Source organism: Litchfieldia stipae (genome assembly GCF_014837155.1).
Taxonomy (GTDB): Bacteria; Bacillota; Bacilli; order Bacillales; family Bacillaceae_L; genus Litchfieldia.
The window spans coordinates 230687-288357 of sequence record NZ_JACYHA010000002.1; the positions used below are offsets into that span (position 1 = coordinate 230687).

Below are 57671 nucleotides of genomic sequence, written 5' to 3' on the forward strand. Positions count from 1 at the left end.
CTTTTACCTGCATGCAGTAAAGCATCGTTAGCGCCTTTATCTATAAAAACTCGTCCAGAGACATCTGAATGAAATGCAATCCATTGCTTATTCGTATTGATGGAACCACCTTTTTCCGATTCAATATATGTGCCGTCACCGTTACCAGAAATGATTTCTAACAGCTTGTATTCTCCTTTTCCTTGACCAATGAAAATTTTCACCCCAAGTGAAAGAGCGGTTTTTGCAGCAACCATTTTTGAATACATTCCACCAGTTCCAACCTTCGAACCAGATCCATCTGCAACCTGAAGTTGATCAGCATTGATAGATGTTAAATGGTCAATTTTCTTTGCATCAGGATGTACTTTAGGGTTCGCATTATAAAGACCATTAATATCAGTTAATATAATTAAATGATCTGCATGAATAAGTCCACTTACAAGTGCTGAGAGCATATCATTATCACCAAACGTTAATTCCTCTACTGAAACCGTGTCATTTTCGTTGATGATTGGCAAAATTCGCCGTTCCAAAAGTTCAGTAAGTGTTGAGAACGCATTTTTGTATCTTTCTCTTTTTGTGAAGTCTCCTCTTGTTAGTAAAACTTGAGCAGGTGTAATCTTAAATTGACTAAATCCATCTATATACGACTGAATTAGTAAGCTTTGACCGACTGCAGCAGCAGCTTGCTTTCCTTTTAAGGTGATTGGTCTTGATGGATAACCAAGTTTTTTGAATCCAGCTGCAACAGCTCCTGAAGAGACAAGGATGACTTCATGACCGTTATCACAAAGGTTAGCAACTGCTTGAATGTGATCTTGAATCTTAGAATGATCAATTTCGCCTTGAGTGTTCGTTAAAGAACTACTTCCAATTTTGACTACAATCCGCTTTTTTTCCATCCCAATACTCCTATCTCTACAAAATAAAAGGCTGTTTCGTATACATTGTTGCTTTTAATACCCGCAGCCTGAATACACTCCGCGTCCTGTGGGGACCCACGCATCCCACGGGAGTCTTGAGTTTATTCAGTCTGCTAGAAATTTATTCTCAATTAATTTATCTCAAAAACAACAAACTTTGAGAAAAAGCCAAATAAAAAAGCCAATCATCCTCATAATTAAGGACGAAAGGCTTTTGCTTTCCGTGGTACCACCTTAGTTGGACATGGCATTTTATTGCGAATATGTCCCACTTTTCCCCTTGTAACGTTGGGTAACGCCTATCTTTTTTATAGGACTCAAAGGGCAGGTTCGGCGTTTTTATTGTGATGAAGCTTCTCAGCTAATGGCTTCACTCTCTTACACATAAATGGACGCTTACTATTCCTTCTCATTGATTTAAGATTATTGTTAAATAGTATGACGAGAAAATCCCATATTGTCAAGATATTCAGATTATAACTCTTCTTTATAATGCAAATACTTTTGGACAAACTATTGTATAGTAAAAAGATAATCACTGGAGGTTAATATGTCAACAAGAACCAATGAACATCAACGAACTATGTGTCATAGTGAATACGATCCATTGCATCAAGTCATCCTTTGCCAACCACAATATATGACAATTAGAGATGTTATTAATGATACTCAAAAACACTTTAAAGATGTTGGAATTCATATAGAAAAAGCGATGGAACAGCACGACATGTTTGTTCGAACACTAAGAGACCAAGGTGTAGATGTTGTCCTACTTCCTTCTCTTTCTAAATATCCTGAACAAGTTTTCACACGTGATATTGGTTTCACCCTAGGGCAAACGATTTTTGTTGCCGAAATGGCAAGTGACATACGAAAAGGTGAAGAAGATATATTAAAAAAATGGTTAGAGGATGAAGAAATCTCCTACTATAATTTGATTGGTGACCGTGTTGAAGGTGGAGACGTAATTATTGATGGGCAATCGATCTATATTGGTGTAAGTGATCGTACAAACCGAAATGCAATTGAACATATTCAACGAATACTGCCAGAATATGAAGTAATACCAGTTCCATTTATTGAAAAATTTTTACATTTAGATTGTGTATTTAATATCATTTCAGACCATGAAGCACTATATTATCCTGATGCTTTCACAATAAAGGAAATTGATATATTAAAAAAACGTTATGACTTAATTGAAGTAACGAAGGATGAACAGTTTACGCTTGGAACAAATGTGTTATCGATTGGACATAAGAAGCTCTTTAGTTTACCGGTAAACAAACATGTTAATAAAGAGTTAGAAAAGCGAGGATATGATGTTATAGAGGTAGATATCACAGAGATCATTAAATCTGGTGGATCTTTTCGTTGCTGTACCCTTCCAGTTTTGCGATCGAAATAATAAGGAAATTCCAAATCATTACTGAAAAAGGACTAAAACATAAGGTACATCCTTGTTTTAGTCCTTTTAAATTCTAATGCGATTAATCCACAGTTACCGTCCATTCAAAATAATCAGGTTCAGCCCCCTTTTGAATACCTGTTAATGTGTCGTATAACTTCTTTGCAATAGGTCCTGTTTCTCCGTTATTAATGACGATGTTTTCACCATGCCATGATAATTCACCAACTGGAGAAATGACCGCTGCTGTACCAGTGCCAAATACTTCTTCAACTAAGCCATTTGAGTACCATTCAAATAGTTCCTCAATCGCTATTTTCTTCTCGACTACTGGTACTTCCCAATATTTAAGTAATTGAATAACTGAATTTCTAGTTACTCCTTCAAGAATACTTTCATTAAGTGCTGGAGTAATTACTTCTCCATTCACTTTAAAGAAGATATTCATACTCCCTACTTCCTCAATATATTTCTTCTCAACACCATCTAACCAAAGAACCTGAGAAAAGCCTTTTGTAGAAGCAACTTCTTGCGCCTTTAGACTTGCCGCATAATTCCCACCAGTTTTTGCTTTCCCAGTCCCTCCTGAAACTGCTCGAACATATTGATTCTCTACATGTATTTTTACTGGGTTAATTCCTTCTTTGTAATATGAACCAACAGGAGAGAGAATAATGATAAATTGATAGTGTTGTGATGGTGCGACACCAAGATATGCTTCAGTCGGAATAATAAAAGGTCTAATATATAATGAAGTACCTGGAGCTGTTGGAATCCATTCCTTGTCAATTTCAACCAATTTTTTCAATCCAGCCAATACCAGTTCCTCATCGATATGAGGAATACATAGACGCTGGTTTGATTGATTCAACCGTTCTACGTTTTTAGTTGGTCTAAATAAAAGGGCCTTTCCCTCTTCAGATAGATATGCCTTTAAGCCTTCAAACACAGTTTGTCCATAATGAAATACCATTGCTGCTGGATCTAAAGAAATAGGCTGGTAAGGAATGATTTTTGGATCATGCCATCCTTTTCCCTCTGAATAATTCAAGGTAAACATATGATCGGAAAAAACTTTGCCAAATGATAATTGTTCAGGATTTGGTTTTTCTTTTTTGTTAGTGGTTAAATTAATCTCAATCGTTTGTTCATTCATTTTTAGAACTCCTTACCTTAAGTTGTAAATGTTTTGTTATGTAACTACTATAATACTTCTTTCATCACAATCAAAGAATTATTTTTAAAAATTTAAAATAATTCAGTTATTTAATGATGTAAAACTAAGTAATATCAGCAAGTTTAGAGGTTGTCAAAAAAAACACCTTAATAGGTGTTTTACAAACTATGAACAATATTCCCATCTACCAAAGTGTAATGCACCGTTCCTCTTAATGTTTTTCCGATATAAGGACTATGTTTGTGTTTATAAAATAGGTCTTCCCTCTTTAACATGAATGAAGAGTGAGGGTCTATGATTGTTAAATCAGCATCACTTCCTACTGCTATTGTTCCTTTCTGAGGAAATAATTGAAATCTTTTTGCTGGATTTGTAGAAGTAAGTTGGACAATTCTTTCTAAAGATACATCTCTTTTGTGATAGCCCTCCGTTAGTAAAACATGTAGTGTTGTTTGTGCCCCAGAAATACCACCCCATGCTTGAAGTAGCTCTCCTTGTTTTAACTCTGGAGTGGAGGGAGAATGGTCTGAGCCAATAATATCAATCTCATCCTCAATAATTGATTTCCACAAAGAATCTACTTCAGCTCGTTCACGTAATGGTGGACAACATTTTGCAATAGCTCCTTTTTCATCAATATCATCCGTTGTTAATGAAAGGTAATGCGGACAGGTTTCCATTGTTATATCCAGCCCTTCGTTCTTTGCCTGGCTAATAACTTCAGCTATTTTTCTACTACTTACATGAACAATATGGAGCCTACATCCAGTTATTTTGGCATAAGTGATTAGTTTTTGGACTGCTTCAATTTCAGAAATGATTGGCCTTGATTCAGAGAACTCTTTACCCGATACTTTCTGATTAGGAGAGAATGAATCAGCTAAAAAATTCGTAATAGCTTCACTTTCTGCATGAATGGCTAATATCGCTTCTATTTGCGCAATTTCCTTCATTCCCCGAAGTAAACTAACATCATTGCATGCCTGAAACTCGTCGATTCCACTACCTGACATAAATGCTTTGAATCCAATTACACCTATTTCCTGTAGCTCTTTTAATTGATCAACATTCTTTGGAACAAGACCTCCCCATAACCTAAAATGAACAACAGATTTTTGTTCTGCCATTTGTTTTTTTAGCAAATAAGCCTCTTTAGTAGTTGTAGGTGGGTTGCTATTTAATGGCATATCAAAAAAAGTAGTGACTCCACCTGCTGCTAGACTTTTACTACCTGTTTCAAACCCTTCCCATTCTTCTCTCCCTGGTTCATTAAAATGAACATGTGAATCGATTAAACCAGGTAGTATGGTTAGGTTTGTAGCATCCAATGTTTTCGTTGCTAGATTAGCAGAAAGAGTGTCAGATGAAAGCTGTACAATGATTCCATCTTTAATGCCAATATTTAATCTTGCAGAATAGGATTCTGTTACGACTAAGCCATGATTAATAATTAGATCAAAACGATTCATACATTTGCCACCTTTAATTCGTAATTACATCTATTGGTTATGAATTCTCGATGTATCTATGAACAGCACGAATGATTCCGTTATATCCTGTACATCGACATATATTACCTGATAATGCATTTGAAACTTCCTCTAAGTTCGGCTTAGGCTGATTTGTCAACAACGATTTTAATGCCATGACCATACCAGGAGTACAATATCCACATTGTAGTGCTCCTTCCTCAAGAAACGCCTGTTGAATCGGATGTAATTCATTTTTCGAGAGGTTTTCAATTGTTTCAATTTCTGACTCCTGTAATTGGTAAGCCATTATCAAACAAGAATTGACTAATTGTCCATTCATTAATACCGAGCAAGAGCCACAACGACCAATTTCACATGAAATTTTCGTACCGGTTAATTGTAGTTCTTTTCTAAGAATATCTACTAAACGATAGGTTGCTGGAACCTTCAACACATATTGTTGTCCATTAACATCAAATGACAGATTAATTAATTTACTCTTTTCCCCTGTTTGTGTAAAAGAACCCTCAATATTCATGATTATCCGCTCCTTCACTATTAGGAAAAAGTTGAAATGCCTTTTCAGGTGTAATTTGAGAAAGAATTTCTTCAGGAGATACAGGGAGATTTGTAATCCAATAACCAGTTGCATCATGAATAGCTGCTACAATCGCAGGGGCAACTGCCACAGTTCCAATCTCACCTACTCCTCTAGGACCAAATTCATCACCTTCCATTAGTTCTTCAATCGCATGTACCTTTGTATTAATTGGTATATCCTTAATTGTCGGCATTAGATAGGAGTCAAGGTTTCTTGTTACATATTTCCCTTCATTCATTACTGCATCTTCCATCAAAGTAAAACCTAATGCCATCACTCCACCACCTTCAATTTGACCTAAGTAGCCCATTGGGTTCACAACTGGTCCAGCAGCGATTGTATGTTCTAGCTCTTTCACTTTCACTTTTCCAGTGATCATATCAACTTCAACTTCTACTGCTACAGCACCGAAGCTATAGAGAAAGTGACCTCCAATGACAGGGTCAGGTGTTGTAGGAAAATCATAACGACTTGTAATCGTTGGTAATTCGTCTAATAGATTGGGAAGCTGGTTATATAAAATAATAGGTTCAGTAGAATCTAGTTTTCTTTTATCCCATATCCCTTTTGGTCCAATTGTAAGGTGCATTGAGTTGATTCCAATTTTCTTTTCAACCAGCTGCAATAATTGTTGCTGCCATGGACCTTTCATTCTCTTAATCCCTTGCCAAGCCATATTTGTTGCGCGTGATGCTGTAGACGAACCTGATGGTGGAACTAAGTCTGTATCACCAATGATTATTGATATATCATCCTTATTACAGCCTAATTGTTCTGTTAACATAATTTCTATTGAAGCTAGTAATCCTTGACCTACTTCTTCAAAACCAAAAGCAATTTCTATCTTTCCTTCTTTTGTTAATGATAGTCGACCGCCGGAAGGATCTAGTCTACCATAACCAAGACCGCCGCCATGCATCGTGATAGCCATGCCAGTTCCTTTTAGCTTCCAGCGTTCGGATGAGACTTTTCTTTCGCTTAAGATTGAGGAGGATTTGATATGATTTAAAACATCAATGGCACCATTATGAGGAACAATTCGTTGCCCTAATGGTCCTGCATCATTTGCTCTTCTGATATTAATCCTTCTAATTTCCACTTGACTTATGTTCAGTAGATCAGCAATTCGATCAAATTGAGATTCCAGGGCAAAGGTAATTTGATTTCCTCCAAATCCTCTAAACTCTCCGGATACTCCATTATTTGTAAAAACCGATAAACCTTCAACATTCACATATGGGATGATATAAGGTCCGGTTGCATGCTCTACTGCAAAATCAAGTACAGCTGGACCTAAAGAAGCGTAAGCGCCAGTATCAGCTATGATTCTAACTTGATGAGCAATAACTTTACCATTTGTCTGGACACCTGTTTTCATCGTTATTTTCATTGGATGACGTTTTAATCCAGCAATAACTGAGTCTTTCCGCTTTTGATGAATTTTCACAGGGCTTTTTGTCAGAATTGCCAGAAGAGCAGCATATGGTTGGACATTTAATTCATCCTTTCCCCCAAATGATCCGCCGATAGGACTTGAAATAACTCTAATTCTTTCCTCTTCTATATTCAAAATTCGCGAAAGCTGAAAACGATCTTTAAATCCATGCTGTGTAGCAGCATAGACGGTGATGTCACCGTTTACCCCAGGTACAACAACCCCACCTTCTGTCTCCATGTAGCCATGCATTTGTCGGGGGGTATAGTATGTTTCTTCCACAACTTTATAGCAGGACTCAAATATTTTCTCTATTTCAACGTTATCTGTTGTTTTATAATCAGCTCTGTGTAATATATTTCCACTTGGATGTAGATTAGTAGCTTCTTTTGATAGTGATTTTTCAGGGGTGTCAAGCACTTCTAGTGGTTTGTAGCGCACTTCAATTAGTTGAAGGGCAAGGGCAGCTAATTCATCAGTTTCAGCAGCAACGGCAGCTAATGCGTCACCTTCATATCGAACATATTCATCACAGAAAACTGGTTGATCCGGAAAAATCAATCCGAAACCATTCAATCCAGGTATATCTTTGGAAGTAATAACTGCTTTTACACCAGGCAATTCTTCAGCCTTTTTTGTATTAATTGATAGGATTAATGCATGTGGATACTCACTTCTTAAAATTCTGCCATAGAGCATGTCGGGGAAGGAGAGATCGGTTAAATATTTTAAATGACCTGTCACTTTATCTTTTCCATCAGGACGTTTGTGCCATCTTTTTTTTGCCTGGTCTCGGTTCAATTCCATCGTACTTCCCCCCTTTAATTCGAAGTAAATTGCTCAGTAAGAAATCCCATAATTATATTAGCCGCAACTTGTTTCCGATAACTCTCTGTTGCAAATGCATCAGTATATGTTTGAATTTCATCACATATAAGCTGATACAAAGAAACTACATCTCTTTGTTCGTGTAATCTATATTTTATAAAAGATTCACTATTTTTTAATTGATGTGGGATATGGTCTCCTCCACCTATACAAATAGAAATGTCTTTCACTTTTGCTTCAACCGATTTGCAATAGATCGCGACACTAACTAGGGCTGCCGTAAATGCTTCTCTTCTTCCAACTTTCCTGAAGTAATAGGTATCAAGATTCGTATTGTTTTTGATAGGAATAACAATATGAGTTAGAAGATACCTGTAAGCTAGTTCAGGGGATTTGAGCCATTGTTCTAATGGTATGTTTATAATAGTTGAGCCGTTATAATAGTTAACTTCCGCATTTAATATTAGTAATGCTGGGATTGAATCCCCTACTCCACTACAAATATTCCCACCAATCGTTGCCCTGTTTCGAACAGAAGGAGCAGCAATTGCTGTTATTGCATTTATCAATACGTTTGCATATTCATTGAGAATGATGTTCCTTTCACATGCTGCAAGTGTAGTTAAAGCACCGATTTCAATCATTTTTTGATGATTATTTTCTTTTAGTTGAATGCCACGTAATTCTTTAATTGATTCAAGACTAATTAGATTAGTTGGAATTACTGCTCCAGTTTCCCATTGAACCTGCAATAATGTCCCACCAGAAATAAGTGTGGCATTTGCTTTTAATTGTTTCAATTCCCAACATTCTTCTAATGAAGAGGGAATGTCAACTTCAGGTATCTTTGCTAAGTTGCGATAATATTGCATACAATCATCCCTCTTTACAATTTAAATAAGTTAAATAGGTAATGGCGATTTCATAATCTTCTTTTGTGTCAATGTCATGAAACATGCGTTCGTCCTTAAATTGAATCACTTTCCCTTTTAATTTCCCTTTGTTAATTAGCTGACGTGCCCCTTTGTCTCCTGTCATTGTTTGAAGGATAGGTAAAGTATGATTTAGGAAGATAATGGGTGGTTTTATAACACCTTCTATTGAAGCTGCAATATAATCAAAATGTAAATGAGGTGAATTTATTAGTGCTGTATATTCGTCTAGTAAACTTTGAATCAATAATGGTGAAACAAAAGGTTGATCAGCTAAAAAAATCATATAAGCATGTGGCTTTAACTTACTTGCTTCTGCAAGACCTGCCTTTAAAGAATATGATTGCCCATATTCAGCGTTAGGAGAGGATACATATGTCCATTTTGCTACTAGATAATCTTGATAAAAAATTGGATTTAACCATGAGAGATTATCTTCCCTTTTTTTTACTATAATCGTTGTATTTATTGAGGATGTTAGAATAGTATATAGAGCAAAACTCCCTAATGAATCAAAATTAAATGGTAACGTTAATTTGTTTGACCCCATTCTAGAGCTTTTTCCGGCTGCTAAGTATATGCCAACAATATTAGTGTTCATATATTCATCAGCTCAGTTTTTGTACTCCTATTCTTCACTTGTATTAATTCTGCAAGAATACTAATAGCTATTTCATGAGGATCTTTTGCCTGAATGGACAAGCCAATAGGATAGTGAACCCACTTAGGCGGCTGAACCCCCTCTAATAATCGCTGTGATCTTGCAAGTGATCCTAGCAGACCCAAATAGCGTACTTTCATTGGTAACAACTGATGAATTAATTCTTTGTCCTTCTGAAAATGATGTGTCATTATAACAACAAAGTCATGATTATTTGGCTTTGTTTGACAAATTAATTCCTTCGTATTTCCGATGACTAATTGGTGCGCTTTTGGAAAGTAATCTTCATTGCAAAATCCAGGTCGCCAATCACATACAACCACCTTAAAGCCCGCTCCTGATGTAAGTTCAACTAGAGGAATTGCATCAGGTCCAGCACCAAAAACCAGAAGCTTAGGTGGTGGAGAAAAAAGCTGTGAGAAATAATAACACTGAGAAGCTTTGAAGTAAACAAAAGGGAATTCTTTTGTTAAAGAACTACTTTCTGAATTAGTTATTTCATTTAATGTCCCAAATGATGTCCCATCTTCACAAACAAATCTATAACCTACTAATTGATAATTTGCAGTTAGCTTTTTGATTAATGTTACTTCAAAGCCTTCGTTTAGCTTTGCCGATAGCGTGATAAAATGCCGCTTCAACTGATCAGTCAATCGTTCAACTAAGACTTGAATCGTTCCATTACAGCCTACTCCCTGCCCCCAAGATAGATCGTCTTCAGAACTCATATCATATAAAGTTGAAAAAGAAGTAAAGGATGGATCCTGTAACTTAATTCGTTCATATAAATCAGCTTCAAGGCATCCACCACTTAACAATCCGGTACTTGATCCATCTTTGTTAAACACCATAGAGGTGCCTTCTTTTTGATAAGAAGATCCTTCGACATTGATAATGGTCGCAAGATATTTTGAATCTCGGGAAGCTAAATGCTCTAATACTGAGTATGTGTATTTCATCTGTGTATAGATCCCCCCTTTTAGCAGTACAAGATTATGAATAGATTAATGAATTAGCAGTCTTCAATAAACGTTTAATTGATTTGTTCGATTCAGTAAGGATGAATTCCTTATTGATTGTCTTCATGATGCGATTCTCCATCACAATTTTCCCGTTAATAATTGTTGTTTCAACATCTGCTCTTGTAGCTGAATATACGACTCGAGAAATGGGATCAACATCGACGTTTGGATAGACGTGAAAATCATTCAAATTCATGATAACAATATCTGCTTTCTTTCCTGCCTCTAAACTTCCAATCTCGTGCTCTTGGCCCATTGCTTTTGCTCCGCCAATAGTTGCCATCCTCAATACTTGCTTTGCATTCATGACTGTTGGACCATGTAGAGGCTTTTGAATGATTGCTGCAAGTCTCATTTCATGAAACATATCTAAATTATTATTACATGGTGCTCCATCTGCACCAATACTTAATGAGATGTCTCTATTTAATAAATCTGGTATTTCAGCTACACCTGATGCTAGCTTTAAGTTTGATCCTGGGCAATGACTTACCTTAACCCCACGTTTTTTAAGAATTTCTTTTTCTTCTTCATTAAGCCATACACAATGCGCTAAGATTAACCGTGGATTGGCTAAACCAATATGATCTAGATACACAATGTTTCTCATCCCACGTTCTTTTTCGACAATTTCAATTTCTCCAAGATTTTCAGATGCATGAGTATGAACCTTCACATCATATTGTTTGGAGAGATCGCGAACCTGTATAAGTAAATCTTCACTGCATGATATGACAAATCTAGGGCAAAAACTGTATTTGATCCTGCCATCGTCGTAATTATTCCATTTCTCTAGCAACCTAACACTTTCTTCTATTGAACTTGATGTACTTTCCATAAGCCTTTTAGGTACATCCTCTCCAATATCCATCATGACTTTGCCAGAGATTGCTCTAATTCCGCTCTCGGCAATCGCTTTAAACGCCGAGTCTGTGTGATGAACGGTTTCCATATCAATAATTGATGTCGTACCACTTTGTATTAACTCACCAATTCCAAGCATCGCAGAATAGTAGAGAGATTCCTCATCGTGTGATGCCTCGAGTGGCCAAATTTTCTTTGCCAACCAATCCATTAATTCTAAATCATCAGCTTGGCCTCTAAATACCGTTTGGCACAGGTGAATATGTGTATGAACAAAGCCTGGAATCACTGTTTTACCTTTTGCATCTATGACCTTATCAACATTAACTTCTTCTATTTTAGGGGCTATTTCTGCAATTTTGTCATCTATAATTAATAAATCACCATAAACAATCTCATCTTGAATATTCATTGTGATGATCTCCGCATCTTTTATCAAAATCCTCATAAATAACATCCCCTATCGATTATCCATATCTCGTGTCACAAAATATAACACGCATTGTTATTATTTTATAGATTAAATCTTTCAGAATTATTTGTCATTGTAAATAATGATAAATTTAATAAATGAATTTAGTTATTTTAAACAAAATTTATTGATGCATTTGTATTTAATGTTATTTTCATTGTTATAATTTCTCTCAAAACAAAAAAACGCTAGCAAGCTTAAAGATTTGCTAACGATTTTAACAAATTATTTTACAGTGAGCTCAATATGTTTAAACTTTGTAACATCAAAAAGACCTAGGTCGGTCATTTTTAACTTTGGGATAACTGGTAGTGCAAGAAATGAAAGAGTTAAAAATGGATGAAATTCAGCTGAAGCACCAATTTCATTAAGTGCATGATTAATGACATTTAATTGTTCATTCACTATTTCAAAGCGATGCTCTGAAAGTAGCCCACTAATAGTTAGAGGAAGTGATGCCAGGACTTGTTGATTTTCAACAACAAGTAAACCTCCACCCATTTTTATCATTTCCTCCGAGGCAAATATTAGGTCTTCATCATTAGTACCAGCTGCGATTAGATTGTGAGAATCATGAGCAATCGTTGTCGCAATTGCTCCTTTTTTTATTCTCAGGCCCTTTACAATACCTAAACCGATATTATTTTTCGTACTATGGCGTTCAATTACAACAAGCTTTAATTGGTCTTTTTCGATCGAAGGGACAAATTGTCCCTGATTACTTGTGACTTCTTCAATCAAATGATTAGTCACCAGACTATTTGGAATGATTTCTATGATATTGGCTTTTTGTTTAGTAGTTATATTAATTGAAAGATCACTTTTATTTATATCATGTATATGAACACTATTAATTAGAGAAGAAGGAATGTCAGCAAGTGTGGTTTTATGATTTACTAAATATCGCCCCTCTTTTGCTACAAGCTTCCCCCTAGAATATACTTGATCTATTTCCATACGCTGAAGGTCCTTAATGATTAAAAAATCCGCATCATATCCAGGGGCAATGGCCCCTTTTTCTGTTAGTCCATAACATTCAGCTGCATTTAGGGAGGCCATCTGAATAGCGATAATAGGGTCAACACCATATTGAATCGCCAATCTAACATGATGGTCTATACTTCCTTCGTGAATAAGATCATCGATGTGTTTATCATCGGTTCCAAAAAGACATCTTCTCGAGTTTCGATTCGTTACTACTCCAATTAAATTGGGTAAATCTTTAGCAACAGAACCCTGTCTGATAATGAGATACATGCCTCTTCGAATTCGATCAACTGCTTCTTGAGCAGTGACAGATTCGTGATCTGTTTTTATGCCTACTGCTGTGTATATATTGATTGCATCAGATCCAAGCCCTGCCGCATGCCCATCAATTTTCTTTCCTTTAGAATGCGCATCATGTATCTTATAAAGCATATCTTCAGATGCACTTGCTACGGAAGGATAGTCCATGACCTCACCAAGACCAAGCACCCTTGGATGATCATAAAGTGGGGATAGATCAGAAGCATTTAAAATAGCTCCTGCATTTTCGTAAGGTGTTGCTGGTACACAGGAAGGTAGCATCATGAATACATTAAGTGGTAATTGGTCTGAGGAGTCTAACATATATTGAATACCTTTAATTCCTGATACATTTGCAATTTCGTGGGGATCTGCAATTATCGTTGTAACACCATGAGGTAAAACTACCTTCGCGAATTCTTGAGGGGAAACCATTGATGATTCAATATGAACATGGCTATCAATAAAAGATGGACAGATGTAATGGTTCTTTGCATCAATGATTTCTTTTCCATCATAATCACCAATCCCTACAATCACACCATTCGTAATTGCAACATCAGCTTGAATGATGTCAGAAGTAAAGACATCAATAATTCTCCCATTTTTTATTACTACATCTGCTTTTTCTCGTTTCGATGAAGCATCAATTCTCACTTTCATTTCTTCAATTGAACTTCTCAATATAATTCCTCCCTTTTACTAGCGTTTTTGATTTTTAACAAAAGGCTGCTTTCGTATATATTGTTGCTTTTGATACCGCAGCCTGAATACACTCCGCGTCCTGTGGGATCAACTAGTCCCACGGGAGTCCCCCGTGTATTCAGTCTGCTAGAATTCTATTCTCAATTAATTCACCTCAAAAAACAACAAACTTTGAGAAAACAGCCAAACAAAAAATATTGTTTTTAACAATATACTAAATTGACGGAATTATCAACAAAAAAAAGCAGCAAACAAATGTAAGCTACCTTTTTTTTAATTCGTAATATTTCATAATGAATTCAGCAGGGTCCGTATCAACCTGATAAGGAAAAAGTCCTTGAATTGTATGTAAATAAAGCACGCCAAAATTTGATGAGCCTGATTTATAGGAAACATCTAATACATTGCTTAAAAGAAATGTATTATCACTAGACTCAATAGATTCATGATATAAGTATAGTTCTTTTCGAGTTTGCACTGTTATTTGTTGATTATTTTCAATAACTCTGTCCATAACAATATAACTTTGCTTTGATATTTCCCCCATTTGTTCCCCCTTAAAATAACGTAAAGCTGACTTAATAAGTCAGCTTACTTTTTAGCCGTCTATCTGATCAAAATCAAAATCGCTCAAAGAGTCCATATGTGTTGCAATTAATGCAATGATTGTACTTGCTTCCTCTTTGCTAAAGATAAAATTCGATTCATCTTCGATAAGATCATCTTCAGTAGTAACTACTCGATTGATACGTCTTAGCACGCCATCACCAGTCTCCTGAACAATACCAAATTGGTATGTAACTTCTACCTCGTCTGCATGAGTATAGGCTGTCACCTCTGGGGTAGTCCATTCAACATCAATTTCCTGAAACACCTCAGGTCCTTGATTTGAATCATCTTCTAAGTATAATTCATCATCTTCGTCAGTATCAAGGAAATCATCCTCATCACTTTCATCTTCACTCATGTATTCATGAAAGCTTTCATGGACACAATCAACGATATCCTCAATATCTAACAGGATCGCTCTAGCCTCTTGTTGCAAATCAAGATCATATGACTCTACGTAAAACTCTTCGTTATATGGGTCAAAAAATAGGCTGCAGAAATAATCTCTATCACCATCATCAGACGTTTCAACAAAGAATTCTATTCGAGGATGTTTAGCACCACGATCAATGGACATATGTCCTACTTGATCATACTTATCACAAATTGACTCTAAATGATCTTGAAGCTCCTCACTTACACGATCAAACCATTCTAAGGACATAACATCCCTTCCTTTCAACTTTTTCAATATTATTATTTCCTAATAAATATAATTTATTTTCAGAACAATTCTCATCTTAAGTTCCTTATTAAAAAAAAAGGCTGTTTTCTCAAAGATTGTTGTTTTTTGAGGTGAATTAATTGAGAATAGATTTCTAGCAGTCTGAATACACGGAGACTCCCGTGGGACTAGTAGCCAAAGTGAGACCCCGCAGGAGCACCAGCGACGAGGAGGCTCACCGGTTACCCCACAGGACGCGGAGTGTATTCAGGCTGCGGTATCACAAGCAACAATATATACGAAAACAGCCTAAAAAAATCATGAAAACTAGAAACCATTAATATATTTTAAGAACCACAAATCTTACTCCATCTTAAAAGCAGAAACATATAGTTGACCACTTTCATACAGTAATATACATAACAAAAATCAACTATGGCTTATAAGGAGTGTTACCATTGAAGAATCAAAATGAACTGGCTCCACCCACATTGTTCGAAGAATCCTTAAACAAACAAGTTTCATCAAACCAACATTCATATCATTTAAATTATTTAAATGAACTTTGGACGAAGCAACAATCTTTAAATAACGAAATTACACTTGGTTTAAAGGATGTTAATGTCACAATAAATGATTCAAAAAGCCAGCAAATGAAATATTTAAAGGATCTCACCTCGAAATTTCAACAGCATGAACAATTTATCATTCCTTTAATGGAAAAAATCCAAAAACAAGATGATAACTATGCACAAATCATGAATGGATTAGACAAAGTAAATCATTTTAATGTAAGTATAGAAAAAAACTTAAAACAGGAATCATTAATTAATCAGGCAATTATTGATCAATTGTCTTTTCAAGATCAATCAACTCAAACCATTTCTAATAAGCTACACCAATTTGAAGAACAAAATAAGCAATTAATTAATCAATTAGAGCAGCAAGAGCATCTCTACGAAGCTTTAAATGAAAAACTACAGCTTCAAGAAGCTTTTCATAAGACACTCATGGAGAGAATTGAACATCAGGAAGCATTGACTCAAAAAGTATCTAGACAGCTTGACCATTTGAAATCAATTCTTTTTGAACGTGTTGCCATCATCTTAGAAAAGCTAGAGGCAAACTTCAAACTATCATCTAATTTTCTTTATGGAATGCTATCTAAACCGACGTTTGTACAACGACTTACGATTAGTAAAGAGAAAAAAGAAGAAAAAGAAAAGGAAGAAATTAAGTAATTATTTTCTGCTAACCATTGGGTTGGCATTTTTTTTGATTTTTTTTCAAAAAAATTCAAACAGTAGACAAGTTCTATGTGGGGGTATGCATATAGTAGAAGGACAAGTAAATTGCGAGGAGGTAAAACATGCGATTCATTTTTGTGCGAAAAAAATGGGCTTACTTAGGAGTTATACTATTTGCGCTTATTGTTGCAGGTGGTCTATTTCTTAATCTCGAATCAGTTCAGACAGTATCTCCAGAAAACGGAAAGAAATTTGACATTCACATGGTAACTGGTGAATTCAAATCCAAGCTGGAGAATGGGAAGGAAATTGAATCTTACCGGTGGGATCCAGGTTCTATCACAGTTCCAAAGGGTGAAGAAGTTACGATCAATATTTATGGCGTAAGCGGTCACGAACATCCCTTTTATATTGAAGGTACTGATGTAAAAGGTACTGTAAAAAAAGGGGAAGAAACGATCGTTACTCTAAAATTTGAGAAAGAGGGAGTATACCGATTAATTTGTGAAGCACATCAGGATCCAAATACAAATGGTCCAATGATTGCTTATATTGTAGTTGATTAATAAGAGGTAAAATAAGCGGCCTACTCAATTTGCGAGTAAGTCGCTTATTATTTCCTCTACAATGAGTGATTATTTGGCCGTGGCATGATTCTGAATGACCTGCAAATTTTTGGTAGTAGCAGACATTTCTGAATTACAGATAGGACAAGTAGGTTCTTCTGAACTGCTTTTAAAATTATCTCGAACCCAACAATTACACTCATCTGAACTACATTCCCAAACTTTAATATCTTCTTTGATAATTTCAACTTCAGGTTTTCTTCCAAATGCCATGAAATGATCACTCCTAAACGAAAAATTCACAAGTTATAAAGAGTTTTTTTGGCTCCCCTTTATCACAAGTGAATTATTTCAAAATTTATTATCCAAATCAATGTTACTATATTTTAACCTATAAAGTCAAATTTGCCCAAAAATTTAACTCATCTATTACAGTATATTAACATTAAAATATCTTTACTTTTCGATAGTAATAATTTGGATTATTTTTCTTATTATTGTATTTTGTATGAAATATATGTGTCACTGCTGGTGACATTGGCGGGATTAACCATGTCCAGTCACCAGTTAAATCTCGATCTGCTTTTCTTTCTTTTTCTTCAAAATGTGAAAACTGTTGGGCAGCTGTATGATGATCAACAATGCTTATCCCTACTTTTTTATATGAATATAATACAGCAATATTCAATTCAAGTAATGCTTTATCCTTCCATAAAGAAGCATTAGAGGACATATCTAGCTCCATATGATCTGCGATGATTGGTAATAAATTGTAACGCTTTTGATCTGCTAAATTTCTGGCTCCAATTTCTGTACCCATATACCAACCATTAAATGGTGCTGCAGTATATCTAATCCCACCAATTTCAAGCTCCATATCAGAAATAAATGGAACCCCATACCATTTAACTCCAAGCTCTTTAAACCAATCAAACTGAGGATGTACAATATCAACCTCTGAAATGATTTCTGTAGGAAGTTGGAATAGCTTTGGAGCTTGACCATCTATTTCAATGACTATTGGTAGTATGTCATAATCTGTCCCATCACGTTCCCAGCCAAGTTCTTCGCATTTTTTCGTTAAAGAAATACTTGATGGATCACCGAGCGTCCCATGCTCTGTCTCATATCCAGCATAGCGAATAAGTTGATGGTTCCATATATATACACTATTAGTTGTATTAGTTTGTTGCCGGAAAATGGTGATTGTTGGGAGAACTTTTCCACCATTGGTTGCAAATTGAATATGTTCACATAGAGCGTTGAATACATCTTCTTCTCTTTGTAGATTTCTCTTATCAAAGACAGTCAGAGAATTCCAGAATAGCCGACCGATACATCGATTACTGTTTCTCCATGCCATCTTTGCTCCATGCTCCAGTTCTTCATATGTATGTAGGTAAGTTGCAGTATTAACAATTTCCGAATGGATTTGCTCCATTCTTTTTTGTCGTTCTTCTTCCCCTTTATTTAATTCAGCATAACAAATTGTAATAAAATCTTCTGCTTTTTTATATAACTCTTCATTATCGAACAAGTATGCTACCTCCTAAACTTAGACAAGCATATCATACCAGAAATTGATGAATAAAAAAAGCTTCAGGTAGGTGAATAGATTAACTTTCCAATTCTTAGGTAACAATAAGAAGGATCCTAAAAAAAGTGAGGTGCTCATTAATGAGTCTAGAATGGTTTTACAGAATGGAAAATGCAGTAAGAATCAGCTTACCTGATTTATGTGAAGGGTTTGAAGAAGTTGATATTTTATTTGATACGGATCATACTGAACAACATCCGACTTTCAACTTTTCTGTAAGTAATGCTGATGAAATTGATGAGTTTTGTTACATATTCTTCGATCCCATTAATCAAGAATTCTATTCCTATCATTACGATGATGAAGCAGAATTACATGCGAAGGTTTTGTTTGGGAATTTAGATCAGATGTTAAGCTTTATTCATGCATCTTTTCACGATTACCTTGATGAAATCGATGAAATGAATGGTGATTCTGAAGAAATGTTTGATGATGAATATGATGTTGAAATTGACGATTTAGAGGACGTCAATGAAATGGATGATACCTTCTTTCCAGAGGATGAGGATCATATCGAGTGGATTACAAATGATAAGTATATTCACATAGAAGACAATAATCCTGACTATTCCGCGAATTATTCCATCTACTATAAGCTTGGGATTGATCAAGAAACAGGCGATGGCGTTATCTATCGCAACACGATTGCAAAAGAAAATGGTGAAGAAACAGAAGAACAAGTATTACTCTATTTTAAAGAAGAAGAAGCTTCATATATTAGTGAATTAGTTAATGAATACATGAATCAAAACGTAAAGTAGCCAATCGGCTACTTTTTTTATTCGAAATAGTCCTTATAATAACCACCAATTTTTCCAGTGTTATCAATAATGAAATAAAACTCTTCTGTTTCATTTTTTAATTCGTAAGATTTCCCAACTGTTAAAGCTCGATTAACCATATATTTTTCGGCATTTGTATGTACGCATTTCACTTGTTTAATCGTTTCTTTTTCAGTCCAAGTTTGATGTATCATCCTTTATCACCTCTTCTCTCGAATATTATCTTATTTTATCTTATATACTCAAATAAGTTAAGCTAAATCATTTTATTTCACTATCTATGTAGTATATACTTTATTTACAAGAATAAATATTACATAGGACTGTCAGAGGAGGACTCCATTTGAGTAAATCTAATCAGGAAAAATTAAATCAAGAACTTATAGATCTGTTACAAGGTGAAAAAGTTGTATCATTAATCACATTGGATGCAGAAACTCAAAAGCCACACCTAAGCATTGTATCTTGGCTACTAGCACACCCTGGTGGCGAAGTAATAAAATTTGCATTAGGACACAAAGGAACGAGCGTAACAAATATTCAAGCTAATTCTGAAATTACACTTGGAGTGATTGGTGCAGGAAGTTGTTATTCAATTAAAGGGCAAGCTTCTGTATCAGATATCATTGAAAAAACGATGAAATATCGTGTAGTCACTGTTAAAGTAGAATCTTATGAGGATGTTATTTTCTATGGTGGAAAAATAACCGTTGAGCCTGAATATGTAAAGACTTACAATGCAGATTTAGCAAAGAAATTAGATACTGAAGTCTATGAAATGTTGAAAAACTAAGAATAAGGGGCAGTTACCCCTTATTTTTTTATACCTTTCTTACGGTAATTGCTTTGGCAATTTTTTGCGTTTTACAATCTTCTATATCATTCAAATCTAATATTCCTAACGTAATCGCAGCTTCTATTTTTTGAATATCAGGTTTTTTAACAACCCTTATGCAATCATTTAGATTTTTCTTTTCTAATCGTAATACTGTTTTTTCTTCATCATAATTTTCTGATGTTCTAATTTGACGTTGAACCTTATAATCACCTAAAATAAATTCGCCTTTCTCATTTTGACCATTAATCTCATCAAAATATAAGTGAAAGACCTTCTTGATTTCTTTCATTTCTTTCTCGATGTCCTTTTCTAGTTCGTTTAAATGATAGTATCTTGCTAATAGCTTTTCAGTGATTGAATATGCCTTTACTTCATTCTTATTTTCTACCATACTCATCCCTCCATCGAACAACATACTTCATCTTATGAATAGATTAGTACATTCATACTAGGAATCTTATCAATTAAAAGCAATTTATTAGACAATACAAACACCTAGTGATTACTTGTCACTAGGTGTTTGTTTAAATACTTTTTAATAACAGTTTTTTAAGTAATGGGAATAGAATGTCAGGAAGTTCATTGATATCCTGAACAAGAATACTATATTTGCCGTATATGTTTTGTATTGTCTTTTGTTGCCCTTCATCAATCTCGCCATTAGCTAAAAATACATTTAACACTTCTATTCCTTGCTTTCTAGCCTCTATAACCGCTTCATGAGTATCAACAATTCCATTTTCCTCATAACTAAAAGCAGCAGGTTCACCATCGGAAAACACAATTAAAAACTTCTGCTTTTCAGTTCTTCTTTTCACTAACTCCTCAGTAATCACTCGAATCGAAAAACCGTCCCGATTATCTTCCTCTGGACTAAGCTGCATAATTTCCGGTCCACTTTGATGAAGGAGGGAAGTATGAAAGTCAATGGTGTTGAAGAAATAGTTGGGCTGATTTGTTTCTGTTGCGTCGTTCGTATCCTCCCAAAACCCTGTGATTTTATGTGGTACTCGTACCGACTTTAATGCTTCATGAAAAAGTGTTATTCCTAACTTTGTTTGCTCCATTTTATCATGCATGGATGCAGAGCAATCAACTAACAAGCTAAATACTGCATCAATTTCAGGTGACGTTTGATCTTTTTTATAGAACATGCGTGGATTGTCATCAACAAAAAGCGGTATTAGTTTTTTACTTAGACGACCAAAATGAAGGTTTGTTCTAGGCAATATTTTTTTATGCTCTAATGTCTTAAGTATGATTTGCTTTAACTTTTTTTGATACGGGGCGATTTGTGCTTTATTTTGTAAGTATTCTTCTATTTCAGAAGGATCAGGTCTTTGTGACTCTACGAACATTGGAATAGCAAATCGATTTTCCTTACCATATCTAGCATCGTCTGTACCCTCTAGGGCATCATGTTGAACCTCCATGGCCTCCACATTAGAAAAATCGTGATTCTTACTTTTCTTAGAAGATCCCTGTACAATTCCAAGCGCTTGATCTCCAGCTTCCCCTTCTCTAGCAGTCTCACCTAATATATTTGTTCCTGTCCCTTGCTCAAGATCAAATTGTAAAAAGCTTTTTGTTGGTTTACTTGTTTCCTGATGCCAGGTTGGTAATACATCATTATGGACATCTTCATCCCCATCAGCCACATCATCAAGTTTGTCATCATTCTTTAATTTCTTTTTACGGGTAAGATCATTTAAATCAATCAATTCTAATTCATCATAGTCGAGTTCAGGTAAATGAAAATAAGTATTTAACATGTCATTTTCAAGAACATCTTCTAGAACTTCAATGATTGTCTTGCAAATTTTCACAACATCTTTGGTTGTATTTGCATCATATGCTTTAACGAGCTCCATTCGTAGAAAAGGGTATAACAAGTCAATTTCGTGTTGAATAGATGGAGTCTCATCCAGTGGTGATACAGAAGTAACCATTAAATAAATCGAGTTAAAAAGCGCATCTGTATAGACACTTTTTGTTAAATTGACATTCAACTGATCTTGAAAATATTTACGATATACTTTATTTCTAGTTGCAAATATAGATTTTGTACCTGGACGTTCCATCTTACATAATTCTTCAAGTCTTAAATCTTCAATGATCATGAAAAGCTGTTTAGCCAAACTAGGTAAAGTTGATTGTCTTGTATAGCGAAGAAACTTCGATATTTCTGCAAAATCGGTATAATTCTTGCTTCCAATACTTCTCAAATAAACATCGCTTTTCAATCCTTGAACCTTTTCATCAAATGAACGGTTATCCCAAAAATGACTTAAGATAATTTTTGAAAGTAATGGATCATAGTATGACTTATACCCAAATTCAACTTCAATTTGACCATTTTTTGATAATGTCTTTGCTAGATCGGATAGCTGCATAAATAAAAAAGAATCGATCTTCTTATCATTAAATTGAATGAATCTCATATAGCCATACCCCTCTAGTCAAATAACGTTTCTGCGATATTATCAATGGCTGCTTTTTCTCGATCATCCTCTAATTTTTCAATAATTCCTCTTTTAATTGCACGTAATGGCGGTAGATAAGCAGCAAGATCACATGTATCAATTAATGCACGAATGGAGGCTGCTTCTTCTGATAAATGACCATTTTGTACAAGTGTTATTAAATCACCTGATAAGGCAACGAATTTATTGATTAATTTTTCATCCTTGAGAATGGATTGTTCAGTTAACACTTGTTTTAGTGTATCTCCCTGGATATAAGGAACATCAATCACAACAAATCTATTTTTCAATGCCTCATTTAATGGGACCGTACCTACATAGCCCTCATTAATTGCTGCAATAACCCCAAATTCATTAGCTGCCTTTACTACTTCTCCCGTAAATGGATTCGTAATCATTTTACGATAATCGAGGACTCCATTTAATATCGGTAATGTCTCAGGCTTTGCCATATTAATTTCATCTATATAAAGTAAATAGCCCTTTGTCATTGAATTAATGACAGGCCCAGGAACGAATTCAATTGACGTTTTCCCTGCATTCTCATTGATTGTTTTAAACCCTAAAAGTGCCTCTGCATCTAAATCAACCGAACAGTTGATGCTATACATTGGTTGAGCAAAGATTGTAGAAAGTGTTTCTGCAAGCTTTGTCTTTCCAGATCCAGTTGGCCCTTTAAGCAAGACATTTTTCCCAAGTGACAATGCAATGATGGCATCAATTATAATTGCCGGATTTGCTGCAGTGTAGCCACCAGTACCAACTAGTAAATTGTCTTCAATTGAAGAGAATTTTTCTTTACGTTCTTGTATCTTCTCCTTAATTACTATAGGAAGATTTAATGTTTCTATATTCAAACTCATTTAGTTGTTTCCCCTTCTTTAATAAACTGCGAAATGACTGCATCTCTATTTTTATTTAAAGCAGATCTAATTTCCTGGTCTTTCTTCTTAAGGACATCAGCTAAGAAATGAATTAAATCATTGTCAAATGCCAATCCTGTTGCATATTGTCTTTTGATATATCTTTCAGCGTCTTCAAATGTGCTGAAAAGTTGGTTTATTAATTGATGATTATGATAAATCATCCAAGTTTGTTGTTGCTCATGATAAAACACGTATGATTTATCATCTTGTTTATTCGTATATAACGAGCCATTCTTCAATCCTCGTTGATTCAATTCATTCTTAAGAGCATCTAATTTAAGAGATGGGATTGGAAATACATTTTGAACGAAAAGTAGAAAAGTTTCATCATCTAGACTACAACCCGAAGCCTTTGGATGACCTCCACCACCGAATTTTTGGGCAAACTTCGAAACATCCACCTCATCATAGATGGTACGGAAACCAATTTTCTTTGTTCCTACATTCACCATTGCAATGAGGTCAATATGGGGATTAAGCTTTGCAAGAGCATTACCTAACTCAGATAAATACTGTTCCGCATGAATAATACCAACACAATAGTGATCTACAAAGATTTGAGTCATTTGTCTGTTTTTAGAGAATATATATCGTTCAATCTTCTTATCCTCTAAATCCAAAATTAATTCTTCTTTATCAGACAGTGAAAAGCCATTAGGATTCTTTACACGCTCAAGCATCTCTTTTTCGAAATGCTCTAATCCAAGGATAAAGAATAAATCATTTAGTCTTTTAGCATCTTTATTATCATTTGCTTCCCATTCCCATGTATCATACTGTCTAACAAGTTCTACGAATTCGTCTAATGCCTTTGTTGCTTTGATCATTTCATGTTCAATTAAAAACTCATAGAATAAAGAAGTAGCAGCTGTTTTCTTTCCAGTTTCATATTCTGGTTTAACAAATCCCCATTTATAATCATTAAAATGCATGGCAGTTACATGATGATCAATCATTTGTACATGTGATTGATTCTTGAACCTTGCCTCCAGTTTTTTTTCAACCTCTTTATTTACAGCTAAATCAGTTATGTATACTTTAGCATTTTTATTTTCTTGATTATTAATGAATCTAGTTACTCGCTCATTTAAATTTCGATAAGAACAATATGCAACATTGACCTTTTCACCAAATGCAATTTTCGCAAGTAAGCCACAACCTAAGCCATCTAAATCGCTATCTGTAAATAACATGTTCATCTATATTCGCTCCCTTCATATCATAGTCTTCATATTATTTTCAATTTCATACTCCTAGAATGTATGACATAAAGAAAAGGACATAACGTCCTTTATAGTCAACATTTTATATGTTAGCACCTTTATTTGTTTCTAATGTTTCTTCAATAATTGGAGTCTTCATATATCTTAACCCAAAAATAACAACAATTAAAAGCGAAAGCCCTCCAAATACAAGAACCATCTTTTGAAGACCGATTGTATCAAGAAATAAACCTGTACCTAATAACACGATTTGGAACAACACTCGGTCGAGCATATTCCTAAAGGAAAAGAATCTCCCATGAAATTCCTTAGGGATTTTCGTTTGGAAAATCGTTGCAGCAATAGGAAAGAAACAGCCTAATCCTAGTCCTAAAAGAGCAAATGAAAGTAGAGACATGATTTTAACATCTGCAAAGAATAACATCAACTCAGAAATGGCAATTATGAACGCAAAGATGAACATCAGTTTCACTTGATTTTTACCCTCAGAAATATATTTAACTAAAAAAGTTCCTACCATAAAACAAATGCCTTCTGCAGCATATAATAAGCCTTTGATTGTTGAGTCATCTTGTAATTCACTAATATTAATGACCATTAAATTAATTCCACCAAGGAATAATAAAGGTACACATGTTAGAATAAGCGCCATCATGGCAATCGGTAATCCTTTTAAAATCGGAATGATTTCAGTGAAGCTTGATTTCTTTTTATTTGTTTCTGTGTTGTGAGATTGTTTGTCTTCTTCTTCGACATTTAATAAATAGGTTGATAGAAATAATAAACCATAAGCAATCATTGATAATAAGTAAAGAGAATTTAGACTCATTACAACCAGCATCGCACCAGCAACAGCTGTTCCTAGTACTCGTGCCACTGTTGACACATTCATATGCAAACCATTCATTTGTAAAAGTTGCTTATCCTTAACGACTAATGGAATCACAGACTGCAAAGCTGGAAAATAAAACGCAGCTGATAGTTGGAGAGCAATCATAAATAAGACCATCCATATAATTTCACCTTGATGAATGGCAAGGAACATAAAGCTAACACTTAACATTCTACCAAAACCAGAGTAGAGTAAGACTTTTTTCTTATTTTTCGAATCAATTACCCTACCAGCAAGTGGACCAACTAATACTCCAGCTAAAAGTCCTGTGAATAGAATTAAAGATTTATGAAAATCAGAGGGAACATACTGCTGCATAAATTCTAAGTTGCCAATGATTCCAATCCATAGTCCTAACCCCGCAATAAATTCACCCATTAAAATAATCCAAACATTTCTGTTTTTCCACATATGAAGTTGCTCCGTTCCTAAGTAAATATAATTTTCCATTTTATCATATCAACATTTTATTTTTTTCGCTATACGAAATAGTTGGTTTGTTAAGAAATTATGTTATAATTCATTAGTTACAAAAAAATACATATTTTGAGGTTATGATCATGGAGCAAACTTTTTCTTTAAAACATAAAGGATCATTATTTTTAAAAATCCTAGTACCGATTTTAATTACGCAACTTGGCTTATTTGCGATGAATTTCTTTGATGTTACGATGTCAGGTCGTGCAAGTGCTAAAGACCTTGCAGGGGTGGCAATTGGCTCAAGCCTTTGGGTACCTGTTTTTACCGGTTTAAGTGGAATCCTATTAGCGATCACTCCAATTGTTGCTCATTTAATAGGTGCCAAGAAAACAAAGGATGTCCCTCATTCAGTCGTGCAAGGGATTTACTTATCTATTGTCATTGCAATTATTGTCGTCATAGTTGGGGCAATTGTCTTAAATCCAATCTTAGAATTTATGAAGCTAGATCCAGAAGTACATCATATAGCAAAACATTATTTAATTGGTTTATCTTTTGGAATTATTCCATTATTTGTTTATAATGTTCTCCGTGCTTTCATGGATGCCCTTGCTCAAACGAGAGTAACCATGATTATTACGTTAATTGCTCTTCCAATCAATGCTTTATTTAATTACTTATTGATCTTTGGTAAGTTAGGCTTCCCTAAATTAGGTGGAATTGGTGCAGGATATGCAACAGCGATAACTTATTGGTGTATTACGGCCATTTCAATTTTTATTATTTATAAAATAACTCCATTTTCGAAATATCGAATCTTTAGTACATTTCAGCGTTTATCGATTACAAAATGGAAAGAAATCTTAAAAATCGGTGTCCCAATTGGATTCTCAATTTTCTTTGAAACAAGTATTTTTGCTGCAGTTACTTTATTTATGAGCACGTTTAATACAATAACAATCGCGTCTCACCAAGCTGCCTTGAATTTCGCTTCATTTCTTTATATGATTCCATTGGCTGTCTCAATGGCCCTTACTATTGTCGTTGGTTATGAGGTTGGATCAAAGCGATATCAAGATGCTAAAGTGTACAGTTATTTAGGGATTGCTGTTGCAGTGATTGTCTCTGTCATTAGCTCTGCATTTATTTTCTTCTTCAGAGAACAGGTTGCAGCTTTATATACTACAGATGTAGATGTTTTAAAGCTAACACAGCATTTTCTAATCTATGCCATCTTTTTTCAGTTATCTGATGCGATTCAAGCACCCATTCAGGGAGCTTTAAGAGGATATAAAGACGTAAATGTGACATTAATTATGTCCTTTATTTCTTATTGGATTATTGGTTTACCACTTGGTTATATATTGGCTACGTATTCTACACTTGGTGCATTTGGATATTGGATCGGACTTATAGCAGGTCTAGCAGCTGGAGCACTGTGTTTATCGATAAGATTATTTATTCTTCAAAAGAAACACGCTCAATCAAATGCAACAACTTAAAAAAAGAAGAGATTTATTTCTCTTCTTTTTTATAAGATTAGTTTCGAGATCATTTGAATCTCTTCTTTATGTGTAAAGTCTTTCGAAGTTGGCGTTTCCAATATAAGCGGTATATCTTATAGAAAAGTTGATTTCATGATTGACTTCATTTGATTAACTGTAATATGTCCATTGTGGATATTTGCATGTCTATCCTTCATTGAACCAGTTGGATACATTATATCAATAGTATCCCACGTCAGTCTCCGTGTATTCAGGCCGTTAGAAGGAAAAAAGAGCAACGATGTAGGTTGCTCTTTTTGGCTCAATATACAGGATTTAGTTAAAATATGAAAATAATTGAGTGGCTCTCCAAACAAGCAATACAGAGATTCCACTTATAAAAGAGAAACTAAAAAATTTAATGTGTTTTTTTTGAGAATCCTTTAGTAACGAATAGGCAAGAGAAAATCCAACGATTAATAATAAAATGACCGAGATTTCCATATATAAATTCATTTTCATAAAAATACCTCCTAGTATCATTTTCCTGTCTGAGATATTTAAATGAGCCAAGTTCTGTATAATTCATCATTATATAGGAATATCTGGATATTGGACAAGTGAACATTTATCCATTTTTAACTAATTGTAAAGTTTTATTGTTGATTGAGTAAATCTTCCTCTTTCTCTAGAGCATCTTCTGTTTCATCACTATGGGGAAGTGGGCCTTTATCTTTACTTAAAAACCAACCACCAACAGCAATTCCAACTAAGACAATCCAGAATGTAATTTTCCATGCTGGAAGCTTCGGAAATCCTTCATAAAGAATTCCTAATGCAGGATGTGCTAATGTATACACAGCAAGCTTAACCCCAACCCAACCAACAATTAAAAACGCAGCCGTTTCCAAGCCTGGTTTACGATGAAGTAGCTTCACAAAATATGTGGCTGCAAAACGCATGATGATTAATCCAATAATACCTCCTGTCAGGATGACAAGGAAGTGCCCTCCATTCATTCCACCAATGTTCGGTAATGGAGCCAATGGTAATGTGACAGCAAGCGCTACTGCTGCAAGGATTGAATCAACTGCAAATGCAATGTCTGCAAGTTCTACTTTAAGTACTGTCATCCAAAACCCTGATTGCTTCTTAGGTTTATCAACTGTTTCTTTAGAATTTGCCTCTTTCTTAATGACAAACTTTTTCAAAATGTGATTCAATGAAATGAAAATGAGATATATCGCACCTATTGCTTGAACTTGCCAAACGTCCACTAAGAATGAGATGGCAAATAAAGAACCGAATCTGAAGACAAAAGCTCCAGCTAATCCATAGAATAGGGCTTTTTTTCGTTGATCATCAGGTAGGTGTTTAACCATGATTGCCATAACTAATGCATTATCAGCCGCAAGAATTCCCTCAAGTGCAATTAGAACAAGGAGAACCCATGCATATTCGAGTAATAGTGCAAAATCCATAAATAGCCTCCCTTTATCAAGCTATTTATATTCTTTACAAATACTAAAATAAAATAACCTTTATCTACTCGATAAAGGTTGTAAATTATTACTTATAAATATAATATCCTTCTTCCTTTAACCACAGTAATGCTTCATCATTAATATCATGAATTTTATCATTTAAACTTTTGATTAGACCTTCTGTTTGGGACTTATGTGCAGCGATTGCGGCAAGCTTTGTACTAAACACCTCAGACACATCAAATACAATGTCTGGCTCTCCAAGATCTCTAACTGTATTATTTGAAAAAGCCTTACAATAAATAATTGGTCGACTATCCTCTGGAAGACGTTTCACAGCATTTATAGTTGCTTCCCCACATGCATCATGATCAGGATGTACTGCATAACCTGGATAGAAGGTAATCACTAATGTTGGCTTAACTTCATGAATAATTTCTTCTATCCGATCTGATAAGACATCTAAATCCTCAAATTCTAATGTTTTATCTCGAAGTCCTAATAATCTTAAATCTTCTATTCCTAACACCTTACATGCGTCATGAATCTCTTTACGTCTAATCTCAGGAAGTGTTTCTCTATTTGCAAAAAAAGGATTCCCCATATTTCTACCCATTTCACCTAGTGTCGCACACACATATGTAATAGGTACTCCTTCTTTTGTTTTCATTGCTAGTAGACCTGCAGTACCGAAAGCCTCATCATCTGGATGTGGAAATACAACTAAAATACGTTCTTTCATCTAATAATTCTCCTTTTTCATCCATTTAAAATGGGTTTTTACTTAATTGAAGCGCTACCGCTAATTTCCCTTCAGCATCATGACCAGCTAGAAGAAGTCTTCCTTCTTGATCAATGTGAAAATCTGTTAGTCCTTCAGCATAAACCCATCCTAACGTTGTTTTAAGTCCTACTCGATAAGGACCTTCTCCTGTTATTTTTCCCATTTCAACAGTAAGTTTTGTATTACGTATATAAGCACCAACATTCATCTTTGTTGAATCATGATGTGCTGCATAAGCTCCGTTTGTTGTTTCCAAATGAAGATATAATTCAGTTTTGGATAGTTCATTAAGTCGTTGTTGAACATCTTCTTTAATAATTGATTTCAATAGCAAAGCCTCCAATACGTATTGTTTTTTTAATTTTATATTTTTTAGGTTAAAACTTCCACGAATAAGCTTAGAAAACTATATTTTTCTTATAATTGTATATTCTATCCAATTAAGGAAAAAGTATAGGTAATTATTTCTATTGGAGGTAGAATGATGGAGCTACAGCAAAATATGGAATTTGAGGTTACTAAGAAATTCGTCCCAAATTTTTGTAACGCTAAAACATTAAAGGTCATCGATTTTAATGAAACGACTGTAAGGATTGAAATGGAAGATGCAAGAAGTAAAGGAGTATTCCCGAAATTGCAATTTCTTTCATTGATCCGTACTGGAGCATTAATTAAAACAAATGAACGAATTGATCATGGTGACACAGCATAACAATCTTTTGAATACAAAAAAGAGACTTTCTTTAACAACATAGTTATTAGTTAGAAAGTCTCGTTTTTCTTTACACCTTATGTATTAGATTATTTGGTGTAATGTCTTAATAATAGTTATTCTCCTAGCCCCTCAGCTTTTAACACGCCTTCAATAGCTGCGATTGCTTCTTCAGCATCGTTACCTTCAGCACTGATTACAATTTCAGAACCTTTTGGTACACCTAGAGACATAACACCCATAATTGATTTTAAATTAACTGTTCTACCGTTAAAAGTTAAAGATACATCTGATTGAAATTGTCCAGCTTTATTAACTAACACAGTAGCTGGTCTAGCGTGTAAACCTGAATCACTAGTTATTGTAAATGTTTTTTCAGCCATTTATAATTCCTCTTTTCTATTTTTATTCAATCTTATATTACGCAATATATATCAGGTAAAGCAAGACTTATTATTAATTTATTTGTGAAACCTTGCATATTCCCTTCTTACCAAGATCATCTTTAGTATTCCTGAACTTAAATGCACATATTCACCTTCATTCATATAATGCAGGAAAACGTTTTATATGAGGTGAATGCTATGAATGACTATTTAGAATTCTTAGCTCTATTTGGAGTTGGTGGTGCTCATCCAGGAGGTCTGCAATTATCAAAACAGCTTCTCAAACATGAAGGATTGACGAATTCAACAAAAATTCTTGATATCGGTTGTGGTACTGGTCAAACTGCTGCGCATCTTGTGAGCAAATATAAATGTAATATAACAGCAATAGACATTCATCCATTGATGATTGAAAAGGCGAAAATGAGACTAAATAATTTAGGGTATAAAGTGGATTTATTAGTAGCTAATGCAGAAAAACTACCTTATGAGGATAGTTCGTTTGATTATGTATTATCTGAATCTGTTTTATCATTTACAGATTCTAAAAAAGCACTTAAGGAGATATCACGAGTATTAAAAAAAGGTGGAGTATTGCTTGCAATTGAAATGACAAATGAAGGGAATCTCACATCTGCAGAGAAAGAAGAAATTAAAACATTTTATGGGGTAAATGAAATTTATAATGAAGTAGAATGGAAAAATCTTATGTATCATTCAGGATTCGGAATAGTGACGATCGATTCTATTGACTTAAGCACTGAAGGAACAGAAGAATTTCACGGTATAGAATTCCATTTATCTCCTGAAATTAATCAATACTATTTAACGATACTTGACAGGCATGAATTATTAACGCAAAAATACAAAAATAAACTTGGTTTTAGAATCTATAAATGCAGAAAGTAAATTAACTTTGCACGGTAAATTTACTGTCTGAGTAACAGGTCCCATATAGTTTTGCATTATTTATGGTTTTGCGTGATTTGCTAATGCTTGCGTTTATTCCACTTTTCTTCAGTTGTACAACTAATTCTTTAATAGATTTCTTCTGATTCATCATATCACTCCTCTACTAAATGATACCATTATTCAACGCAAAAAAACATAAGAAACTAAAAATATGAAAAAAGTCGGATATAACAAAAAAAATCCCTAGTTTAAAATGCTAGGGATTGTCTATTTAGAGTTTTTTGACCTTGCCGAAAAATTCTTCTAATGTAAGATTGTTATTATATATTTGGCTGGCTATTTCCTCACCTACATAACGGAAATGCCATGGTTCATATTGATATCCTGTGATATCTTCTTTCCCTTTTGGAAATCTTAGAATAAAACCAAATTTATGGGCATTTTGCTCAACCCATTTCCCTTCCTTTGTTTCACCAAATTCTTCAATTAACTGTAAATTAACACTCTTACTACTAACATCCATCGCTAATCCAGTTTGATGTTCACTTTCACCAGGAACAGCGACGGTTTGATTTGCTACTTCCGTATCGCCTGTTTTTTTAATTTGAGCATTATATAAAGCCTCTTGTGTCTCATAAGAACGATAGCCTGACACTGCAAATAATTTAATGCCTTCATTGTTTGCTGATGCAAACATCTTTTCTAATGCTAATGCTGCCTCTTCTCGTAAATAGCTTTTTGGCACATCCTGTTTACCAAATGAGAATTCAACCTCTGGAATCGTCAAATCTGCAGGACTATATACACTTGGAAGCGTATGCTCCTTATTTACTAAGGATAAGATATTCTCTGGATTCAAAATGACTGATAATCCATCACTAATTTCTACTTCATTAAAGAACTTCGCTTCAAGGACCCATTCGTCGTCCACTTCTTCTTCGTGGGCTTGTCCATTGCCAGAGTTTGCATTAGAATCTTTTCCTGTCTCACTAGGAGTCGTTTGTTCATTTTCTAATTTGGTTGCATCACCAATTCGATGTTCGAGCAGACTGTTTAGATCAAACTGACTACAGCCTACAACAGTAGTACTTACAGCAAGAATTAATAAGTATACGGATATGAACCGTTTCACCATGTTTCCACCTTCAATTCTTAAGAGTAAAAGAAAATGCTCCACCGTTAAAAGGGTGAAGCAAATCAATTACTTTAGATATTACTTCATGATTGCCGCATCTAACGCTACTTCAATCATTTCATTAAATGTTACTTGACGTTCCTCTGATGTTGTTTCTTCACCAGTAAGAATATGATCGCTTACAGTCAGAACAGAAAGCGCTTTGCGATTAAATTTTGCAGCTAAAGTATATAATGCAGTTGTTTCCATTTCAATGGCAAGTATACCATAGGAAGCCCATTTTTCCAATTCAGCGTTATCATTATAGAACTGATCTGCTGTAAAGACACTTCCAACTTTTAAATTCAATCCTTTTTTCACACCAGTATCATATGCCTTCTTAAGTAAATCAAATGATGCTGTTGGAGCATAATCAACTCCCCCGAAGGTTAAACGATTCATTTGTGAGTCAGTAGATGAAGTCATTGCTAAGATAACGTCTCTAACCTTGACGTCTTTTTGAATGGCACCACATGTCCCAACTCTAATTAAATTTTGAACATTATAGCTGTTAATTAATTCATTCACATATATTGAAATGGATGGTACACCCATCCCGGTTCCTTGAACAGATATGCGATGACCCTTATATGTACCAGTAAACCCTAACATACCTCTTACATTATTGTAACAAGTAGCATCTTCAAGAAAAGTTTCAGCTATGTATTTTGCCCTAAGTGGATCTCCAGGTAATAGAATTGTTTCTGCAATTTCATTTTGTTTTGCTTCGATATGTACGCTCACGATCGTTTTCCTCCTCTTCTATACAAGGGACTACCCTCTAATCAAAAAATATAACACTAATTTTATTAAGTTTCAAATCAATAAAAAGAGACATCTCTTTTTAACATTTTCTAAGGAGACCTTGGAGATAATACATTTGAATGATTTGAAGGGAGGGTCTTTGATGTCAAAAGAAAAAATGAGTAAAAAGCTGCAGCAAGCTGTTGAGTATGCGAATGAAACAAACCCAACAACTCGAAAAGGTGGACATTTACCGAACTCTAATCAAAAACAGAAACAGGAATCCTAGTCACTTTTAAAAACACTCTTATGAGAAAGGATGGATAGTTAATGGGAAAAAAACATCGTGAACGTCTGACACAAAAGAAAAATAACCATATACCAATGAAGGATATTATTGCTGAAGAAGAAGCGCATGGGAAGGAAGAATCAGCAGCTCAAAGAAAAAAATAGTTCACTTAATAAAAGAAGACGACAAATATCTGTCGTCCTCTTTGTTTCTTATTCAGTTTCAGATTCCTCTTCATCTATAATGCATTTTTCAAGTAAATATTCGAAGGTAATATCAGCTAAATCATCTAGCTCCCCTTCTTCTGGAACATACCCTCTGCTAATGAGTTCATTGTAAAAGAACTCCGCTATTTCTTCCGTATCAATAACGACCTCAATTTCTTTCACAATATCGTCCCCCTTTAATTAAGATTTATGTTCAACCATAAATAGATATGCAAGTTGTTTAAACAACTAGAGAATTTATTATGTAAAAATTTCTATTTTTAAAAGCATAAATGAAACATTGAAACATAGAATGATAGAAAGATGGACAAGCTGGAGGAGTTAATTATGATAAATCGACGAGTAGTAGTTGAATCTGAGCAAACAAAGAAAACCTTAGATCTAATAGATGGACCATTATTTGATCTTTGGCTTGAAAAAGTAACAAATGGCTTATTTATGACATGTATGGTCATTGCTATCCCATTATTTATTTATCTATTTCTTTGGATATCATAATCTATGTCTCTTTGTTACCATCCACTGTATTATGATTTTGCATATATTTTTCTAGATTTTTCATAGCAAGTTCCATGACTTTTTTATATTTATCATCACCGAAAACTTCATATAGATCTCTATAATCATTATACACGTCTAATAAACCATCGATGATTTCTGCTTTTTCTTTCTTTATTTTTATCATTTCTTTTTCTGTTTTTTTTGACATGTCCATGATGGCTTGCAACTCCATTGTCTTTTTTTGTTTCTGAATCATATAAAACAGTGTAAGTTTTTGAAGAAAGGTTTCTGCATTCTCACTATCAGCAATAAGAATCAGTTCTTCTTCAGCTGCTTCTAACCATTCACCATCTGAAAGTCTTGATAACTCATAAATTATTTCTTCAAATGAACCTTCTTTATATCTCCAAATCTCTGTCCGAATTCCGACGACTTTGAAGATGTTTTTTCCATATCCTTTAACAAAAACCAAATCTCCAAAATAATATTTTAATTGGACCTCTAACTGTTCTATTTCAATTTCTCCACCTTGGTAAGTTGAAATAGAATCAAGACAGGACTCTAAGAAGAATTGATGTCCATGATTCACTTTATATAGATAGTCTCCGTCTACATGCTCTATATCTGTAACCGTCCCCACCGTTCCATATTGAGTAATAACAACAATATCGCCTATTTTGAAACGTGGGGGTTTTTGATTATGATTCATATTAGCTGTCCTCCTTCATCTCATCCTACTAAAGGTGGTTTGATATTATATGCAAAATGGAAGAAAACGCTAATCATAAATGAAATAGGTTGACATTCAGTCAACCTATTTCACCTATTACTATATATATTTTTTTGTAGGCCCATTATTCTTCATCGCTTATATATAACTCCCATGCGCGATCAAAGACTGACATTGAGTCAAGATATTCTCCATTAAATTCTAAATATGTGCTTATTTCATGATAATCGAAAATGTTTTTTGGAAAGCTATGGTCGAGATACATATTATTTGCAAATAGGCTTAGCTCATCCTTACCTTTTTCATTTCGGTATTTAAGCATATAATGATAAAATGATTTACGCATTCAACTACTCCTTTATAAACAAAGCAACTTTTCTCATTTTATCATATCACTTCAGAAATCTTAAAATGAAAAAGAACTTTTTTGATTCAAATTTATAACAAATGATGTCAGTAGGTTAATTGTTGCTTGTAGATCATCTAAGTCTATCACTTCAACCGGTGAATGTGCATATCTAGATGGAATGGATAACACACCAGTCGGAATCCCTTTATTGCTAAGTGACACTGCTCCACCATCAGTCCCAATCCCTGGGAAGACTTCATATTGAAAACGAATCTCTTTCTCTTTAGCAACTGTAATTAGAGTTTCCTTCACAGTTGGATGTGCAATTAAGCTAAAGTCAATAATCTTAATACCAGTACCTTCGCCTAAATGTAAAGTTTGATCCATCGTCTCTTCTGGTGTATCACTTACAGCTGTCGTGTCAATTGCAATAGCTACATCAACTTCTATATTTCGTGCCGCCACTTGCGCTCCTCGTAAACCAACTTCTTCTTGAACAGTGAAGATAGCTACTACTTCACCAGCAAATGCTTGATTCTGTAAGTTCTCTAGCAATTTAATAACCACCGCACAACCTGCTCTGTCATCTAAGCCTTTTCCTACAACTCTTCCAGTATGTTCATTTCCTAATAAATCAAGTTCTGTTGCCCATGTGATTGGCGAACCAATTTCAACTCCTAGTGCAAGTGCATCTTCCTTGGACTTTGCCCCAATATCTATGTATAACTGTCTATGATTTCTTACTTTTGATGCATCATCAAACTTCACAAAATGAGCGGACATCGTGCCTATGACACCTAATAATTCTCCTGATTTTGTTCTAACCCTTACCTTTTGAGCAAGGAGAATCCGATCATCATGGCCACCGAGTTTTTCAAATCGGATCAACCCATTATTTTCTATTTTTTTTACGATAAAGCCAATCTCATCCATATGTGCAGTAACTATAATTTTGGGTCCCGGTTGACTCCCTTTTCGCGTAGCAATCACATTTCCAATTGGATCAATCACTACTTCATCCACCATGTCTTTAATATAATCTTTGATGAAATATGAGACTGGCTGTTCATAGCCACAAGGTCCATGAAGGCCAGTTAACGTTTTTAATAAATTAAACATAATGCACATCCTCTATTCGTATTTGACTCTACTATTCTTCACTAGGTTAATAAGTTACCTTAGTTAAGTATAATGAAAAATGACAATTATCGCAAAAAAAAGTTATTTCAAATCATAAAAAGAGCCAAGCCTGTTAGACTTAGCACTTTCAATTCTAATCAAATTTGAAATAATTTCTTTTTAACAACCTTTGTTTTCCCATTAATTCATTAAATGTTAACGAGCTTTCTAAGATTTTAGTATTAATTAATAATAGTTGTTCTTCAATTTGTTCAATAATCTCTTCTTCCTGGTAGCTCATCCCACATTCATTACAATTTATCGTTGGAGTATCTTTGATTTCAATCGCTTTCGTTCCATCTGGTAATTCCCAATAGACTGTAGTTGTCTTATCCATAATTTGTTCAGAGGAGCACCATTCGCAACACATTTTATATCTCCTTTCCATCATCAGTCTGCTGCCATTTCTTTAATTGAGCTTCATATTTTTTCTGCTTTAACTGATCACGTTTTTCTCGTTTATCCTTTAGTGAAGAATGAGTTGGGTCTGTTGTGTAAGTCTGACGTCGATTTAAACGTTTTAATCCATTAGGTACTAGATTGAATTCTTGATCATTTAATAACCCTGAAATACCAATCGAAGATTTTTTATCAGTACTATTTGGATAGATCTCATTGAAGTACTCATCTGCACGTCCTGGGAGATAATTTTCAGGTTCTGGATATGTCGTGATGACACCTTCAAAATTCCGTAAGACCACTTTTTCAGGACTTTGTGATATTAAATAATTGGGTTGTAGCGCAATTTTTCCACCTCCACCAGGAGCGTCACATACAAATGTAGGGACTGCGTACCCAGAAGTATGTCCTCTTAACCCTTCAATAATTTCGAGACCTTTTGAAATAGGTGCTCGGAAATGACCAATTCCTTCTGATAAATCACATTGATAAATATAATATGGACGAACTCTGAATTTGACTAGATCATGCATTAATTTCTTCATGATCGGTACACTGTCATTAATTCCAGCAAGTATGACTGATTGATTTCCAAGCGGAACACCTACATTTGCAAGCATTTCACATGCTTTTTTGGATTCCTCAGTGATTTCTATTGAAGTATTAAAATGGGTATTTAACCAAATAGGATGATATTTTTTTAGAATTGAACATAGATTTTCTGTAATTCGTTGAGGAAATACGACAGGAGCTCTAGTTCCGATTCGTATAATTTCAACATGAGGTATTTCTCGTAAATTCTTCAAAATATATTCAAGGATTTGATCATTAATTAATAGTCCATCTCCTCCAGATAGTAAGACATCTCTTACTTCTGGTGTATTTCGTATATATTCAATAGCAGCGTCTAGCTGTTTTTTGGGAACCCCCATTCCAATCTGTCCTGAGAATCTTCTTCTCGTACAATAGCGACAATACATCGAACATTGATTAGTCACAAGAAAAAGTACTCGATCTGGATAACGATGGGTTAATCCAGCTACTGGTGAATCTTCATCTTCATGAAGCGGATCTTCAAGATCATATTTCGTTTTATAGATTTCTTTTGAAATAGGTACAGATTGCATTCTTATTGGACATCTTGGATCATCTGGATTCATCAACGATGCATAATATGGGGTGATATTAAGTGGAATCGTTTTGGTTGAAATTCTTACACCTTCTTCTTCATCCTTTGTTAGATTTATGACTTTTTTCAAATCATCGATTGTTCTAATCGTGTTTGTGAGCTGCCATAGCCAATCATTCCATTGATCTTCTGTAACTTCTTTCCATAAATCTATGTCCTTCCAATGACGAGTTGGCTTATATAAATCATTTAGCATGAGATCTCCTCCTTATTTTACTTATTTACCTTGCAAGTTTCGTGCCAAAATAAAAAAACTGCTAAAAATGCAGTTTTTTATTTTGGCTATTTTCGTATATATTGTTGCTTTGAATACCGCAGCCTGAATACACTCCGCGTCCTGTGGGAGCCAGCGCATCCCACGGGAGTCTTGAGTGTATTCAGGCTGCTAGAAATCATTTTCAATTAATTTATCACAAAAACAACAAACTTTGAGTAAACAGCCTTTATTTAAAAAGTTTATTCATTTTATATTGAAGGGTTTGTCTTGGAATCTGTAATAGCTTTGACGCTCTCATGACATTCCCATCCGTGATACGAAGAGCATTTGATATAACCTTCCTTTCCGTTTCCTCTAGAAGCTGTTTTAAAGGTTGAATCGATGGTTCATGAATGAGAGTAGATTGATGTTGTAAAAAGTGTGGAGGTAAATACTCAGGTAATAACGTTTTGCCTTCAACCATGTTCATCGCATGTTCAACAATATGCTTCAGCTCCCTTACATTCCCTGGCCAATGATACGTAACTAGCCGATTAATGAATTCATCATCCGTATTTGTTACCTTCTTATTAAAATCCAGATTAAATTTGTTTATAAAATGCTCGATTAAAATTGGAATATCTTCTTTGCGACTTTTCAAGGGGGGAATTTGTAATGAAAAAACATTTAATCGATAAAATAAGTCTGCCCGTATCTCACCATCCCTCAAGCATTCCTCTGGATGCTTATTCATTGCTACAATCACACGTACATCAACTTTAAATACCTTTGTACTACCAATTCTTCGAACCATTCCATCCTCTAACACTCTTAATAATCGAGCTTGCAGTTCAAGTGGCATCGAGTTCATTTCATCCAAAAATAAAGTTCCCCCATGTGCAAGTTCAAATAAACCAGCCCTGTCAATTGCACCTGTATAACTCCCTTTAACTGTACCAAATAAGATACTCTCAAGTAGAGATTCTGGTATTGCTGCACAATTTTGAGCAATAAATGAACCATGACTTCTTGATGAAAAGTTATGAATTGATTGAACTAATAATTCTTTCCCTGTTCCTGTCTCACCAAATACCAATACAGTTGATGAAGTTTGAGCAACATTTCTTGCTTGCTTGAGTACTAGCTTGAATTCAGGATTAACAGTTAAGATATCATTCATTGTATATTGAGCACCATTCATTTCATTAGGTTTTTTTGTTTTCTTATTAGATTTCTGCTGCAAATCCAACAGTTTATTAGAGAGATGTTTTAGCTGCGAATAATCCTTTGCAATTTCAATTGCTCCTACTAGATTATCATTGACAATGATTGGCAGTGTCGTATTAATGGTATCGATTTGAACACCACGAATGTTTTTATAAGATTGTGGAAGCTGATAAATCGGTTGAGATGTTTTAATGACATTTAATAAGGTACTTGATTTCTCTGTTAGCGATGGGAATACATCTAATAAGTGTTTTCCTAAAACCTCATCAATTGTTAGACCATCATGCTTAGCAGCCATTTCATTATAATAAATCGTCACCCCTTCATTATTTATGACATGAATGGCTTCATCAATGCTTCCCAAAATTGCCTTCACCATCTCGTCACTCATTAACACTTATAGGATCACCTCACGGGAATTGCCTCAGATGCCAATTATTAAGCATCTTCTGCCGATTTTTCAGCAGTGATTGATAAATCCTTTGACCAGACATTCATGTCCTCTAATTTATCAAAGATATAACAATTATTTGCTAGTCTACCTGTGTAGGTGTAACCCAATTGATGAAAACAAGCATTCATTCCATAAGAAAGTGATCTAGCAATTGAATACACACAATAGATCTGTTTATTCAATAATTCTAGCTCTAATTTTGTGAGTAACAATTTCATAAACCCGTATTTTCGAAACGCTGGAATTGTCGCACAATCAGTTAATTCGGCATTGTAGTATTTGAAATTGATATCTGCAGATGCAGCACTGACTATGCCGCTATCATTTTTTATATAATAAAAGATATTTCCATTATCTATCGACGTCTTGATATAATCTGGGTTTATTAATGGAGTTGGATATATTTTGAAAACCGTGGAATACATATGTGCTAACTTTTCGGCATCAGATTCATTAGCTTTACGTAAGGTGTATTCAGATGGTCTCGAAGTTTTTTTTACAATCGTCTTCTGTTTAATATCTGATAGTATTTTGTCCTCTGCACTCCAAGTCTGACTATTTCTACGTTCCGTTTTTGGATATTTTGTCATAATATATGCGTCACTACCACTAAAATACTTCTGTACTATTGCCTCTAGGTGGAATCCTCCAGCAATAAAAGTGAACATTTGCTCTTTCCTAACATAGCAAATTACTTTTTCAAATTGATTTTCTGTTATCAGTGTCTGAAGCTTATTTATGATATGTGAAGGATTTCCACTAAAATCATTTAATCTTAAACGTTTATTAAAATAATCATACGTCATCTCCATTTTGTAATTTGGTGACTTTAACAATTTCTCTTCATAAAAGGTTTGCCCCATTTCATCACCTCCATCTACTTACTTCTTCTTTATTTCATCATACTTGCAATCACAATAAGATATTCTACTAACAAAGTAAAAAAGAAGGAATCTTAATCCTTCTTTTCTACTTCCGAAATAAAGCTGTCCGTTCTCACACCAGAACGTCTTAAAAATGCCTTAGCCTTAACTTCAACATTTGCTGTAGAAAATTCTTCATCCCAATCACCCTCAACTTCTTTCCATTTTTTGTAGTCACTTCTTCTTAGATCTTCTCCAAAACCAAAAATGTCTACTTGATATTTATCTTGTACCTTTTCTATTGTACCTGTGATCTGCTCTTTAATAAATTTTTCTATTGATTTTTCATGTATTAGATATGACTCCATTTCTGATAATTTATTAGGACATTGAGTTCCCTGTAAATTGGCTTCGACTATAACCTCAACTGATAGATTTGGGATTCCATCTTGATAAGTGACTCTTCTTTTTGCAGTAGAATGGTTAATTTTTACATCTATATATTTATTTTCTTGTTCTTGCTCTACTGAACATGGTGCTGTAATAGTGGTCTTTTCTAATTCGTTAATCCATAAATAGTTACGTGTGTCCTCTAATGAAAGGAAACCTAATAAAGTGTCATATTTGAAAATAGCCATTCCATCAAATACAACTGTCGCTTCTAAATCTAAGTTTTTGTTGTTATCAACGCTGTTCCCTTTTTTAGGATTGCCTTCAATAGTGATTGCTGCAGCAACTGGTTGCCTGCCTTTTGAAACAAATGCCTCAATAAAATCAGTAAATCGTAAATGTGGATCCCCCCCCCACTCCCTTAAAAATGTTTCAGCTTGATAATGAATTTTCATGGAAGGACTTTTTCGACCTGGGTAGGTTGTTTTAATAATATCTGAGGCCTTTACTCCTTTTGCAATCATGATATTGAAATCATTTCGAACCTCCCCACTCCGTTCTAAAAAATCAAAGAAATCAACCATCCCTTTTTTTGCCACTTGTTCATCAATCACAATTAAACGTGTATGTGAGTAGATTAATTTTCTAATATATCCTTTATTCATTTTATCAGATAATTCTGAGATAGAATCTCCTTCTAGTGCAAAGACTACGACAGGAGTATCACCAGTACCTCCACCATGAGCAAATTCTGCTGCATTTATGACTTCGACTGATAATTTATATTTTTTATTTTCCCCTTTTTCAATGGCCATCCCTGTGACAATTGACACTTCATTTAATTCAATACTGTCCCAGCACCCAGTTAATACTAGTAGCGTACAACACATGTTTAAGAGTAGAATTTTCCTCATTCTTGATCACCTTTACTTTGAGTAGGAGGAGATGGGTTATTCGTATGTTCCTTCTTGATAGGTGCGGCTGTCTTTAAATATGATGGTCTTTTTTTGTTAGCCCAAATTGGAAGTCTTACAAATACATCCGTCTGATCTTCGATTAATAGAGGCGCAACTGGAGTGAGATATGAGATTCCAAACGATCTTAAGCTTGTTAAATGAATGACCATAATTACAAGTCCTAGAAGTACACCATATAAGCCTAAAGAAGCTGCTGCTAAGATTAATATAAATCTTAAAAGTCTCGTAGCAATAGAGAAATTATATATTGGTGATACAAAACTGGCGATTGCTGTAAAGGCAACAATAATAACTAGTACATTTGAAACAAGTCCTGCTTCAACGGCTGCTTGTCCTAACACCAATGCACCGACAATTGATACCGTTTGTCCAACGGCTCGTGGCATTCGTATACCCGCTTCTCGGAGCACCTCAAATGTTAGTTCCATCATAAAGATTTCTACAACAGCTGGAAACGGTACGCCTTCCCTTTGAGCCTGAATGCTAATTAATAATTCTGTTGGTAATAACTCTTGATGAAAGGTAGTTAAGGCAACATAGAGTGAAGGTAATACTAACGCAATCATAAATGACATGTATCGTATAATTCGAATGAAAGTTGCCATAAAGAATGGTTGGTAATAATCTTCTGTTGCTTGAAAGAAATCAGTAAAAACAGTTGGAACTACGATAACAAATGGACTTCCATCTACAATCAGTACAACCTTCCCCTCTGCAAGCTGAGCCGAAGTACTATCTGGTCGTTCAGTATTGAAAGTTAATGGAAAGGGTGTCAAAGTCTTGTCCACAATGAATTCTTCAATATTTCCTGAATCTAAAATTAGTGAGGCATCAATCTTATTAATTCTTTCTCTCACTTCATTAAGAATGTCTTTATTAGTTATTCCATCTATATATCCTAAAGCTATTGAGGTTTTAGATTCTTTTCCAATGATGTAATTTTCAAATTGAAGGTTATGATTCTTTAATCTTCTTCTAATTAAACTAATATTTGTCGATAAGAGTTCTGTGAACCCTTCCTTTGGACCTCTAATAATCGTTTGGGTAGAAGGCTCGTCAATTGATCTTCTGTCCTCATTAATGACTTCCAAGGCAAATGCATTTGCTTGGATTCCATCGATAACAATCACAATAAAGCCAGACAAAATATGCCATATGATTTGATGATAGTTTTTACAATAAGTAAATGACAGACCAGCGAAATAAGCTTTTCTTATTTGCTCAAAGTTATCCTCAGTAATATGAATACCCTCTTCAGCATTTACACTCTCTAATGGTTTAAAGACTTGTTCAACAATTTTATTTTTTGCAACCATTGTATCTATATAGCATATTATTGCTGCTTTATCTCCAAAAGTTACCTCTTCAATTTTAAAATCCATCGTATTTCCAAATGCTTTTTTGATTAGCTCTTTATTTTTTGTTAGATCAAACGAAAGCTCCTCTTGTTTTATATCAGTAATCATTTCATCGGTCGAAGAATGTTCTAGTTGCTTATTTTTCCTACGTTTGAAAAAAGTTCCCCTGTTATTCATTTGATTTCACCTTCTTAGCTTTTCTACTTGTCTTCCATAACAGTATTGGTGTGATCAACATTGGAATTACGTATTGAAATGGAAGATGAAGATAAAACGGTACAAATTTAAGCCCCTCTTGAATATGTTCTGCAAAATTGTGTGAAATGATAATCGATATATATGCGACAATCGTAGCCATAGGAAATATAAACATTCGATAGGGAATTGAAAAAACATGCTCTAGTCCTTTTAATCCTGCAAAGAAAAGTATACTAACCTTTACAATAATGCCGAACATCACCACAAATACGACAACTAAATCAACACGTTCAATAAAGTGGAGAAGTGAAATCTCTCGAGCTGCACTTAATAAAGGAAAAGTTGCCCTTCCCTTCATTTCTGCACCAAGAGTTGCGATTAAAATAACTGAGGTAAACGACAACATAAGTCCTGTGAATGAAACGGCATAAATACTTACTTTTTTTGCATTTTTGAATTGAGTGACATATGGTATGATCACCATAAAAGCAACTAGTTCTCCGAAAGGAAAAGTCATCAAACTAGGAAATATCCCTTTTATAATCGGACCAAATCCATCTGCCATGATTGGACGTAAATTATTAAAATGCATCTCACCTGTAAAAAGAATGAATGAACCTACAAGTAAAATAAACAGAAACACATATGGCAAGAATATTTCAGAGGTTCTACCTAAAACCTCGATTCCTAAGTACAACATATAGATAATTACTAGCATAATTGTAATTGATAGTATTTCAATTGGTGTCACTTCAAAAATAGTTGACACAATTAATTCACCAAAGTCACGCATTACTCTAGCAGCTATATAAAAAAAATATATAATATACAATAAAGAAAGCAGTTTTCCGATATATTTCCCAAAGCAAAATGCAAGTATTTCAAATAAGTTTAAGCCTTCCTTTTTCTTTAAAATAAATACATAAAAAATGATAAGCGCTATCCCTATCCCTGAGGCTAATAAAATGGCAATCCATGCATCTTGTTTTGCTTCACTTCCAATATCAACTACGACAGCACTTCCTATTTCAAATACAAAAATAAGAATAAAGAGCTGCCACAGTGAGATTTTTTCTGTTAATTTGGGTTTCATAATCTGTACCTCACTCGTCTTACAATGCTACTTATTTTTCTTAATACGATAATCAATTACGATAGAATAAATAAATCCAAGCCATGCAAAGCTTGTTACCCAATATTCTCTTGTGCCGTTAGCTGGTAACAAGTTCTCTAGAACGGAATGTAGTAATCCAGTTCCATAAAAAAACATATCAATGATTCCTAAAAAAACGATGAAACTAACCCAAATAAACAGAAATGAAAAAGTAACAATGAGTATCAACCCCTTTATCCCAACAAATCCCTTACTTAAAATTATTACCAATATACGACAGAATATGTGAAAGCTGCTTTAAAGTAAAAAAAGCACCTTTATTCCCTTGTAAGGAATGTAAGGTACTTTCCAGTAGACAAATGATAGATTAGGTATCAGTCTTTGTTTGACACCATTGAATCATTGTTAAAGCAATAATTTCCGCGACTTCAAACACACGGTCTATTTCGATATATTCGTTAGGGAAATGGGCGACTTCTGTTGTTCCTGGGCCGAAAACAACAGTTGGTATGTCCCCAACATTCGTCAATAACCCACCATCAGTTCCCCACGGTGATGCTTCAATAATTGGCTCCTTATTTATTATTTCCTTGTAATTTATTTTTAAAGTACTTAATAATTCATGATCAGCATCTATTGTTCCTGGTATCCAGCGTGCTCCCCACCACTCCACTTTAACTGAATTAGTGATAAACCAAGGATCAATATACTTTAGATTAGCTACCCATTTCTCTAAACTTTCTTTCGCTTCTTCCATTGTTTCTTCAGGAATAACACCCATTCTCCCCTCAATGATGACTGAATCTGGTACTGAAGATGGCCATGAGCCTCCTTTAATGGTTCCTACATTAATTGGCACTGGTATTTGTATATTGTCATATAAAGGATCATTAATTTGCTCGTTTCTGTTAGTCTCTAACTTTTCAATTGATTGCAACACAAGGATACTTTTTTCAATCGCACTAACACCTTCATATCGTGTTCCTCCATGAGCTGATTTTCCTGTAACGGTTAAGCGGAACCAAAGGGATCCTTGCTGCTTCGGAAAGATTTTCATATTAGTTGGCTCTGGAATAATGGCTCCATCTGCTTTGTACCCTCTTAGAATAGCGGCTAATGTACCAGCTCCGCCACTCTCCTCTTCTATCACACTTTGAAAAATCACATCACCTTTTAACACAATCCCTGATTTAATAATTGCTTCTACAGCTAGAAGAAGAGAAACGGTTCCTCCCTTCATATCTGTTGAGCCTCGACCATATAATTTCCCATCCTTAACTAAGCCTGAAAATGAATCGACATCCCATTGATCTTCTTCACCCGAAGGGACGACATCAATATGTCCATTCAAAATTAAAGACTTTCCTCCTCCGGATCCTTTTAAAGTTGCAACAACATTTTGACTTCCATTAAAAGTCTCTCTTGGTGAAACAAATGCAATATGATTTAATAATTCAGGTCCTCCTGGTACCCATGAATCGACGTCTAATCCAAGTTCTACACATTTCTCAATCACAATAGCTTGTGCCCTGCTCTCGTACCCCTGAAGACTTTGTTCCTGTACTAATTTTTTTAGAAAGCTCACCCCTTCATTTCGATGGTTGTTCATCCAGTTGTGGATTGTATTCTTATAATCAATCATTTTTCACACTCCATTATTTGAGTTTGTCAATTGTGATATCAGCATCCGTATTATTAATTACATCCTCAACAGTTTTCGATCCCATCACTTCTATTAATTTCAGTTTCTCTTTTTCTACCTTTATCACGGCAAAATCAGTAATGATTAGATCCACACATCTACCTGAAGTTAGTGGCAAAGAACAGTTTTGAACAATTTTGGATTGGCCGTTTTTCGTTAAATGACTCATAACTACAATAACCTTTTTGGCCTTTTGTGCAAGTTCCATTGCCCCACCCATTCCAGGTACACGTTTCCCCGGTACAATCCAATTTGCTAAATCCCCTTTTTCACTTACTTGTAATGCTCCTAAAATCGTAATATCTATATAACCTTTCCTAATCATTCCAAATGAGATTGAACTGTCAACGTATGAAGCACCACTTATTGTTGTAACAGGGTAACCTGCTGCATTACATAAATTCTTATCCTCAAGTCCTGAAGCAGGTGTTTTCCCTATACCCAACACACCATTCTCAGCTTGAATCATGACGTTTGTTTTATTTTCGAGAAAATTTGGTACGAGAGATGGGATGCCGATACCTAGATTTACAATATTTCCGTCCTTGATTTCCTTTGCAGCTCGCTTTGCAATTTGAATTCTTATGTCCTCTCCCATACCCATTTCCAATTCACCCCTTTACTTTGAATGATTTTATTAACAAAAATCCCAGGAGTAATGATTTCCTCAGGGTCTAGTTCACCTAATGGGACAATTTCTTCTACCTCAGCAATTGTAATAGTCCCAGCCATTGCAACAAGAGGATTCATATTTCGAGCCGTTTTATCATAGATAAGATTTCCAAATGGATCAGCCTTTTTAGCATAAACAATTGATACATCCGCAGTTAATGCAGGCTCGATCAAATAAGTCTTACCACCTGTATTTATCATTTTCTTTCCTTTATTCACAATTTCATTCTCAACCCCAACATCTGTAAGGATTCCACCTACCCCCACTCCACCAGCTCGAATTCTTTCTGCAAGTGTACCTTGCGGAGAAAATTCTACTTCAAGTAACCCATCATTCATAAGCTTTCCGGCTATTGGATTTGAGCCTATATGTGAGACAATCAATTTCTTTGCTTGCTGATTACTTACCACTCTTCCAATCCCAATATGAGGGAATCCAGCATCATTACCTATTAATGTTAAATTAGTAATATGTTGAGTTAAGATCCAATCTACAATCGTTGGTGGCGTCCCTATTCCACCAAATCCGCCATACATTAGTGAACATCCGTCAGTAATAGAAACTAATGCATCATCCAGGGTTGAAATTTTTTGAAAACTGTTGGTAATTATTTTACTCACCTCACTTAGATCTCCATAAGAGTTTGTTCTAATAAATCTACAAGTCTATCAATCTCATCTTGCTTAATTGTCAGAGGCGGTGCTATTAGGATAGCATCGCCTCCGTAGCCTTCAATTCCGGCTACAGCTGGGTATAATAAAAGACCATTAAACTGCGCCTTAGAGATGATTTCACTCGTTATATCTAGGTCCTTACTAAACGGTCGTTTATTTTCTTGATTTGAAACAAACTCCATTCCTATTAATAACCCTTTTCCTCTGACATCTCCTATTATTGGAATATGTTTTTTTAGTTCTACAAGTTTTTCATATAAATAGTCGCCCATTACATGAGCTTGATTGACAAGTTGATTTTGTTCAATATACTTGATCACTGCAAGTGAAATAGCTGAAGATTGTGGATTAGCACTATACGTATGTCCGCTCATAACAAGCTTTGAACCATTTCTAATCGGTTCAATGACTTTATCACTAACAAGTGTAGCAGCAATTGGTGTGTAACCAGCACTCATCCCTTTTCCTAATGAGACAATATCGGCTTTTATCTCCCAATGTTCCATCGCGAACATTTTTCCTGTACGGCCTATCCCTGTCATGACTTCATCTGCAATGAATAAAATATCGTGCTTATCACATATCTCTTTTATGACTTGGTAATAATTCTTGGGTGGAACCATTGCTCCACCTGCTGCACCAACAATAGGTTCAGCAATAAATGCGGCGATATGCTCTGCTCCAATTCTATGGATCGCTTGTTCTAATTCAGACGCACATGCACTTTGACAAGTTGGGTAGGATTGATTATAGGGACATCTGTAGCAGTATGGTGGAGAAATGGTTGGAAAGTCTTCTAATAGAGGTACAAAACGTGATCTTCTTCCAGAGTGACCTGACATTGATAAGGCACCAATCGTAATACCGTGATAACTCATCCATCGTGATAAAATTTTATTTTTACCTTTTAAGCCTTTTTCCTGCCAATACTGAATCGCTATTTTCATGGCAGTTTCTGTCGCTTCTGAACCACTATTGACAAAAAAAGACCAGTTTGAGTGGCCACTTGAAAGTTCTGATAATTTTGCCGCTAATTGTTCAGCAGGCTCACTTGTGAATTGAGACCTATATACAAAGGAGATTTTATTGGCTTGTTCATTCATTGTTTGAATAATTTCGGGGACAGCATGCCCAATACTCGCTGTTATTGCCCCAGATGAACCGTCTAAATACTTTTTTCCATTTGTATCAAAAAGATAAATCCCATCACCATGACTTATAATTGGATAGTCCTTGTCAAGAAAAGGTTTAATTAGATTAGTCTTTTTCAATAATGTACACCTCCTACCTGAATAAATAAACTATTTCTTCTTAATAAAGGTATATGTGATTTGATGCGAAAATCTTCTCCCTTTTTTATAAATCAAATTTCTCATGTTAAATAGGTGTGAAACAATAGCTTCACACCTTCGTAACCCTTGATTTATTTATTGCTCGTTTACAAGACTTTTATGGATCCAAATAGCTGCTTGCATTCCATCGCCCATTGCAATTGTCACTTGCTCAGAGTGAACAGCGATGTCACCAGCAGCCCATATATTAGGATGACTCGTTCTTTTCGTACGAGGATCTACAATGACATGATTATTTTCCATTCTTTCAACCGAAAGTTCCTTAATCAAATCAGTGCGAACTTTATTTCCACCAAACCCAATGAAGCCTTTTTCTGCTTCAATTACTTGGCCACTTTCTAGGATAATACTCTTCAGTTCATTCGAGTTTTTGGAGATAATTCTTTTTATCGGCTCTTTTATGTAGGTAATTCCTTTTCCAACTAATTGCGTTTGCAATTCAGCTTCTAATTCATTCCCATCATGATTAATATAGGTCAGCGAATTTGTCCATTGCATTAAAGTTAGAGCTAACTGAGCACCAACCTTACCAGCACCTAGGACAACCGTCTTTTTCCCTCTGATTTCATATCCGTCACAATCAGGACAAACATAGACAGACAGACCTAAACATGGAATTAGGTCTTCAATATCAGATGGCAGTCTATCTAACACACCTGTTGCTAATAGAACCTTTTTTGCATAATATTGCTCTCCTGATTCACAAGAAATCTCTAGAATTTCCTGATGATCCTTTATAGCGATGACAGTATCTGTTAGAAATTGGATGCCATAGCTTCTAGCATGCTCTCTTCCAAGATTTCTAAGCGTCTCTCCACTTACACCATTTGGCCAGCCTAAGATATTATGATAATTCCTACATAATGTTGATCTTCCAAGCTTAGAATCAATCACAAGTGCTTGATGTTGATATCTTCCTAACTGAATTGCTGCTTGAAGTCCGGCAATTCCTCCACCAATTACAACACAATCATATGTTGAAACCATTGATACACCTCTTCATTTAATCTCTTCTATATTCTCTGTTAAAGCCCTAAGGATATACAGCTAATTTGGATTCGATTATACTATTTCTATTAACAGAAAATTTAGAGGAGGAATCAGTATGAAACGTTTAAGGGATTATGGTGTAACCATCGGTTCATTAAAGCCAGGTCCAAAAAATAAGATAACAGATGTTAAAGGAGTCACTGTTGGTCATTCAACAATTAGTGATGGTTCTTATAAAACAGGAGTTACATCAATCATTCCTCACGGTGGAAATGTATTTAGAGAGAAGGTCATTGCCAGTAGTTATGTCTTAAATGGATTTGGTAAAACCGTTGGAACCATTCAAATTGAGGAACTAGGGACAATAGAAACGCCCATCCTCTTAACCAATACCTTAAGTGTACCAACATGCTCTAGTGCTCTACTTAAATATATGTTGAATCAAAATGATGATATTGGAACTACCACAGGAACGATAAATACCGTTGTCGGTGAATGCAATGATATGTATTTAAATGATATCCGTGATTTCGCTGTCAAAGAAGAACATGCATTTATTGCTTTAGAACAAGCGTCAGTTGATTTCGATGAAGGTAATATTGGAGCTGGTACAGGCATGAAATGCTTTGGACTAAAAGGTGGTATTGGTTCTTCTTCTAGAGAAATAACCTATTATCATGGGACATATACGATTGGTGTTCTAGCTTTAACCAATTTCGGCCAGTTACAGCACTTAACCATCGACGGGCATAAAGTTGGACCTAGGATTAAGCAATTGATCCCATCTACACAGGAAGAAATGGACAAAGGCTCCGTCATCATAGTTATTGCGACTGATTTACCCGTTTCGGATCGACAATTACATCGTATATTGAAGAGAGCGTCTGTTGGACTAAGTAGAACTGGTTCTTATATCGGTCATGGCAGTGGAGATATTTTCATTGGTTTTTCAACAGCAAATAAGATCTCTCATTATTCAAACGAACAATTGCAACACTTCGCTTTTATCCATGAAGAAGAAATTGAACAAGCATTTATTGGCGTTGCAGATGCAACAGAAGAAGCCATTTTAAATTCACTGCTTACTTCAAAGACTACTATTGGAAGAGACCAGCATAAATTGATTTCGTTAAGTGAATTCATTGAAGAGATCTTATAGATTTAAACTTTCGCATTCCGAAATAAATTGGTATAATTTAAATAGATTGAAAATTTAATATAAAGCGAGGATACAAACATGTTAAAAACTTCAGAAAATATCGATTTAAAAGAAGCTAATGAGCAATTTAAAGCTTTAGATGAAAAAATAACTCACTTTTCTAATGTACTTGGTTTGGCTGCATGGGACCAACGTACAAAAGCAGCAAAAAAAGGACGTTCCCTCTTTGCGAAAGCTATTGGTACTCTTTCTACTGAAGCCTTTAAATTAACAATTTCAGAAGAAATGGGACAACTTTTACATACTCTTACCTTACCAGAAAACTATGATTCATTAGACCCTGTAACAAAGGCTTGTGTAAGAGAACGATTATCAGAATATGAAAAATCAAAAAAGATTCCAGCTGACGTTTTTACGGAGTATGTTGTATTAAGATCGAACGCTAACAATGCTTGGGAGGATGCACGAAAGAATAATGACTTCGCCTCTTTCCAGCCATATTTAGAAAAAATGGTTGACTTCAAAAAGAAATTTGCTGAATACTATGGATATGAAGGTCACCCATATAATGCTCTCCTTGATGAATATGAACCTGGCTTAACAGTCGAAAAGCTCGACCCCCTCTTTGCTGAATTAAGAGAAAAAAGTATCGCATTACTAGAAAAAATTCAGAGTTCAAGTAATCAACCTAGAAAAGATATTTTTGAAAAAGAATATGATATTGATGCACAAAAAGCATTCAATCAATTTATCCTTCCAAAATTAGGCTATGATCTAGAAGCCGGTAGATTAGATGAAACAACACATCCATTTGCTCTAGCTATCACAACAGGTGATGTTAGAATCACAACACGTTATTTAAAAGAAAATGTCCGATCAGCCATTTTCGGAACGATTCATGAAACAGGACATGCATTGTATGAGCAAGGTGTAAATCCTGAATTTGAAGGTACAGTCATTAGACGTGGTGCTTCATTTGGTATCCATGAGTCTCAATCACGATTTTTAGAAAACATGGTAGGAAGAAGCACAGAATTTTGGACTTACTTCTACAAAGATATTAAAAAATACTTCCCAACTCAACTTGGAGAAGTTTCGTTAGAGGATTTCTATGAAGCTATTAATCTAGTAGAACCATCATATATCCGTGTCGAGGCAGATGAACTCACCTATAATCTTCATATTATGATTCGATATGAAATAGAGAAAGGCTTAATTTCAGGGGAAATTGAAGTAAAAGACCTACCCCAGGTGTGGAATGAAAAAATGAAGGATTATCTTGGTGTCGTTCCTGAAAATGATACACTAGGTGTTTTACAAGATGTTCACTGGTCACAAGGTGGATTTGGATATTTCCCTTCCTATTCTTTAGGAAATCTATATGCAGCCCAAATTCTTCATACAATTACGAAAGAAATTCCTAATTTCTATGAATTGATCGAACAAGGAGACTTCTTAGTCATTCGTGAGTGGTTAAAAGAACAAATTCATCAATATGGTAAGCTTTATACTCCAGCAGAACTAATTAAAAAAGTCACAGGTGAAGATTTAAATGCTTCTTATTTAATTCATTATTTAGAAGAGAAATATACGAACATTTATAAACTATAACATTAGAAAAAGCAGTCCGAATACGGACTGCTTTTATTATATAGTAGCTATTAATTATAGTTTTACAACGTTTGCAGCTTGAGGTCCACGATTACCATCAACAATCTCAAAAGAAACTTCTTGGCCTTCTTCTAAAGATTTGAAGCCTTCACCTTGGATCGCTGAGAAATGTACGAATACATCGTCTCCACCTTGTACTTCGATAAATCCGAAACCTTTTTCACTGTTAAACCATTTTACTTTACCATTTTGCATGAATTATGCCTCCTAGAATTAACACACAAATCAATTGTGTATTGCTAAAAATTAACCAGTTCAACCACTTGCATAAATTTAATAGATTCTTCACGTGCTTTAGTATTCTACAACAAAGAAACGTTCATTCTATCTTTAATCTATATGTAGTAAACGGTTGCATTTATCATATCATTTTAAGAATGGAAGCGTCAACCATTTTACACAAAATTATACTAACTTTTAAGAAATAAGTAATCGTTTACAATATTGATATAATAGTAATCTTCTATATAAAATAACTGGTGAATGAGAACTAGTCTCGAGCTCATTCACCCCTCTGATTATTGAAATAAATTCAAGTACTTCCCATACCCTTCATTTTCCAATTCTGATTTTGGAATAAATCTTAATGCTGCTGAATTAATACAATATCTTAAGCCTGATGGGCCAGGTCCATCGTTAAACACATGTCCTAAATGAGAATTAGCTTCCTTACTTCTTACTTCTGTTCGAATCATTCCATGAGTTGTATCAAGCTTCTCTACCATCTCTTCATCTAGGATTGGTTTAGTGAAGCTTGGCCAGCCACAGCCAGCATCATATTTATCAGTCGAACTGAACAAAGGCTTCCCAGAAACAATATCTACATAAATCCCCTCTTCTTCATGATTCCAAAATTCATTTTGAAATGGTGGTTCTGTACCATTTTCTTGTGTTACCTTATATTGCATCGGTGTCAACTTTTTCTTCAAATCCATTACTAATCCCTCCAATGTCTTTCGATGAAACCCGCTCTACCTGATCCTACACTGTATCTAAGATAATGGGCCGGATTTTTTTTATAATAATGTTGGTGATACTCTTCTGCCTCATAGAATTCCTTAGCTGGGAGAATCTCAGTAACTATAGGCGCAGAAAACTTACCACTTTCAGCTAATTGTTTTTTTGATTGCTCTGCAAGCTCCTTTTGATTTTGATTATGATAAAAAATCGCTGTTTTGTATGACCCACCTCGATCATAAAATTGCCCACCTGCATCTGTTGGGTCAATTTGTTGCCAAAACAATTGAAGAAGCAGTTCATAAGAAAATTCTTCTGGATTATATGTTATTTGTACCGCTTCATAATGTCCTGTTGTTTCTTGGCAAACTTCTTCATATGTAGGATTTTCTTTCCATCCACCTGTATAGCCTGAAACTACTTTAATAATCCCTGGCATTTCATCAAATGGCTTCACCATACACCAAAAGCATCCACCCGCAAATGTTGCTAGCATTGAGTTTGACAAATTAATTGCTCCTTCCTAAATTCTCTTCTTCTATTATAGTTGCCAATAACAGACAATCCAATTAATTTGACTTACTACTTAGTTAAATCTCTTTGCTATCATCATTAATTAATCTTAGCATTTTATTTGGATAATCAGTAATTATGCCATCCACTTTTAGATTGATTAGTTCTTTCATTGTTTTTTCATCATTAATTGTCCAATAATGAATAGCAATATTACGTTCTTTGATGATGTTTATTAACCTCTCAGTAGCTAAATCAATATGTCCAACCTTTACAGGAATTTGTACTGCACTTCGCTTTAATGGGTATATTCTATCTAAATGTAATTTGTGTAGAAATACATAGTATTTTAATGTCTTAGACCCTGTCCCTATTGGAACTTTCCCATCTGTACTTTTTGCAAAACGCTTTATACTATCATCATTGAATGACCCTACAATCACTTTCTTTTTGATATCATATTTTTTTATTAATTTGGCTACCTTCTTTTCTACCCTTGGATCGGTGTCCTTTAGCTCAATGACAAAGGGAGTATTTTTTATTTCTTTAAATACTTCTTCTAGCGTAGGTATTTGAATTCCACGTCCACGAAAGGCATAGCCACGATTCTCCAATTCCAAGTGATAGCCTGCATCCAATTTTTTTAATTCTTCTAATGTCATGTCTGAAACGAATCCTGTACCATTGGTCGTTCGATCAACGGTATGATCATGAATGACAACCAATTGATGGTCTTTTGACAGCCGAACATCCAATTCTATTGCGTCCACACCAAGTCGTTCTGATAGTTTAAATGCATACAAAGTATTTTCTGGAGCAATTCCAGCACCACCCCTATGAGCAATGACTAACGGTATATCATTTACCTTATGAAAGGTTGTTTGTTTTTGTTTATTCACTGGAACAAGCTGGATGATGAAAAATAGAGTCGTTAACAAACAGAAAACAACAATAAGTCGATGAGGGATTAAGAAATTAACTCGTTGATTAATCTTCATAGTTGAACTCCTATACAATGTAATTAAAGTCTATTATGTCGTATTTACACAATATTATGAGGCTCTCCCTTGGATATGTAACACTATGATTATGATTTTAAGAATATAATATGCTCTTTTTAGCTAAAAAACGCACGAATCATAAATCTCAATAATTTGGAAATAGTATATGGATAGGAGGTGGATCATTTGTCAAATCCATATTTATGCCCAAATTGTAAAACAAATAGAACTAGATTCAACATCATTGAACAAGTAGCCAAAGCTGTGAAGGTAGACAAGGATAGTGGGGAGATTCTAGAAGAGTATGGAGAGGAAATTGGACCTTTACATATTCCATATCGTGGTCCAAACTATAAAATCCAGTGTGGTGTATGTGGTTTAATAGAGGATGAATTATCATTTGTCAAACGAGCTCAGAACCATAAATAAGCTCAAAAAACCAGTACTCAAAATTATGGAGTACTGGTTATAAGTAGTATTGCCTATTCATTCGGTACAATCAAACTAAAACTTAGGTCATCCTTTTCTAAATCAAATGTGTTCACTCTTACATTTACATCACTTTTCAACTCTAAATCAGTGATTGCTGCATATACAGTATGCTTTGAAGGATCAATCGTGATCCAATCAGGTAAAGCATAATTATCACTAATAGATCTTAATACCAATGACACAGGGAGTTGAACATTTCCCAAAGAAATAGATTCCTGTTGTAACATTAAATCACCATTTGCTTGAGGGATTGGTTCAAAGGTCATGACTAAGTCAATTTCCTTGCCAAAAGCAGGAATTGATCCAATTAACATCACTTTTTCTGAAAGTAACACCTTATAGTTTAAGATTTGGTCCTGAAATTCCTCTTCTAAATAGTGATTGATTAATTGAGTTAAATCATGTTTATTCGTCGTGACGGTTAAATTAATTCCATCCTTCCCTTCATTCTCTTCGTTAACTGAAGGAAGATTGATTGCCTCCCCAGGAGAAAATAAGAAAATCAAAAACAAGCCTACAATCAGAACATTTATAATGACTAGTCCAATAAAAAAATTTCTCCAATTTATCGTCATTCTCATACCCCTTACTTACAAACGGTTCATTTATTTCATTCCATATATTCTTCTATACGTGCGCTAATTAATTCATAACCTCGTGTATTTGGATGAAAATCATCATTGTACAATAGGTTTTCATTGCTATTTTTAAAGATATCTTCAATTTCAATAAAGGTCGTATTATCGTACTCTGATAATAGATTTTTGGTTATTTGATTCCAGCTAGATATCACCAAATCGATATCACCGAAGATTTCTCCTATATGTATAAATGGGTTATACAATCCAACCACGTAAATTTGAGCCTCTTGATTCATATTTCTAATCCGATCAATAATTAATTGTAATCGTTGCTTATATTTATCCCGCTCAAGATTAAATGGTTCATACGATAAATTCATGAAATGATTTTGGACAACCTGCAAGATATCATTTCCACCAATTGTAATGATCACAGAATCAGCGCTAGCAACCAGTTCTTTTGGAATATCCTTAGAAATACGAAGTAGCAAATCATTTGTTGTATGTCCTTGTACACCGTAATTTATAATCTTCACCGAACCTACCTCCCTTCTTTCAAGAAGGCGATTT

General features: G+C 34.7%; 64 protein-coding genes and 1 other annotated feature (2 of these 65 running past the window's edge). Of the genes, 14 read left to right on the top strand and 50 right to left on the bottom strand.

Translation table 11 applies throughout. The annotated features are described in order from the left end of the window. Positions 1-884, bottom strand: partial view of a glutamate 5-kinase gene (proB, locus tag F7888_RS03285; RefSeq protein ID WP_191777155.1) — the 5' portion only. Its footprint begins 232 nt before the window's first position; the window shows 884 of its 1116 coding nt (coding positions 1-884); it begins with the start codon at positions 882-884; its stop codon lies beyond the left edge, outside the window. Positions 885-1101: 217 nt separating this feature from the next. Continuing rightward, positions 1102-1327, bottom strand: a binding site (T-box leader). Positions 1328-1455: 128 nt separating this feature from the next. Between proB and F7888_RS03290 the strand changes: the two genes are divergently transcribed. Beyond that, positions 1456-2313 carry a dimethylarginine dimethylaminohydrolase family protein gene (locus F7888_RS03290; RefSeq protein WP_191777157.1) on the top strand — a complete coding sequence of 286 codons (858 nt, stop codon included), beginning with the start codon at positions 1456-1458 and terminating at the stop codon, positions 2311-2313. A gap of 82 nt (positions 2314-2395) precedes the next feature. Here F7888_RS03290 and F7888_RS03295 read toward each other — a convergent pair whose 3' ends face one another. The 11 genes from F7888_RS03295 to F7888_RS03345 form a co-directional block, all read right to left on the bottom strand. Beyond that, positions 2396-3469 (bottom strand): branched-chain amino acid aminotransferase, encoded by a 1074-nt coding sequence (locus F7888_RS03295; protein ID WP_191777159.1) that lies wholly within the window; start codon positions 3467-3469, stop codon positions 2396-2398. A 179-nt stretch (positions 3470-3648) separates the two neighbouring features. Beyond that, entirely contained in the window at positions 3649-4959 is a 1311-nt protein-coding gene (gene allB / locus F7888_RS03300) for an allantoinase AllB (protein ID WP_191777160.1), read from the bottom strand. 37 nt (positions 4960-4996) lie between these two features. Continuing rightward, positions 4997-5500: a (2Fe-2S)-binding protein gene (locus F7888_RS03305; protein ID WP_191777162.1), complete on the bottom strand. Its 504-nt coding sequence runs from the start codon at positions 5498-5500 to the stop codon at positions 4997-4999. Further along, the gene (gene pucD, locus F7888_RS03310; RefSeq protein WP_191777164.1) at positions 5490-7805 is read right to left on the bottom strand and encodes a xanthine dehydrogenase subunit D; all 2316 of its coding nucleotides are present in this window, start codon (positions 7803-7805) and stop codon (positions 5490-5492) included. The genes F7888_RS03305 and pucD overlap by 11 nt, the downstream gene beginning before the upstream one ends. A 14-nt stretch (positions 7806-7819) precedes the next feature. Then, positions 7820-8698, bottom strand: coding sequence for an FAD binding domain-containing protein (locus F7888_RS03315; RefSeq protein WP_191777166.1), 879 nt, complete (start codon positions 8696-8698; stop codon positions 7820-7822). Between the two features lie 4 nt (positions 8699-8702). Next, on the bottom strand, positions 8703-9359 hold the full coding sequence (locus F7888_RS03320; protein ID WP_191777168.1) for a nucleotidyltransferase family protein: 657 nt from the start codon (positions 9357-9359) through the stop codon (positions 8703-8705). Continuing rightward, positions 9356-10378 carry an XdhC family protein gene (locus tag F7888_RS03325; RefSeq protein ID WP_191777171.1) on the bottom strand — a complete coding sequence of 341 codons (1023 nt, stop codon included), beginning with the start codon at positions 10376-10378 and terminating at the stop codon, positions 9356-9358. Before F7888_RS03325 ends, F7888_RS03320 begins: the two co-directional genes overlap by 4 nt. A 34-nt stretch (positions 10379-10412) precedes the next feature. After that, entirely contained in the window at positions 10413-11753 is a 1341-nt protein-coding gene (locus F7888_RS03330) for a 5'-deoxyadenosine deaminase (protein ID WP_191777173.1), read from the bottom strand. 249 nt (positions 11754-12002) lie between these two features. Then, on the bottom strand, positions 12003-13727 hold the full coding sequence (gene ade / locus F7888_RS03335; protein ID WP_191777457.1) for an adenine deaminase: 1725 nt from the start codon (positions 13725-13727) through the stop codon (positions 12003-12005). A 304-nt stretch (positions 13728-14031) separates the two neighbouring features. Next, positions 14032-14316, bottom strand: a complete 285-nt coding sequence (locus F7888_RS03340; protein WP_191777174.1) for a 3-isopropylmalate dehydratase — start codon at positions 14314-14316, stop codon at positions 14032-14034. A gap of 51 nt (positions 14317-14367) precedes the next feature. Beyond that, on the bottom strand, positions 14368-15042 hold the full coding sequence (locus F7888_RS03345; protein ID WP_191777175.1) for a hypothetical protein: 675 nt from the start codon (positions 15040-15042) through the stop codon (positions 14368-14370). A 458-nt stretch (positions 15043-15500) separates the two neighbouring features. On the opposite strand from F7888_RS03345, the gene F7888_RS03350 reads away from it, so the two are divergent. Continuing rightward, a complete protein-coding gene (locus F7888_RS03350) occupies positions 15501-16283 on the top strand; it encodes a hypothetical protein (RefSeq protein ID WP_191777176.1) in 783 nt (260 codons plus the stop codon). 128 nt (positions 16284-16411) lie between these two features. Continuing rightward, entirely contained in the window at positions 16412-16855 is a 444-nt protein-coding gene (locus F7888_RS03355) for a cupredoxin domain-containing protein (RefSeq protein WP_191777177.1), read from the top strand. Between the two features lie 69 nt (positions 16856-16924). Here the strand turns inward: F7888_RS03355 and F7888_RS03360 are convergent, their stop codons facing one another. Continuing rightward, positions 16925-17128, bottom strand: a complete 204-nt coding sequence (locus tag F7888_RS03360) for a cold-shock protein (RefSeq protein WP_191777178.1) — start codon at positions 17126-17128, stop codon at positions 16925-16927. Between the two features lie 172 nt (positions 17129-17300). Next, positions 17301-18392: a nitric oxide synthase oxygenase gene (locus F7888_RS03365; RefSeq protein WP_191777179.1), complete on the bottom strand. Its 1092-nt coding sequence runs from the start codon at positions 18390-18392 to the stop codon at positions 17301-17303. Between the two features lie 140 nt (positions 18393-18532). Here F7888_RS03365 and F7888_RS03370 point away from each other — a divergent pair, with 140 nt between their 5' ends. Further along, the gene (locus F7888_RS03370; protein WP_191777180.1) at positions 18533-19213 is read left to right on the top strand and encodes a hypothetical protein; all 681 of its coding nucleotides are present in this window, start codon (positions 18533-18535) and stop codon (positions 19211-19213) included. A 17-nt stretch (positions 19214-19230) separates the two neighbouring features. On the opposite strand, the gene F7888_RS03375 is transcribed toward F7888_RS03370, so the two are convergent. Next, the gene (locus tag F7888_RS03375) at positions 19231-19428 is read right to left on the bottom strand and encodes a DUF6501 family protein (protein ID WP_191777181.1); all 198 of its coding nucleotides are present in this window, start codon (positions 19426-19428) and stop codon (positions 19231-19233) included. A gap of 149 nt (positions 19429-19577) precedes the next feature. Between F7888_RS03375 and F7888_RS03380 the strand changes: the two genes are divergently transcribed. After that, the gene (locus tag F7888_RS03380) at positions 19578-20027 is read left to right on the top strand and encodes a PNPOx family protein (protein WP_191777183.1); all 450 of its coding nucleotides are present in this window, start codon (positions 19578-19580) and stop codon (positions 20025-20027) included. A gap of 28 nt (positions 20028-20055) precedes the next feature. On the opposite strand, the gene F7888_RS03385 is transcribed toward F7888_RS03380, so the two are convergent. The 5 genes from F7888_RS03385 to F7888_RS03405 form a co-directional block, all read right to left on the bottom strand. Continuing rightward, the gene (locus tag F7888_RS03385) at positions 20056-20463 is read right to left on the bottom strand and encodes a hypothetical protein (protein WP_191777185.1); all 408 of its coding nucleotides are present in this window, start codon (positions 20461-20463) and stop codon (positions 20056-20058) included. Between the two features lie 133 nt (positions 20464-20596). After that, positions 20597-22513: a vWA domain-containing protein gene (locus tag F7888_RS03390; RefSeq protein ID WP_191777187.1), complete on the bottom strand. Its 1917-nt coding sequence runs from the start codon at positions 22511-22513 to the stop codon at positions 20597-20599. Between the two features lie 14 nt (positions 22514-22527). Next, positions 22528-23418, bottom strand: a complete 891-nt coding sequence (locus F7888_RS03395; RefSeq protein WP_191777189.1) for an AAA family ATPase — start codon at positions 23416-23418, stop codon at positions 22528-22530. Beyond that, complete coding sequence (locus F7888_RS03400; RefSeq protein ID WP_191777191.1) at positions 23415-24680, bottom strand: DHH family phosphoesterase; 1266 nt, start codon at positions 24678-24680, stop codon at positions 23415-23417. Before F7888_RS03400 ends, F7888_RS03395 begins: the two co-directional genes overlap by 4 nt. A gap of 106 nt (positions 24681-24786) precedes the next feature. Further along, a complete protein-coding gene (locus F7888_RS03405) occupies positions 24787-26007 on the bottom strand; it encodes an MFS transporter (protein WP_191777193.1) in 1221 nt (406 codons plus the stop codon). A gap of 149 nt (positions 26008-26156) precedes the next feature. Here F7888_RS03405 and F7888_RS03410 point away from each other — a divergent pair, with 149 nt between their 5' ends. Next, complete coding sequence (locus F7888_RS03410) at positions 26157-27518, top strand: MATE family efflux transporter (RefSeq protein ID WP_191777195.1); 1362 nt, start codon at positions 26157-26159, stop codon at positions 27516-27518. A gap of 318 nt (positions 27519-27836) precedes the next feature. Here F7888_RS03410 and F7888_RS03415 read toward each other — a convergent pair whose 3' ends face one another. From F7888_RS03415 to F7888_RS03430, 4 genes are all read right to left on the bottom strand, one after another. Next, complete coding sequence (locus F7888_RS03415) at positions 27837-28022, bottom strand: hypothetical protein (RefSeq protein ID WP_191777197.1); 186 nt, start codon at positions 28020-28022, stop codon at positions 27837-27839. 134 nt (positions 28023-28156) lie between these two features. Continuing rightward, entirely contained in the window at positions 28157-28981 is an 825-nt protein-coding gene (locus tag F7888_RS03420) for a TerC family protein (protein WP_191777199.1), read from the bottom strand. 88 nt (positions 28982-29069) lie between these two features. Then, positions 29070-29726 carry a bacillithiol biosynthesis deacetylase BshB2 gene (gene bshB2 / locus F7888_RS03425; protein WP_191777202.1) on the bottom strand — a complete coding sequence of 219 codons (657 nt, stop codon included), beginning with the start codon at positions 29724-29726 and terminating at the stop codon, positions 29070-29072. Positions 29727-29751: 25 nt separating this feature from the next. Beyond that, positions 29752-30096 (bottom strand): YojF family protein, encoded by a 345-nt coding sequence (locus tag F7888_RS03430; RefSeq protein WP_191777204.1) that lies wholly within the window; start codon positions 30094-30096, stop codon positions 29752-29754. Between the two features lie 156 nt (positions 30097-30252). On the opposite strand from F7888_RS03430, the gene F7888_RS03435 reads away from it, so the two are divergent. Further along, a complete protein-coding gene (locus F7888_RS03435; protein WP_191777206.1) occupies positions 30253-30480 on the top strand; it encodes a hypothetical protein in 228 nt (75 codons plus the stop codon). A 116-nt stretch (positions 30481-30596) separates the two neighbouring features. On the opposite strand, the gene F7888_RS03440 is transcribed toward F7888_RS03435, so the two are convergent. Next, positions 30597-30863 (bottom strand): phosphocarrier protein HPr, encoded by a 267-nt coding sequence (locus tag F7888_RS03440; protein WP_191777208.1) that lies wholly within the window; start codon positions 30861-30863, stop codon positions 30597-30599. A 201-nt stretch (positions 30864-31064) separates the two neighbouring features. Here F7888_RS03440 and F7888_RS03445 point away from each other — a divergent pair, with 201 nt between their 5' ends. Beyond that, on the top strand, positions 31065-31775 hold the full coding sequence (locus F7888_RS03445; protein WP_191777210.1) for a class I SAM-dependent methyltransferase: 711 nt from the start codon (positions 31065-31067) through the stop codon (positions 31773-31775). Positions 31776-32049: 274 nt separating this feature from the next. Here F7888_RS03445 and F7888_RS03450 read toward each other — a convergent pair whose 3' ends face one another. Together F7888_RS03450 and deoD are read right to left on the bottom strand one after the other, a co-directional pair. Then, complete coding sequence (locus F7888_RS03450) at positions 32050-32913, bottom strand: M15 family metallopeptidase (protein WP_191777212.1); 864 nt, start codon at positions 32911-32913, stop codon at positions 32050-32052. Positions 32914-32991: 78 nt separating this feature from the next. Beyond that, positions 32992-33696, bottom strand: coding sequence for a purine-nucleoside phosphorylase (gene deoD, locus F7888_RS03455; protein ID WP_191777214.1), 705 nt, complete (start codon positions 33694-33696; stop codon positions 32992-32994). Positions 33697-33859: 163 nt separating this feature from the next. On the opposite strand from deoD, the gene F7888_RS22795 reads away from it, so the two are divergent. Beyond that, on the top strand, positions 33860-33985 hold the full coding sequence (locus F7888_RS22795) for a hypothetical protein (RefSeq protein WP_263601177.1): 126 nt from the start codon (positions 33860-33862) through the stop codon (positions 33983-33985). Positions 33986-34026: 41 nt separating this feature from the next. Next, positions 34027-34149, top strand: a complete 123-nt coding sequence (locus F7888_RS03460; RefSeq protein WP_191777216.1) for a hypothetical protein — start codon at positions 34027-34029, stop codon at positions 34147-34149. Between the two features lie 48 nt (positions 34150-34197). Here the strand turns inward: F7888_RS03460 and F7888_RS03465 are convergent, their stop codons facing one another. Beyond that, a complete protein-coding gene (locus tag F7888_RS03465; RefSeq protein WP_191777218.1) occupies positions 34198-34374 on the bottom strand; it encodes a YozD family protein in 177 nt (58 codons plus the stop codon). 165 nt (positions 34375-34539) lie between these two features. Between F7888_RS03465 and F7888_RS03470 the strand changes: the two genes are divergently transcribed. Further along, complete coding sequence (locus F7888_RS03470) at positions 34540-34710, top strand: hypothetical protein (protein WP_191777220.1); 171 nt, start codon at positions 34540-34542, stop codon at positions 34708-34710. Position 34711: 1 nt separating this feature from the next. On the opposite strand, the gene F7888_RS03475 is transcribed toward F7888_RS03470, so the two are convergent. The 16 genes from F7888_RS03475 to F7888_RS03550 form a co-directional block, all read right to left on the bottom strand. Further along, the gene (locus F7888_RS03475) at positions 34712-35422 is read right to left on the bottom strand and encodes a hypothetical protein (RefSeq protein ID WP_191777222.1); all 711 of its coding nucleotides are present in this window, start codon (positions 35420-35422) and stop codon (positions 34712-34714) included. A gap of 145 nt (positions 35423-35567) precedes the next feature. Continuing rightward, on the bottom strand, positions 35568-35789 hold the full coding sequence (locus F7888_RS03480) for a YozE family protein (RefSeq protein ID WP_191777224.1): 222 nt from the start codon (positions 35787-35789) through the stop codon (positions 35568-35570). A gap of 60 nt (positions 35790-35849) precedes the next feature. Beyond that, on the bottom strand, positions 35850-36911 hold the full coding sequence (locus tag F7888_RS03485) for a M42 family metallopeptidase (protein ID WP_191777226.1): 1062 nt from the start codon (positions 36909-36911) through the stop codon (positions 35850-35852). 154 nt (positions 36912-37065) lie between these two features. After that, positions 37066-37341: a YokU family protein gene (locus F7888_RS03490; protein ID WP_191777228.1), complete on the bottom strand. Its 276-nt coding sequence runs from the start codon at positions 37339-37341 to the stop codon at positions 37066-37068. Between the two features lies 1 nt (position 37342). After that, the gene (gene kamA, locus F7888_RS03495; protein WP_191777230.1) at positions 37343-38755 is read right to left on the bottom strand and encodes a lysine 2,3-aminomutase; all 1413 of its coding nucleotides are present in this window, start codon (positions 38753-38755) and stop codon (positions 37343-37345) included. Positions 38756-39002: 247 nt separating this feature from the next. Then, the gene (locus F7888_RS03500) at positions 39003-40373 is read right to left on the bottom strand and encodes a sigma-54 interaction domain-containing protein (protein WP_191777459.1); all 1371 of its coding nucleotides are present in this window, start codon (positions 40371-40373) and stop codon (positions 39003-39005) included. A gap of 47 nt (positions 40374-40420) precedes the next feature. Further along, positions 40421-41299 (bottom strand): putative beta-lysine N-acetyltransferase, encoded by an 879-nt coding sequence (gene ablB, locus F7888_RS03505; RefSeq protein WP_191777232.1) that lies wholly within the window; start codon positions 41297-41299, stop codon positions 40421-40423. Between the two features lie 92 nt (positions 41300-41391). Next, entirely contained in the window at positions 41392-42603 is a 1212-nt protein-coding gene (locus F7888_RS03510; protein WP_191777235.1) for a Ger(x)C family spore germination protein, read from the bottom strand. Next, on the bottom strand, positions 42600-44201 hold the full coding sequence (locus F7888_RS03515; protein ID WP_191777237.1) for a spore germination protein: 1602 nt from the start codon (positions 44199-44201) through the stop codon (positions 42600-42602). Before F7888_RS03515 ends, F7888_RS03510 begins: the two co-directional genes overlap by 4 nt. Continuing rightward, entirely contained in the window at positions 44194-45315 is a 1122-nt protein-coding gene (locus F7888_RS03520; RefSeq protein WP_191777239.1) for a GerAB/ArcD/ProY family transporter, read from the bottom strand. The genes F7888_RS03515 and F7888_RS03520 overlap by 8 nt, the downstream gene beginning before the upstream one ends. Before the next feature lie 27 nt (positions 45316-45342). Next, complete coding sequence (locus F7888_RS03525; protein WP_191777241.1) at positions 45343-45492, bottom strand: hypothetical protein; 150 nt, start codon at positions 45490-45492, stop codon at positions 45343-45345. Positions 45493-45703: 211 nt separating this feature from the next. Further along, the gene (locus F7888_RS03530; protein ID WP_191777243.1) at positions 45704-46978 is read right to left on the bottom strand and encodes a peptidase; all 1275 of its coding nucleotides are present in this window, start codon (positions 46976-46978) and stop codon (positions 45704-45706) included. Between the two features lie 13 nt (positions 46979-46991). Continuing rightward, positions 46992-47642, bottom strand: a complete 651-nt coding sequence (locus tag F7888_RS03535; RefSeq protein WP_191777245.1) for a 3-oxoacid CoA-transferase subunit B — start codon at positions 47640-47642, stop codon at positions 46992-46994. Next, positions 47621-48319, bottom strand: a complete 699-nt coding sequence (locus F7888_RS03540) for a CoA transferase subunit A (protein ID WP_191777461.1) — start codon at positions 48317-48319, stop codon at positions 47621-47623. The genes F7888_RS03535 and F7888_RS03540 overlap by 22 nt, the downstream gene beginning before the upstream one ends. A gap of 17 nt (positions 48320-48336) precedes the next feature. Then, the gene (locus tag F7888_RS03545) at positions 48337-49656 is read right to left on the bottom strand and encodes an aspartate aminotransferase family protein (RefSeq protein WP_191777247.1); all 1320 of its coding nucleotides are present in this window, start codon (positions 49654-49656) and stop codon (positions 48337-48339) included. Positions 49657-49812: 156 nt separating this feature from the next. Then, positions 49813-50724, bottom strand: a complete 912-nt coding sequence (locus F7888_RS03550; protein ID WP_191777249.1) for an NAD(P)/FAD-dependent oxidoreductase — start codon at positions 50722-50724, stop codon at positions 49813-49815. Positions 50725-50842: 118 nt separating this feature from the next. Between F7888_RS03550 and F7888_RS03555 the strand changes: the two genes are divergently transcribed. After that, positions 50843-51886 (top strand): DmpA family aminopeptidase, encoded by a 1044-nt coding sequence (locus F7888_RS03555; RefSeq protein ID WP_191777251.1) that lies wholly within the window; start codon positions 50843-50845, stop codon positions 51884-51886. Positions 51887-51964: 78 nt separating this feature from the next. Then, positions 51965-53497, top strand: coding sequence for a carboxypeptidase M32 (locus F7888_RS03560; RefSeq protein ID WP_191777253.1), 1533 nt, complete (start codon positions 51965-51967; stop codon positions 53495-53497). A 54-nt stretch (positions 53498-53551) separates the two neighbouring features. Here the strand turns inward: F7888_RS03560 and cspD are convergent, their stop codons facing one another. From cspD to F7888_RS03580, 4 genes are all read right to left on the bottom strand, one after another. Then, the gene (gene cspD / locus F7888_RS03565) at positions 53552-53752 is read right to left on the bottom strand and encodes a cold-shock protein CspD (RefSeq protein ID WP_191777255.1); all 201 of its coding nucleotides are present in this window, start codon (positions 53750-53752) and stop codon (positions 53552-53554) included. Positions 53753-54075: 323 nt separating this feature from the next. Beyond that, complete coding sequence (gene msrB, locus F7888_RS03570) at positions 54076-54492, bottom strand: peptide-methionine (R)-S-oxide reductase MsrB (RefSeq protein WP_191777257.1); 417 nt, start codon at positions 54490-54492, stop codon at positions 54076-54078. A gap of 2 nt (positions 54493-54494) precedes the next feature. Continuing rightward, positions 54495-55010 carry a peptide-methionine (S)-S-oxide reductase MsrA gene (gene msrA / locus F7888_RS03575; RefSeq protein ID WP_191777463.1) on the bottom strand — a complete coding sequence of 172 codons (516 nt, stop codon included), beginning with the start codon at positions 55008-55010 and terminating at the stop codon, positions 54495-54497. 94 nt (positions 55011-55104) lie between these two features. Further along, a complete protein-coding gene (locus tag F7888_RS03580) occupies positions 55105-56025 on the bottom strand; it encodes a glycerophosphodiester phosphodiesterase (RefSeq protein ID WP_191777259.1) in 921 nt (306 codons plus the stop codon). 189 nt (positions 56026-56214) lie between these two features. Here F7888_RS03580 and F7888_RS03585 point away from each other — a divergent pair, with 189 nt between their 5' ends. Then, positions 56215-56457, top strand: coding sequence for a DNA alkylation repair protein (locus tag F7888_RS03585; RefSeq protein ID WP_191777261.1), 243 nt, complete (start codon positions 56215-56217; stop codon positions 56455-56457). A 53-nt stretch (positions 56458-56510) separates the two neighbouring features. Here F7888_RS03585 and F7888_RS03590 read toward each other — a convergent pair whose 3' ends face one another. Continuing rightward, a complete protein-coding gene (locus F7888_RS03590; protein WP_191777262.1) occupies positions 56511-57095 on the bottom strand; it encodes a YpmS family protein in 585 nt (194 codons plus the stop codon). A gap of 35 nt (positions 57096-57130) precedes the next feature. Continuing rightward, a protein-coding gene (locus tag F7888_RS03595) for a GDSL-type esterase/lipase family protein (protein ID WP_191777263.1) crosses the window boundary here: on the bottom strand, positions 57131-57671 show its 3' portion. 230 nt of this gene lie beyond the right edge of the window; 541 of the gene's 771 nt are visible here — the last part of the coding sequence; its start codon lies beyond the right edge, outside the window — the gene reads right to left on this strand; the stop codon is at positions 57131-57133.

Excerpts from the sequence above, each read along its gene's own strand:
- F7888_RS03290 (WP_191777157.1), top strand. The coding sequence starts at position 1,456 with ATGTCAACAAGAACCAATGAACATCAACGAACTATGTGTCATAGTGAA.
- F7888_RS03295 (WP_191777159.1), bottom strand. The coding sequence starts at position 3,469 with ATGAATGAACAAACGATTGAGATTAATTTAACCACTAACAAAAAAGAA.
- allB (WP_191777160.1), bottom strand. The coding sequence starts at position 4,959 with ATGAATCGTTTTGATCTAATTATTAATCATGGCTTAGTCGTAACAGAA.
- F7888_RS03305 (WP_191777162.1), bottom strand. The coding sequence starts at position 5,500 with ATGAATATTGAGGGTTCTTTTACACAAACAGGGGAAAAGAGTAAATTA.
- pucD (WP_191777164.1), bottom strand. The coding sequence starts at position 7,805 with ATGGAATTGAACCGAGACCAGGCAAAAAAAAGATGGCACAAACGTCCT.
- F7888_RS03315 (WP_191777166.1), bottom strand. The coding sequence starts at position 8,698 with ATGCAATATTATCGCAACTTAGCAAAGATACCTGAAGTTGACATTCCC.
- F7888_RS03320 (WP_191777168.1), bottom strand. The coding sequence starts at position 9,359 with ATGAACACTAATATTGTTGGCATATACTTAGCAGCCGGAAAAAGCTCT.
- F7888_RS03325 (WP_191777171.1), bottom strand. The coding sequence starts at position 10,378 with ATGAAATACACATACTCAGTATTAGAGCATTTAGCTTCCCGAGATTCA.
- F7888_RS03330 (WP_191777173.1), bottom strand. The coding sequence starts at position 11,753 with ATGAGGATTTTGATAAAAGATGCGGAGATCATCACAATGAATATTCAA.
- ade (WP_191777457.1), bottom strand. The coding sequence starts at position 13,727 with ATGAAAGTGAGAATTGATGCTTCATCGAAACGAGAAAAAGCAGATGTA.
- F7888_RS03340 (WP_191777174.1), bottom strand. The coding sequence starts at position 14,316 with ATGGGGGAAATATCAAAGCAAAGTTATATTGTTATGGACAGAGTTATT.
- F7888_RS03345 (WP_191777175.1), bottom strand. The coding sequence starts at position 15,042 with ATGTCCTTAGAATGGTTTGATCGTGTAAGTGAGGAGCTTCAAGATCAT.
- F7888_RS03355 (WP_191777177.1), top strand. The coding sequence starts at position 16,412 with ATGCGATTCATTTTTGTGCGAAAAAAATGGGCTTACTTAGGAGTTATA.
- F7888_RS03360 (WP_191777178.1), bottom strand. The coding sequence starts at position 17,128 with ATGGCATTTGGAAGAAAACCTGAAGTTGAAATTATCAAAGAAGATATT.
- F7888_RS03370 (WP_191777180.1), top strand. The coding sequence starts at position 18,533 with ATGAGTCTAGAATGGTTTTACAGAATGGAAAATGCAGTAAGAATCAGC.
- F7888_RS03375 (WP_191777181.1), bottom strand. The coding sequence starts at position 19,428 with ATGATACATCAAACTTGGACTGAAAAAGAAACGATTAAACAAGTGAAA.
- F7888_RS03385 (WP_191777185.1), bottom strand. The coding sequence starts at position 20,463 with ATGGTAGAAAATAAGAATGAAGTAAAGGCATATTCAATCACTGAAAAG.
- F7888_RS03390 (WP_191777187.1), bottom strand. The coding sequence starts at position 22,513 with ATGAGATTCATTCAATTTAATGATAAGAAGATCGATTCTTTTTTATTT.
- F7888_RS03395 (WP_191777189.1), bottom strand. The coding sequence starts at position 23,418 with ATGAGTTTGAATATAGAAACATTAAATCTTCCTATAGTAATTAAGGAG.
- F7888_RS03400 (WP_191777191.1), bottom strand. The coding sequence starts at position 24,680 with ATGAACATGTTATTTACAGATAGCGATTTAGATGGCTTAGGTTGTGGC.
- F7888_RS03405 (WP_191777193.1), bottom strand. The coding sequence starts at position 26,007 with ATGTGGAAAAACAGAAATGTTTGGATTATTTTAATGGGTGAATTTATT.
- F7888_RS03410 (WP_191777195.1), top strand. The coding sequence starts at position 26,157 with ATGGAGCAAACTTTTTCTTTAAAACATAAAGGATCATTATTTTTAAAA.
- F7888_RS03415 (WP_191777197.1), bottom strand. The coding sequence starts at position 28,022 with ATGAAAATGAATTTATATATGGAAATCTCGGTCATTTTATTATTAATC.
- F7888_RS03420 (WP_191777199.1), bottom strand. The coding sequence starts at position 28,981 with ATGGATTTTGCACTATTACTCGAATATGCATGGGTTCTCCTTGTTCTA.
- bshB2 (WP_191777202.1), bottom strand. The coding sequence starts at position 29,726 with ATGAAAGAACGTATTTTAGTTGTATTTCCACATCCAGATGATGAGGCT.
- F7888_RS03435 (WP_191777206.1), top strand. The coding sequence starts at position 30,253 with ATGGAGCTACAGCAAAATATGGAATTTGAGGTTACTAAGAAATTCGTC.
- F7888_RS03440 (WP_191777208.1), bottom strand. The coding sequence starts at position 30,863 with ATGGCTGAAAAAACATTTACAATAACTAGTGATTCAGGTTTACACGCT.
- F7888_RS03445 (WP_191777210.1), top strand. The coding sequence starts at position 31,065 with ATGAATGACTATTTAGAATTCTTAGCTCTATTTGGAGTTGGTGGTGCT.
- F7888_RS03450 (WP_191777212.1), bottom strand. The coding sequence starts at position 32,913 with ATGGTGAAACGGTTCATATCCGTATACTTATTAATTCTTGCTGTAAGT.
- F7888_RS22795 (WP_263601177.1), top strand. The coding sequence starts at position 33,860 with ATGTCAAAAGAAAAAATGAGTAAAAAGCTGCAGCAAGCTGTTGAGTAT.
- F7888_RS03460 (WP_191777216.1), top strand. The coding sequence starts at position 34,027 with ATGGGAAAAAAACATCGTGAACGTCTGACACAAAAGAAAAATAACCAT.
- F7888_RS03470 (WP_191777220.1), top strand. The coding sequence starts at position 34,540 with ATGATAAATCGACGAGTAGTAGTTGAATCTGAGCAAACAAAGAAAACC.
- F7888_RS03475 (WP_191777222.1), bottom strand. The coding sequence starts at position 35,422 with ATGAATCATAATCAAAAACCCCCACGTTTCAAAATAGGCGATATTGTT.
- F7888_RS03480 (WP_191777224.1), bottom strand. The coding sequence starts at position 35,789 with ATGCGTAAATCATTTTATCATTATATGCTTAAATACCGAAATGAAAAA.
- F7888_RS03485 (WP_191777226.1), bottom strand. The coding sequence starts at position 36,911 with ATGTTTAATTTATTAAAAACGTTAACTGGCCTTCATGGACCTTGTGGC.
- F7888_RS03490 (WP_191777228.1), bottom strand. The coding sequence starts at position 37,341 with ATGTGTTGCGAATGGTGCTCCTCTGAACAAATTATGGATAAGACAACT.
- kamA (WP_191777230.1), bottom strand. The coding sequence starts at position 38,755 with ATGCTAAATGATTTATATAAGCCAACTCGTCATTGGAAGGACATAGAT.
- F7888_RS03500 (WP_191777459.1), bottom strand. The coding sequence starts at position 40,373 with ATGAGTGACGAGATGGTGAAGGCAATTTTGGGAAGCATTGATGAAGCC.
- ablB (WP_191777232.1), bottom strand. The coding sequence starts at position 41,299 with ATGGGGCAAACCTTTTATGAAGAGAAATTGTTAAAGTCACCAAATTAC.
- F7888_RS03510 (WP_191777235.1), bottom strand. The coding sequence starts at position 42,603 with ATGAGGAAAATTCTACTCTTAAACATGTGTTGTACGCTACTAGTATTA.
- F7888_RS03515 (WP_191777237.1), bottom strand. The coding sequence starts at position 44,201 with ATGAATAACAGGGGAACTTTTTTCAAACGTAGGAAAAATAAGCAACTA.
- F7888_RS03520 (WP_191777239.1), bottom strand. The coding sequence starts at position 45,315 with ATGAAACCCAAATTAACAGAAAAAATCTCACTGTGGCAGCTCTTTATT.
- F7888_RS03525 (WP_191777241.1), bottom strand. The coding sequence starts at position 45,492 with ATGTTTTTTTATGGAACTGGATTACTACATTCCGTTCTAGAGAACTTG.
- F7888_RS03530 (WP_191777243.1), bottom strand. The coding sequence starts at position 46,978 with ATGATTGATTATAAGAATACAATCCACAACTGGATGAACAACCATCGA.
- F7888_RS03535 (WP_191777245.1), bottom strand. The coding sequence starts at position 47,642 with ATGGGTATGGGAGAGGACATAAGAATTCAAATTGCAAAGCGAGCTGCA.
- F7888_RS03550 (WP_191777249.1), bottom strand. The coding sequence starts at position 50,724 with ATGGTTTCAACATATGATTGTGTTGTAATTGGTGGAGGAATTGCCGGA.
- F7888_RS03555 (WP_191777251.1), top strand. The coding sequence starts at position 50,843 with ATGAAACGTTTAAGGGATTATGGTGTAACCATCGGTTCATTAAAGCCA.
- F7888_RS03560 (WP_191777253.1), top strand. The coding sequence starts at position 51,965 with ATGTTAAAAACTTCAGAAAATATCGATTTAAAAGAAGCTAATGAGCAA.
- cspD (WP_191777255.1), bottom strand. The coding sequence starts at position 53,752 with ATGCAAAATGGTAAAGTAAAATGGTTTAACAGTGAAAAAGGTTTCGGA.
- msrB (WP_191777257.1), bottom strand. The coding sequence starts at position 54,492 with ATGGATTTGAAGAAAAAGTTGACACCGATGCAATATAAGGTAACACAA.
- msrA (WP_191777463.1), bottom strand. The coding sequence starts at position 55,010 with ATGCTAGCAACATTTGCGGGTGGATGCTTTTGGTGTATGGTGAAGCCA.
- F7888_RS03580 (WP_191777259.1), bottom strand. The coding sequence starts at position 56,025 with ATGAAGATTAATCAACGAGTTAATTTCTTAATCCCTCATCGACTTATT.
- F7888_RS03590 (WP_191777262.1), bottom strand. The coding sequence starts at position 57,095 with ATGACGATAAATTGGAGAAATTTTTTTATTGGACTAGTCATTATAAAT.